Source organism: Sphingomonas sp. Sph1(2015) (assembly GCF_001970915.1).
GTDB classification, from domain to species: Bacteria; Pseudomonadota; Alphaproteobacteria; order Sphingomonadales; family Sphingomonadaceae; genus Sphingomonas; species Sphingomonas parapaucimobilis.
In genome coordinates this window covers 1-52815 of the sequence record NZ_MQUI01000026.1, presented here as the reverse complement: position 1 = coordinate 52815, position 52815 = coordinate 1, and the positions used below count along the sequence as shown (strand labels likewise).

At 67.2% G+C, this 52815-nt stretch carries 54 protein-coding genes and 1 pseudogene; 31 read left to right on the top strand and 24 right to left on the bottom strand.

Going from position 1 to position 52815, the window contains the following annotated elements; translation table 11 throughout:
* The first annotated feature begins 344 nt into the window (after nt 1-344).
* Nucleotides 345-1223, top strand: a complete 879-nt coding sequence (locus tag BSZ14_RS11890) for a tyrosine recombinase XerC (protein WP_076711066.1) — start codon at nt 345-347, stop codon at nt 1221-1223.
* On the opposite strand, the gene BSZ14_RS11885 is transcribed toward BSZ14_RS11890, so the two are convergent.
* Entirely contained in the window at nt 1220-1825 is a 606-nt protein-coding gene (locus tag BSZ14_RS11885; protein ID WP_076711065.1) for a DedA family protein, read from the bottom strand. The genes BSZ14_RS11890 and BSZ14_RS11885 overlap by 4 nt on opposite strands.
* Nucleotides 1826-2029: 204 nt before the next feature.
* On the opposite strand from BSZ14_RS11885, the gene lepB reads away from it, so the two are divergent.
* Entirely contained in the window at nt 2030-2848 is an 819-nt protein-coding gene (lepB, locus tag BSZ14_RS11880; protein WP_076711074.1) for a signal peptidase I, read from the top strand.
* Nucleotides 2842-3510, top strand: a complete 669-nt coding sequence (rnc, locus tag BSZ14_RS11875; protein ID WP_076711073.1) for a ribonuclease III — start codon at nt 2842-2844, stop codon at nt 3508-3510. The genes lepB and rnc overlap by 7 nt, the downstream gene beginning before the upstream one ends.
* A gap of 182 nt (nt 3511-3692) precedes the next feature.
* Here rnc and BSZ14_RS11870 read toward each other — a convergent pair whose 3' ends face one another.
* Nucleotides 3693-3914 (bottom strand): hypothetical protein, encoded by a 222-nt coding sequence (locus BSZ14_RS11870; protein ID WP_042486527.1) that lies wholly within the window; start codon nt 3912-3914, stop codon nt 3693-3695.
* Between the two features lie 138 nt (nt 3915-4052).
* On the opposite strand from BSZ14_RS11870, the gene era reads away from it, so the two are divergent.
* The gene (era, locus tag BSZ14_RS11865; RefSeq protein ID WP_042486524.1) at nt 4053-4949 is read left to right on the top strand and encodes a GTPase Era; all 897 of its coding nucleotides are present in this window, start codon (nt 4053-4055) and stop codon (nt 4947-4949) included.
* Between the two features lie 170 nt (nt 4950-5119).
* Here the strand turns inward: era and queG are convergent, their stop codons facing one another.
* On the bottom strand, nt 5120-6169 hold the full coding sequence (gene queG, locus BSZ14_RS11860) for a tRNA epoxyqueuosine(34) reductase QueG (protein ID WP_076711064.1): 1050 nt from the start codon (nt 6167-6169) through the stop codon (nt 5120-5122).
* 41 nt (nt 6170-6210) lie between these two features.
* Here queG and BSZ14_RS11855 point away from each other — a divergent pair, with 41 nt between their 5' ends.
* The 3 genes from BSZ14_RS11855 (at nt 6211) to msrB (ending at nt 9014) form a co-directional block, all read left to right on the top strand.
* Nucleotides 6211-7122, top strand: a complete 912-nt coding sequence (locus BSZ14_RS11855; RefSeq protein WP_375244405.1) for an ABC transporter ATP-binding protein — start codon at nt 6211-6213, stop codon at nt 7120-7122.
* The gene (locus tag BSZ14_RS11850; protein ID WP_076711063.1) at nt 7119-8345 is read left to right on the top strand and encodes an ABC transporter permease; all 1227 of its coding nucleotides are present in this window, start codon (nt 7119-7121) and stop codon (nt 8343-8345) included. The genes BSZ14_RS11855 and BSZ14_RS11850 overlap by 4 nt, the downstream gene beginning before the upstream one ends.
* A gap of 174 nt (nt 8346-8519) precedes the next feature.
* Nucleotides 8520-9014, top strand: a complete 495-nt coding sequence (msrB, locus tag BSZ14_RS11845) for a peptide-methionine (R)-S-oxide reductase MsrB (protein WP_042486515.1) — start codon at nt 8520-8522, stop codon at nt 9012-9014.
* 179 nt (nt 9015-9193) lie between these two features.
* On the opposite strand, the gene BSZ14_RS11840 is transcribed toward msrB, so the two are convergent.
* Nucleotides 9194-9688 carry a CHAP domain-containing protein gene (locus BSZ14_RS11840; protein WP_241823734.1) on the bottom strand — a complete coding sequence of 165 codons (495 nt, stop codon included), beginning with the start codon at nt 9686-9688 and terminating at the stop codon, nt 9194-9196.
* Nucleotides 9689-9912: 224 nt separating this feature from the next.
* On the bottom strand, nt 9913-11775 hold the full coding sequence (locus tag BSZ14_RS11835) for a M1 family metallopeptidase (RefSeq protein ID WP_076711062.1): 1863 nt from the start codon (nt 11773-11775) through the stop codon (nt 9913-9915).
* 99 nt (nt 11776-11874) lie between these two features.
* Between BSZ14_RS11835 and BSZ14_RS11830 the strand changes: the two genes are divergently transcribed.
* Nucleotides 11875-12276, top strand: a complete 402-nt coding sequence (locus tag BSZ14_RS11830) for an HIRAN domain-containing protein (RefSeq protein ID WP_076711061.1) — start codon at nt 11875-11877, stop codon at nt 12274-12276.
* Nucleotides 12277-12367: 91 nt separating this feature from the next.
* On the opposite strand, the gene BSZ14_RS11825 is transcribed toward BSZ14_RS11830, so the two are convergent.
* The 4 genes from BSZ14_RS11825 to BSZ14_RS11810 form a co-directional block, all read right to left on the bottom strand.
* Nucleotides 12368-12604 carry a hypothetical protein gene (locus BSZ14_RS11825; RefSeq protein ID WP_076711060.1) on the bottom strand — a complete coding sequence of 79 codons (237 nt, stop codon included), beginning with the start codon at nt 12602-12604 and terminating at the stop codon, nt 12368-12370.
* A gap of 178 nt (nt 12605-12782) precedes the next feature.
* Nucleotides 12783-13403 carry a LysE family translocator gene (locus tag BSZ14_RS11820; RefSeq protein WP_076711059.1) on the bottom strand — a complete coding sequence of 207 codons (621 nt, stop codon included), beginning with the start codon at nt 13401-13403 and terminating at the stop codon, nt 12783-12785.
* Nucleotides 13403-13783 carry a hypothetical protein gene (locus BSZ14_RS11815; protein WP_089413639.1) on the bottom strand — a complete coding sequence of 127 codons (381 nt, stop codon included), beginning with the start codon at nt 13781-13783 and terminating at the stop codon, nt 13403-13405. The genes BSZ14_RS11820 and BSZ14_RS11815 overlap by 1 nt, the downstream gene beginning before the upstream one ends.
* Complete coding sequence (locus BSZ14_RS11810) at nt 13780-14454, bottom strand: EI24 domain-containing protein (protein ID WP_076711058.1); 675 nt, start codon at nt 14452-14454, stop codon at nt 13780-13782. The genes BSZ14_RS11815 and BSZ14_RS11810 overlap by 4 nt, the downstream gene beginning before the upstream one ends.
* Before the next feature lie 128 nt (nt 14455-14582).
* Here BSZ14_RS11810 and BSZ14_RS11805 point away from each other — a divergent pair, with 128 nt between their 5' ends.
* On the top strand, nt 14583-15575 hold the full coding sequence (locus tag BSZ14_RS11805) for an adenosine kinase (protein ID WP_042486499.1): 993 nt from the start codon (nt 14583-14585) through the stop codon (nt 15573-15575).
* Nucleotides 15576-15653: 78 nt separating this feature from the next.
* On the opposite strand, the gene BSZ14_RS11800 is transcribed toward BSZ14_RS11805, so the two are convergent.
* The 7 genes and pseudogenes from BSZ14_RS11800 to hisB form a co-directional block, all read right to left on the bottom strand.
* Nucleotides 15654-17192 carry an amino acid permease gene (locus tag BSZ14_RS11800; protein ID WP_076711057.1) on the bottom strand — a complete coding sequence of 513 codons (1539 nt, stop codon included), beginning with the start codon at nt 17190-17192 and terminating at the stop codon, nt 15654-15656.
* A gap of 271 nt (nt 17193-17463) precedes the next feature.
* Nucleotides 17464-17841 (bottom strand): histidine triad nucleotide-binding protein, encoded by a 378-nt coding sequence (locus BSZ14_RS11795; protein ID WP_076711056.1) that lies wholly within the window; start codon nt 17839-17841, stop codon nt 17464-17466.
* A gap of 18 nt (nt 17842-17859) precedes the next feature.
* The gene (locus BSZ14_RS11790; protein WP_076711055.1) at nt 17860-18174 is read right to left on the bottom strand and encodes a phosphoribosyl-ATP diphosphatase; all 315 of its coding nucleotides are present in this window, start codon (nt 18172-18174) and stop codon (nt 17860-17862) included.
* 239 nt (nt 18175-18413) lie between these two features.
* Nucleotides 18414-19169: pseudogene (gene hisF / locus BSZ14_RS11785) on the bottom strand (imidazole glycerol phosphate synthase subunit HisF); the annotation flags it as partial.
* A complete protein-coding gene (gene hisA / locus BSZ14_RS11780) occupies nt 19166-19900 on the bottom strand; it encodes a 1-(5-phosphoribosyl)-5-[(5-phosphoribosylamino)methylideneamino]imidazole-4-carboxamide isomerase (RefSeq protein WP_076711054.1) in 735 nt (244 codons plus the stop codon). The pseudogene hisF and the gene hisA, both read right to left, overlap by 4 nt.
* Complete coding sequence (hisH, locus tag BSZ14_RS11775; RefSeq protein WP_076711053.1) at nt 19897-20502, bottom strand: imidazole glycerol phosphate synthase subunit HisH; 606 nt, start codon at nt 20500-20502, stop codon at nt 19897-19899. The genes hisA and hisH overlap by 4 nt, the downstream gene beginning before the upstream one ends.
* On the bottom strand, nt 20499-21086 hold the full coding sequence (hisB, locus tag BSZ14_RS11770; RefSeq protein ID WP_076711052.1) for an imidazoleglycerol-phosphate dehydratase HisB: 588 nt from the start codon (nt 21084-21086) through the stop codon (nt 20499-20501). Before hisB ends, hisH begins: the two co-directional genes overlap by 4 nt.
* A 71-nt stretch (nt 21087-21157) precedes the next feature.
* Between hisB and BSZ14_RS11765 the strand changes: the two genes are divergently transcribed.
* Nucleotides 21158-21643: an SspB family protein gene (locus BSZ14_RS11765; protein WP_042486441.1), complete on the top strand. Its 486-nt coding sequence runs from the start codon at nt 21158-21160 to the stop codon at nt 21641-21643.
* Nucleotides 21644-21783: 140 nt separating this feature from the next.
* Here BSZ14_RS11765 and BSZ14_RS11760 read toward each other — a convergent pair whose 3' ends face one another.
* Nucleotides 21784-24051: a S9 family peptidase gene (locus BSZ14_RS11760; RefSeq protein WP_076711051.1), complete on the bottom strand. Its 2268-nt coding sequence runs from the start codon at nt 24049-24051 to the stop codon at nt 21784-21786.
* Complete coding sequence (locus BSZ14_RS11755; protein ID WP_241823733.1) at nt 24048-27179, bottom strand: glycoside hydrolase family 2 TIM barrel-domain containing protein; 3132 nt, start codon at nt 27177-27179, stop codon at nt 24048-24050. The genes BSZ14_RS11760 and BSZ14_RS11755 overlap by 4 nt, the downstream gene beginning before the upstream one ends.
* 160 nt (nt 27180-27339) lie before the next feature.
* Between BSZ14_RS11755 and BSZ14_RS11750 the strand changes: the two genes are divergently transcribed.
* The 5 genes from BSZ14_RS11750 to BSZ14_RS11730 all read left to right on the top strand — a co-directional run bounded on the left by BSZ14_RS11750 (nt 27340) and on the right by BSZ14_RS11730 (nt 30503).
* Nucleotides 27340-27702 (top strand): MerC domain-containing protein, encoded by a 363-nt coding sequence (locus BSZ14_RS11750; protein ID WP_241823732.1) that lies wholly within the window; start codon nt 27340-27342, stop codon nt 27700-27702.
* Between the two features lie 17 nt (nt 27703-27719).
* Entirely contained in the window at nt 27720-28520 is an 801-nt protein-coding gene (locus BSZ14_RS11745; protein ID WP_076711050.1) for an acid phosphatase, read from the top strand.
* 76 nt (nt 28521-28596) lie between these two features.
* Entirely contained in the window at nt 28597-29496 is a 900-nt protein-coding gene (locus BSZ14_RS11740; protein ID WP_083748223.1) for an ROK family protein, read from the top strand.
* 219 nt (nt 29497-29715) lie between these two features.
* Nucleotides 29716-30255, top strand: coding sequence for a glycoside hydrolase family 108 protein (locus BSZ14_RS11735; RefSeq protein WP_042486478.1), 540 nt, complete (start codon nt 29716-29718; stop codon nt 30253-30255).
* Nucleotides 30252-30503 carry a 3TM-type holin gene (locus BSZ14_RS11730; RefSeq protein ID WP_042486427.1) on the top strand — a complete coding sequence of 84 codons (252 nt, stop codon included), beginning with the start codon at nt 30252-30254 and terminating at the stop codon, nt 30501-30503. Before BSZ14_RS11735 ends, BSZ14_RS11730 begins: the two co-directional genes overlap by 4 nt.
* Here BSZ14_RS11730 and BSZ14_RS11725 read toward each other — a convergent pair.
* Entirely contained in the window at nt 30497-31729 is a 1233-nt protein-coding gene (locus tag BSZ14_RS11725; RefSeq protein WP_241823736.1) for an aspartyl protease family protein, read from the bottom strand. The genes BSZ14_RS11730 and BSZ14_RS11725 overlap by 7 nt on opposite strands.
* 210 nt (nt 31730-31939) lie before the next feature.
* Here BSZ14_RS11725 and BSZ14_RS11720 point away from each other — a divergent pair, with 210 nt between their 5' ends.
* Both BSZ14_RS11720 and BSZ14_RS11715 read left to right on the top strand, forming a co-directional pair.
* Nucleotides 31940-32581, top strand: coding sequence for a SatD family protein (locus BSZ14_RS11720; protein ID WP_089413638.1), 642 nt, complete (start codon nt 31940-31942; stop codon nt 32579-32581).
* Nucleotides 32578-32994, top strand: a complete 417-nt coding sequence (locus BSZ14_RS11715; protein WP_076711048.1) for a hypothetical protein — start codon at nt 32578-32580, stop codon at nt 32992-32994. Before BSZ14_RS11720 ends, BSZ14_RS11715 begins: the two co-directional genes overlap by 4 nt.
* A gap of 4 nt (nt 32995-32998) precedes the next feature.
* Here BSZ14_RS11715 and BSZ14_RS11710 read toward each other — a convergent pair whose 3' ends face one another.
* Nucleotides 32999-34525, bottom strand: coding sequence for a CpaF family protein (locus tag BSZ14_RS11710; protein ID WP_042486414.1), 1527 nt, complete (start codon nt 34523-34525; stop codon nt 32999-33001).
* 108 nt (nt 34526-34633) lie between these two features.
* Between BSZ14_RS11710 and BSZ14_RS11705 the strand changes: the two genes are divergently transcribed.
* Complete coding sequence (locus BSZ14_RS11705) at nt 34634-36151, top strand: S1C family serine protease (RefSeq protein ID WP_198930502.1); 1518 nt, start codon at nt 34634-34636, stop codon at nt 36149-36151.
* Between the two features lie 14 nt (nt 36152-36165).
* Here BSZ14_RS11705 and BSZ14_RS11700 read toward each other — a convergent pair whose 3' ends face one another.
* A complete protein-coding gene (locus BSZ14_RS11700; RefSeq protein WP_076711047.1) occupies nt 36166-36999 on the bottom strand; it encodes a bifunctional transcriptional activator/DNA repair enzyme AdaA in 834 nt (277 codons plus the stop codon).
* 221 nt (nt 37000-37220) lie between these two features.
* Here BSZ14_RS11700 and BSZ14_RS11695 point away from each other — a divergent pair, with 221 nt between their 5' ends.
* From BSZ14_RS11695 to BSZ14_RS11670, 6 genes are all read left to right on the top strand, one after another.
* Nucleotides 37221-37790, top strand: coding sequence for a F0F1 ATP synthase subunit delta (locus BSZ14_RS11695; RefSeq protein ID WP_076711068.1), 570 nt, complete (start codon nt 37221-37223; stop codon nt 37788-37790).
* A 7-nt stretch (nt 37791-37797) separates the two neighbouring features.
* Nucleotides 37798-39327 (top strand): F0F1 ATP synthase subunit alpha, encoded by a 1530-nt coding sequence (atpA, locus tag BSZ14_RS11690; protein WP_076711046.1) that lies wholly within the window; start codon nt 37798-37800, stop codon nt 39325-39327.
* A gap of 99 nt (nt 39328-39426) precedes the next feature.
* The gene (locus tag BSZ14_RS11685) at nt 39427-40302 is read left to right on the top strand and encodes a F0F1 ATP synthase subunit gamma (protein ID WP_076711045.1); all 876 of its coding nucleotides are present in this window, start codon (nt 39427-39429) and stop codon (nt 40300-40302) included.
* The gene (locus tag BSZ14_RS11680; protein ID WP_076711044.1) at nt 40302-40895 is read left to right on the top strand and encodes a hypothetical protein; all 594 of its coding nucleotides are present in this window, start codon (nt 40302-40304) and stop codon (nt 40893-40895) included. Before BSZ14_RS11685 ends, BSZ14_RS11680 begins: the two co-directional genes overlap by 1 nt.
* A complete protein-coding gene (gene atpD, locus BSZ14_RS11675) occupies nt 40895-42367 on the top strand; it encodes a F0F1 ATP synthase subunit beta (protein ID WP_042486472.1) in 1473 nt (490 codons plus the stop codon). Before BSZ14_RS11680 ends, atpD begins: the two co-directional genes overlap by 1 nt.
* Nucleotides 42368-42441: 74 nt before the next feature.
* The gene (locus BSZ14_RS11670) at nt 42442-42693 is read left to right on the top strand and encodes an ATP synthase F1 subunit epsilon (RefSeq protein ID WP_007405041.1); all 252 of its coding nucleotides are present in this window, start codon (nt 42442-42444) and stop codon (nt 42691-42693) included.
* Nucleotides 42694-42996: 303 nt separating this feature from the next.
* On the opposite strand, the gene BSZ14_RS11665 is transcribed toward BSZ14_RS11670, so the two are convergent.
* The 3 genes from BSZ14_RS11665 to BSZ14_RS11655 form a co-directional block, all read right to left on the bottom strand.
* The gene (locus BSZ14_RS11665) at nt 42997-45168 is read right to left on the bottom strand and encodes a primosomal protein N' (protein ID WP_076711043.1); all 2172 of its coding nucleotides are present in this window, start codon (nt 45166-45168) and stop codon (nt 42997-42999) included.
* 63 nt (nt 45169-45231) lie between these two features.
* The gene (locus BSZ14_RS11660) at nt 45232-45474 is read right to left on the bottom strand and encodes a DUF333 domain-containing protein (protein WP_198930501.1); all 243 of its coding nucleotides are present in this window, start codon (nt 45472-45474) and stop codon (nt 45232-45234) included.
* A gap of 80 nt (nt 45475-45554) precedes the next feature.
* Complete coding sequence (locus BSZ14_RS11655; RefSeq protein ID WP_042486468.1) at nt 45555-47015, bottom strand: sensor domain-containing diguanylate cyclase; 1461 nt, start codon at nt 47013-47015, stop codon at nt 45555-45557.
* A gap of 359 nt (nt 47016-47374) precedes the next feature.
* On the opposite strand from BSZ14_RS11655, the gene BSZ14_RS11650 reads away from it, so the two are divergent.
* The 7 genes from BSZ14_RS11650 to rplQ all read left to right on the top strand — a co-directional run bounded on the left by BSZ14_RS11650 (nt 47375) and on the right by rplQ (nt 52679).
* The gene (locus tag BSZ14_RS11650; protein ID WP_056431327.1) at nt 47375-48067 is read left to right on the top strand and encodes a response regulator transcription factor; all 693 of its coding nucleotides are present in this window, start codon (nt 47375-47377) and stop codon (nt 48065-48067) included.
* The gene (locus BSZ14_RS11645) at nt 48064-49419 is read left to right on the top strand and encodes a sensor histidine kinase (RefSeq protein WP_076711042.1); all 1356 of its coding nucleotides are present in this window, start codon (nt 48064-48066) and stop codon (nt 49417-49419) included. Before BSZ14_RS11650 ends, BSZ14_RS11645 begins: the two co-directional genes overlap by 4 nt.
* Before the next feature lie 165 nt (nt 49420-49584).
* Nucleotides 49585-49833, top strand: coding sequence for a hypothetical protein (locus BSZ14_RS11640; RefSeq protein ID WP_042486397.1), 249 nt, complete (start codon nt 49585-49587; stop codon nt 49831-49833).
* Between the two features lie 158 nt (nt 49834-49991).
* Nucleotides 49992-50360, top strand: a complete 369-nt coding sequence (gene rpsM / locus BSZ14_RS11635; protein WP_042486395.1) for a 30S ribosomal protein S13 — start codon at nt 49992-49994, stop codon at nt 50358-50360.
* A gap of 93 nt (nt 50361-50453) precedes the next feature.
* Complete coding sequence (gene rpsK / locus BSZ14_RS11630; RefSeq protein WP_042486392.1) at nt 50454-50843, top strand: 30S ribosomal protein S11; 390 nt, start codon at nt 50454-50456, stop codon at nt 50841-50843.
* A gap of 88 nt (nt 50844-50931) precedes the next feature.
* Nucleotides 50932-51996, top strand: a complete 1065-nt coding sequence (locus BSZ14_RS11625) for a DNA-directed RNA polymerase subunit alpha (protein ID WP_042486388.1) — start codon at nt 50932-50934, stop codon at nt 51994-51996.
* A gap of 260 nt (nt 51997-52256) precedes the next feature.
* Nucleotides 52257-52679: a 50S ribosomal protein L17 gene (gene rplQ, locus BSZ14_RS11620; protein WP_076711041.1), complete on the top strand. Its 423-nt coding sequence runs from the start codon at nt 52257-52259 to the stop codon at nt 52677-52679.
* The last annotated feature ends 136 nt before the right edge of the window (nt 52680-52815 follow it).

Genomic DNA, 52815 nt, shown 5'->3' with positions numbered 1-52815 from the left:
TCCATTCCCTCCCCCATCCCCTCCCGCCTGAGGGAGGGGAGTGGCCAGAGGCGAGCGATTGCCACTCTAGAGTCGAAAACGATCAACTCTACTCAGCCCTCCTCTTCAGGGGAGGGGCCGGGGGGCGCTTCCGCAAACGAAAACGCCCATGGCGATGCCCCACCCCAACCCCTCCCCTGAAGGGGAGGGGCTAAAACCGTGCAATGCTGATCGCTTTCAACTCTAAACGGGGCTGCTTCAGCCTGAGCGAAGTCGATTGCCACGTTCCGGTCCACGCAAAATGCCTTGGGAAACGAACCGGAGGGATGGTTCAATCCGATGGCATATTCCCCTAGACCCGCTCCATGACCGCGCTGATCGCCGATTATTACCGCCACCTGACCGTCGACCTGCGCCGTTCCGACCACACGGTGCGCGCCTATGTCGCCACGGCGGAGCGGCTCTGCGGTTTCCTGTCGGCGCATTGGGGCGAGGCCATAGATGGCGCCGCCCTGGCCCGCGTGACGGCGACCGACCTGCGCGCCTTTCTCGCCGCGCGCCGGGGGGAGGGCCTTACCGCCGCCTCCACCGCGCGCGAATTGTCGGCGGTGCGGACCTTTCTCCACTGGACCGGCGTCGAGCCGCCTCCGCTGAAAGGCCCGCGCCGCAAGCGAAGCCTCCCGCGCCCCCAGTCCCCGGCCGACATCATGGCGCTGGGCGAGGACATGGCCGAGAACGCCGCCGAGCCATGGATCGCAGCGCGCGACTGGGCGGTGCTGCTGCTGCTCTATGGCGCCGGGCTGCGGATCGGCGAGGCGATGGCGCTGCCCGCCGACATCCTCCCCCTGGGCGAGACGATCCGCGTGCTGGGCAAGCGCGGCAAGACCCGGATCGTGCCGCTGCTCCCCGAACTTCGCGCCGCGATCGAGGAGTATGCGCGCCAGTCGCCCTACCCGTTGACCCCCGGCGAGCCGCTGTTCCGGGGGGCCAAGGGCGGCCCGCTATCGCCCGCGATCATTCGCCGTTCGGTGCAGGGCGCACGCGAGCGGCTGGGGCTGGGCGGGCGGACGACACCCCATGCGCTGCGCCACAGCTTTGCCACCCATCTATTGGGGCGCGGGGCGGATTTGCGGCAGCTTCAGGAACTGCTCGGCCATGCCAGCCTCAGCTCGACGCAAATCTATACCGCGGTCGACGCCGCGCACCTGCTCGACATCTACCGCACCGCGCATCCCCGTTCCTAGCGGTCGCGGCGTGGCTTCCAGGTGAAGACGCGCCAGAGATAGCCGCCGACCATCAGCACGGTCATCGCGATGGCGGCGGGGCCGACATAACGGTTGATCGCCTCGAAATTGGCGCCCAGCCACAGGCCGGCATAGGCGAGGATGGCGTTCCAGATCGTACTGCCCGCAAAGGTCCAGATCAGGAACCTGGCCAGCGGCATCCGCGTGATCCCGGCGGGCAGCGAAATCATCGTGCGGAAAGCGGGCATGAAGCGGAATACGAACACCACCCATCCGCCATGCCGTACGAAGAACAGGTGCAGCCGCTCGACATCGCGCCACTCCATCGTCAGCCAGCGGCCATATTTGTCGACAAAGGGCCGGAATCGCTCATAGCCGATATAGCGGCCGACCGCATACCAGGCATAATTCCCGATTGTCGTGCCCGCCGTTCCCCACAGGATGAGCGGGATCATCGTCATATTGCCCCGCGCGACCGCCATGCCGCCCAGGCCCATGATGACCTCGGAGGGGATGGGCGGCACGATATTTTCCAGCGCCATCAGCAGGAAAATGCCGAAATAGCCGCCCCAGGCGATGAGGTTGAGGATGAAATCGGTCATGGATGCAGGGATGTACCGATGAAGGGCGGGGCGGTTCCCCTGGGATGGATTGAGGTTCGGGGGAAAGGCCCACTATTCCTCTCCTGCCAGGGGAGGAATAGACGTAAGCACATTTCGCTTGGTGTGTTGCCGGGCGATCGAAAGAGCGCGGGTCGCCCGTTAGCGCCACTTGACGGCAAGGGCGGCTTGCGCGAACCCGTCGCGATGGCCGACACCCCGCAAACATCATCCGAAACGTCGCCCGGAAAGTCAGAGACGAAGGACACGTTGCGCTTCTTCCTGAAGCTGGCGCTGTTCGTCTTCATCCTGCGCAGCCTGATCGTCACGTCCTTCGTGATCCCGTCGGAATCGATGCTGCCGCGTCTGCTGATCGGCGACTATCTGTTCGTGACCAAGTGGAATTACGGCTATTCGCGCTGGTCCTTCCCGTTCGGCCTGCCGCTGCTGCCCGGACGGGTGCTGGGCCGTGATCCGGCGCGCGGCGATGTGGTGGTGTTTCGCTCGCCCGAGCCGGACGATCACGACGTCATCAAGCGGGTGATCGGCCTGCCCGGCGACACGATCCAGGTGCGCGGGGGCCAGGTGATCCTGAACGGCCGGGCGATCCCGAAGCAGCGGATCGCCGACTTCCTCCTGCCGCTGACCCCCAATTTCGATGCGAACAAATGCGGGCCGTTTGTCGATACGGTCGCGGGCAAGCCGGTGTGCCGCTATCCCCGGTTCCGCGAGACGTTGCCGAACGGCAAGAGCTATGACGTGCTCGACCAGGGCAATTTCCCGGAGGCCGACGATACCGGTGTCTATACCGTGCCCGCCGACCATGTCTTCCTGATGGGCGACAATCGCGACGACTCGGCGGACAGCCGCTTTGCCCCTCCGCGCGGCATGGGCATGATCCCGATGAACCGGCTGGAGGGGCGCGCCGCCGTAACCTTCTTCTCGACCGATGGCTCGGCCGAGTGGATCAAGCCCTGGACCTGGGTGTCGGCCGCGCGCTGGAACCGGATCGGAGAAGGATTTTGAGCGCCGTGGACGACTGGCTCGCCGAAATCCTGGGGCGCGCGCCGAGCGATGCCGCGCCTTTCCACCGCGCGCTGACCCATGGCAGCCAGGCGGCCGAGAATTACGAACGACTGGAGTTTCTGGGCGACCGGGTGTTGGGCCTCATCATGGCCGAATGGCTGTGGGAGCAATTCCCCGCCGAGCCGGAGGGCCAGTTGTCGCGCCGCCTCAACTCGCTGGTGACGGGTGCGGTCTGCGCCGATGTCGCGCGCGACCTGGGGGTGCGCGAGCATTTGCGGCTGGGCAAGCAGGCGCGCGACGATGGCGCGTCGGACAGCGACAATGTGCTGGGCGACGTGATGGAGGCGCTGATCGGCGCCTGGTATCGCGAGGCGGGGCTGGAGGCGGCGCGCGCCTTCATCCGCAAGTCCTGGGGCGACCGGGTCCACTCGCAGGGCAAGGCGCCGCAGCATCCCAAATCGGCGCTTCAGGAATGGGCCGCCGCGCATAACCGCAAGGCGCCCGAATATGTGGTGGTCGACCGTTCGGGGCCGCACCATGCGCCGCGCTTCACCGTGGCGGTGCGGATCGGCCGCACGGCGGAGGTGACCGCGACGGGTGCCAACAAGCAGGAGGCCGAGACGGCCGCTGCGAAGGCGATGCTGGCGAAGTTGAAGGCTTGAGGTTTTCCCTTGGGCTTCGACTTCGGCGCTATGCGCCGAAGTTTATCCTGAGCGGCTGGCTTGCCAGCCAGCCGAAGGGCTCAGCCTGAACGGAGGGTGGGAGGTTCGGCTGTCCTTCAAATCAGCCGTTCAGCCTGAGCGAAGTCGAAGGCCACGCCCCCGACCTCGCCCAGAAACCGAAATTACCGCCCCTTGGCGGCCGCCGCCTGCTTCTTGGCCTGCACCTTGGCCCGGTGATGACCGATCGCGCAGCCCGCGGCGGCACCCAGCACCGCATGGCCCTTGCCGACGAAATGTCCGCCGACGCCGCCCACGGCCGCGCCCTTCAAGCACCCCTTGGCCGAGGCCGGGCCAGCGACGGTCAGCAGCGCGGCGGCCGACAGGGCGGTGAGAAGGGTCTTCATTACGTCTCTCCTATCACTCGAAATCGTGGCCGGAAAAATGCGCGCGGGGCCGTGGCCGTTCCGTGATCCGACCATTACATTGTGTCCATGTGGGCGGACCGTTGCGGGAAGGGGGCGGGACCTGTACCGCTGGCGGTCATGACTGAACAACGTTGCGGCCTCGTCGCCGTCGTCGGCGCGCCCAATGCCGGCAAATCCACCCTTGTCAATGCGCTGGTCGGCCAGAAGGTCGCGATCGTCAGCCCCAAGGCGCAGACGACCCGTGCCAAGCTGCTTGGCGTCGCGATCGAGGGGGATGCCCAGATTCTGCTGGTCGACACCCCCGGCATCTTCGAGCCCAAGCGCCGCCTCGACCGCGCGATGGTCGCCGCCGCCTGGGAAGGCGCGGAGGGCGCCGACATCCTGGCGCTGGTCGTGGATGGGAAGGGCGGCATCGGCCCCAAGATCCACGCCATCGCCGAGTCGATCGCCCACCGGCCCGAGCCGAAGCATCTGATCCTCAACAAGGTCGATATCGCCGACAAGGCGCGGCTGCTGACCCATGCCGAAAAGCTGAACGAGGTCGTTAAGTTCGACGAGACCTGGTTCATCTCCGCCCAGACCGGCGACGGCCTGCCCCAGCTGAAGACCCGGCTGGCCTCGCTGATGCCCGAGGGGCCGTGGCACTATCCCGAGGATCAGGTGTCCGACGCCACCGAGCGCGCGCTGGCCGCCGAGGTGACTCGCGAGCAGCTCTATCTCCAGCTCCACGCCGAACTCCCCTATGCCAGCGCGGTCGAGACGGAGGCGTATAAGGAGCGCGAGGACGGATCGGTCGAAATCCACCAGCAGATCCTGGTCGAACGCCCGACCCAGCGCGCCATCGTGCTGGGCAAGAACGGCGTGCGGATCAAGGAGATCGGCGCACGGTCGCGGGCGCAGCTGTCCGAGCTGCTGGGCCAGAAGGTGCATCTGTACCTGCATGTGAAGGTCAAGCCGGGCTGGGACGAGGACCGTTCGGTGTACAAGGATATCGGTTTGGATTGGGTGGAGTGATTTTTGGGGTGGGGGCTCGGTGAGACACCTTTGCCCTCCCCCATCCCCTCCCGTTTACGGGAGGGGTGCGTTGCTTGGCTGATGGTCTGCATAAGCATCAGGGCCATCGCTATTTGAAGCGCATGTCGGTGACGCTTGGCACGCCCCTCCCGTAAACGGGAGGGCAGGGGCTAGGCGTCAGACCCGCCAAGTTGCCCCAAAGCCCACTCTACCGCCTCCACCACGACGGGATCATCATCCCCCAGCAACCCGCGCAACACCGGCACCAACTCCGCCGCCCCGCTATTCCCGGCCGCGATCGCGGCATTGCGCACCATCCGGTTGCGTCCGATCCGCTTGATCGGCGATCCTGAAAACACCTGCCGGAACCCCGCATCGTCCAGCGACAGCAAGTCCCCCAGCTCCGGCGCGGTCAGCTCGGCGCGGGGGTGGAAGGCCATGTTCGCCTGTGCCGCCGCCGCGAACTTGTTCCACGGGCACACCGCCAGGCAATCGTCACAGCCATAGATGCGGTTGCCCATGGCGACCCGGAATTCCTCCGGGATCGGCCCGGCATGTTCGATCGTCAGATAGGAAATGCATCGCCGCGCATCGAGTTGGTACGGCGCCGGAAACGCGTCCGTGGGGCAGGCCCGCTGGCACGCGTCGCAGCGCCCGCAGCTGTCGCGCGCCACCGCATCCGGCTCCAGTTCCAGCGTCGTGTAGATCGCGCCCAGGAACAGCCAGCTGCCATGCTCCCGGCTGACCAGATTGGTGTGCTTGCCCTGCCAGCCCAGCCCCGCCGCCTCGGCCAGCGGCTTTTCCATCACCGGCGCGGTGTCGACGAAGACCTTCAGATCGCATCCGGCCTCCTGCGCCAGCCAGCGGCCCAGCGCCTTCAGCTGGCGCTTCACGACATCGTGATAGTCCGCCCCCTGCGCATAGACAGAAATGCGGCCGATCCGTCCTTGATCGGCCAGGCGCATCGGGTCCTCGGCCGGGGCATAGCTGACGCCGAGTGAGAGGATGCTCTTCACCTCGGGCCACAGGCTCGCCGGACTCTGCCGCTGATGCGCACGGTCGGCCATCCAGATCATCGACCCGTGGCGTCCTTCGGCGAGCCACTGGTGCAGCCGTTCGACGGTCTTCGGCGCGGCATCGGCATGGGTGATGCCGATCGCGGCAAAGCCCAGTTCGGCCGCCTTTGCCTTGATCCGGGTTTCCAGCTTGTCTTGCGCCACATACGCCCGCTACCACAGGCGATCAGGGAGGGACAATCAGCGTGGAGAATCAGTGGGCGGTCACCGCCTCGGGCCTCGCCAAGCGGTTCGGCGACCGGCGGGTCGTCGACGGTGTCGACATCGCCGTGCCGACCGGCGCGGTGTACGGCGTGCTCGGCCCCAATGGCGCGGGCAAGACGACGACGCTGCGGATGCTGCTGGGCATTATCGAACCCGATGAGGGGCAGCGCAGCCTGCTCGGCCATGCCCATCCGCGCGATGCCAGCGATCTGGTCGGCTATCTGCCCGAGGAGCGCGGGCTTTATCCTGCGATGAAGGCGCGCGATGCGATCGTCTTCATGGGCGCTTTGCGCGGGCTGGACCGCGCGACGGGGCGGGTGCGGGCGGACGAGCTGCTCGAACAGGCGGGGCTCAGCCATGCCGCCGACAGCAAGATCCGCAAATTGTCCAAGGGCATGGCGCAGCTGGTCCAGCTGCTCGGCTCGGTCGTCCACCGCCCGAAGCTGCTGGTGCTGGACGAGCCGTTTTCGGGGCTCGATCCGGTCAATCAGGAACGGCTGGAGGCGCTGATCCTCGGCGAGCGGGACCGGGGTGCGACGATCCTGTTTTCGACCCATGTGATGGCCCATGCCGAGCGGCTGTGCGACCGCCTCGCCATCATCGCCGGGGGACGTCGCCGCTTCGAGGGGACGGTGGACGATGCGCGCGGCATGCTGACCGCGCGTGTGCGCTATCGCCCGCGTGACCCGGAGCGGGTGACGCCCGACCTGCTGCCCGCCGATGCGGTGCGCGAAGGCGCGGACTGGAGCTTTCCGATGCCCGACCAGGGTATAGAGCCGATATTGGGCCGCTTGCTGGCGGCGGGGGCGGGCATATTGAACCTGTCGGTCGAGCGCCCCAGCCTCCACGAAGCCTTTGTCCGCATCGTCGGCGAGCAGGAGATGGCGGCATGAGCCAGACGCGCCGCCTGATCCGCCAGACGATGACGATCGCACGCCGCGATTTCATCGCCACCGTCTTTACCCCCATCTTCCTGCTGTTCCTGTTTGCGCCGCTGATCATGGTGGCGTTCAGCACCATTGGCGCACTGGGCGCGGCGCAGGCGGCGGACCATGGCACCGACCGGGTGCGGATCGTCGCGATCGTACCCGATGCGGCGGCCCAAGCCTTTGCCGCCGCCGACCGCCAGTCGCGTACGATCTTCCGCCGGGATGAGGAGCCGCCCGAGCTGGTGACGCTGCCCCCCGCACGCGATCCGGCCGCGCAGGCGCGTGCCGCGTTCGAATCGCCCGACTATGACGCGACCGCCGTGCTCTATGGTCCGCTCGACCGGCCGACGATCCTGTACGGCGCACGTGGCATGCGCGCGGCGGATTATCTGGCGGTGCTGGCGACCGGCGCACTCTCGGCCGAGCGGCTGGGTGGCGAGTTGCCCAGGGTCACCCCGCGCAAGCTGGCCTTCTCGCGGCAGCGTGCGACGCTGGGCGGACAGAATCAGACGGCGTCGCTGGCGGTCTTCGGCGTGTTCTTCCTGACCTTGTTCCTGGCGGGGCAAGTGGTCGGCACCATGGCCGAGGAGCGGTCGAACAAGGTCATCGAAGTGCTCGCCGCCGCCGTGCCGCTGGAGGCGGTGTTCCTGGGCAAGCTGCTGGGCATGTTCGGGGTCGCGGTGCTGTTCATCGGCTTCTGGGGCACGGTGCTGGGCCAGGTGGCGAGCCTGTTGCCGCCCGCCTTTGCCGGGATGGTCGGCGAATTGTCGCCGGCGGTCGGCCTGCCGATGTTCGTCCTGCTGTTCGTCGCCTATTTCACCATGGCCTATCTGCTGCTCGGCTCGGTGTTCCTGACGATCGGGGCGCAGGCGTCGACCATGCGCGAGATCCAGATGCTCTCGCTGCCCATCACCATCATCCAGGTCGGCATGTTCACCCTGACGCTGAGCGGCCTGTCGCAGCCGGACAGCTGGCTGGCGCTGGTGGCCGAGGTGTTTCCACTCTCCTCGCCCTTTGCGATGGCGGGCGTGGCGGCGGCGAGCGATGCGCTGTGGCCGCATGCGGTGGCGCTGGCGTGGCAGGCCTTGTGGGTGGCGCTGTTCGTGACGCTGGGCGCACGATTGTTCCGGCGCGGCGTGCTGCAATCCGGGAGCACACGGCCCTTCTGGCGACGCAAGGGGGCGTAAATCCTCCCCGATACGGGGAGGTGGCAGGGCGAAGCCCTGACGGAGGGGGGCTTCGACGTACGACGTCCCTTGCGGTCCGCCCCCTCCACCACCGCTTCGCGGCGGTCCCCCTCCCCGTGCCGGGGAGGAACGAGTCGGGCTTGCCGGTCCGCGCTGTCTTCCTATCTAGGGTTGATGACCGCATCCCCTTCTGATCGCCGCCATTTCCTGTCGCTGGTAGGGCTGGGCGCCCTGGGCGTGGGGCTGTCCGCCTGTGGGCGTCAGGCCGAGGCGGCGGAGCGTTTCCCGGTCATGATGAGCGATGCCGCGTGGAAGCAGAAGCTCGGCCCGGCGGCCTATAACGTCCTGCGGCGCGAGGGGACCGAGCGGCCCTATAGCAGCCCGCTCAATGACGAGCATCGCAGCGGCGTCTTTTCCTGCAAGGGGTGCGCGCAGCCGCTCTTCTCGTCGAAGACCAAGTTCGAGAGCGGCACCGGCTGGCCGAGCTTCTGGGCGCCCTTGCCGCGTGCGGTGGCGACGGAATCGGATCGGTCGCTGATGATGGAGCGGGTCGAGGTGCATTGCAGCCGTTGTGGCGGGCATCTGGGCCATGTCTTCGACGACGGGCCGAAGCCGACGGGCAAGCGCTACTGCATGAACGGCGTGGCGATGACGTTCCGGGCGGGGTGAGGGTTTCCCTTGGCCTTCGATTAGGTTCAGGCTGAACGGAGGTTTTGGAGATTTGTCTTGGCGAGGGCGGGGGCAGGGCGTTCCGCCACGCTCCACCACGACCGTTCACATTGAGCGAAGTCGAAGCGCAAGTCCCGCGCGACGGGGCTTTCCCGACCTTGCCGGGAGAAATCCGAAACTTACTGGATCGGTGCGGCGAAGGTCAGGATACCCGAAACCCGGCCGCTGTCGCGCGAGGCGATCTGGGTGGCGGGCAGGTCGGCGACGCCGCTCTTGTGACCCGAATAGATGAAGCCCTTGGTCGGATAGGCCGAGGTGCCCAGGCCGCCATTGGGGCCGTACCAGACCTTGACCATCGACCAGTCGTTGTTCGGGGAGACGTCGACGGCGCGGACATCGCGCTCGATGCCGCCGCGGCGCGACCAGTTGGCATGGGTCAGGAGGACTTCGCGGTCGCTGACGACCTTGCTGACCATCGCGACATGGCCGACGCGCATCCGGCTGGTGGACTCGAAAGCGAGGACCGAACCCTGTTCCGGGGTGTGGCCGCGCTGGTAGCGGCCCTCGGCCTGGCTCCACCAGGTGTTGGCGTTGCCGTGAAGATCGATGCCCGAGATTTCACGGGCATAGGGGGCGCACTGCCAGAACTGCGCGGCAGCGGGGGTGGCCATCATCAGGCCGCACGTTGCCATCAGCGCGAATCGCACTGCGAATGCCTTGAATTTCACTGGACCCCCCGGTCGGAATGTCGGTGTGAGTGTCGATTAACCGGGGCTAAACATATTGGAAAGCGCCGCCGGAACCATATCCGGTGAACGGTGTTCCGGCGGCGATGACCTGAAAAAATGGCGGCGAAACGAAAATTTCGTTCCTCGTTTCGCCGCTCAGGCGGCTCGGCTTATCGTCCGAGCAGGCGATCCACCGTCACCTGCGTTACCGCGTGATAGCCGGAACGCGCCTTGTCATAGATTCGCTTGGCCAGCGCCTGGCCCCATTCGCCTTGTCCCTGAAGCTGCTGGAACAGCGGTGCGACGAACTTGCGGCGGCCTTGCGCGGTCAGGAACTGCTCGGCCGACGCCTCGGCGGGCGGATAGCGGTTGGCGAGCGCCAGACGGAGCCAGGCGAAGCGGATCTCGCTATTGCCCGTCTCGTTCCAGTGGAACCGCCCGTCGAGCGCGGCGAGGCGTTCGGCGGACAGCTGGCGCGGCAGCTGGTCGAGGAAGCGGACATATTCCTGCGTCGTCACCTTGTCGGGCACGGCCGAGACGGGGCCACCGGCGGCGAACGCCTTGGCGGCGGCGTCGATCGCGGGGAAGGCGTCGGAGCGGACATGGACCGCATTGGCGGGAATGCCCGGCTGATAGACCCATTGGTCGACGCCGATCTTCGCATCCTCGCCGGGCTTGAGCAGGTTCTGGCGCAGGTCCGCCAGGAACCCGGCGCTGGTCTGCGGCTGGAAAGCGTGGCGATCGAAATAGCCCCGCAGATACGCGTCCCAGCGCGTCCGGCCGACGACCGATTCGATGGTGCGCAGGAAGGTCGCACCCTTGTCATAGGCGATCTGGGTCATGCCGTCGTCGGGATCGCGCTTGGCGTCGAGGTCGAGGTGCAGCTTGGTGTCGGGCGACTGCGGACCACCGGCTTCCTTCACCGCATTCTGCATGTCGGTCCAGGCCAAGTCGGCCTCCATGGCGGCGCGGCGCTTGCCGTACATCGACTCCATGATCCGGTTCTCGAAATAGCTGGTGAAGCCTTCGTTCAGCCAGAAATCGTCCCAGGTGGCGTTGGTGACGAGATTGCCCGACCAGCTATGCGCCAGCTCGTGCGCGATCAGGCTGACCAGACTCCGGTCGCCCGCCAGCACGGTCGGCGTCGCGAAGGTCAGCATGGGGTTCTCCATGCCGCCGAACGGGAAGCTGGGCGGCAGGACCAGCACGTCGTAGCGCCCCCAGCGATAGGGACCGTATAGCCCCTCGGCAGCGGTGACGAACTTGTCGAGACCGGCAAACTCCCAGGCCGATTTGTCGAGCATCGCAGGCTCGGTCCAGATGCCGGTATGGGCACTGAGCGGCTTGAACTTCAGGTCGCCGATGGCGACCGCGATCAGATAGGGGGCGACCGGCTTGTCCATGCGATAGCTGGCGGTGTGGCGGCCGTCATGGCACGGCGTCTCGCCGGTCCGCTCGCCGCTCATCACGACGGTCAGCGCGCAGGGGGCGTTAACCGTGGCGTCCCAGGTCTGGCGGATGCCGGGCGAATCCTGGGTCGGAATCCAGCTGCGGTTGAGGATCGCCTCACCCTGGCTGAACAGATAGGGCTGCTTCTTGCCCGCCGTCTGTTCGGGCGACAGCCATTGCAGCGCCTTGGCACCGGGCGCGGAGGCATAGGCGATCTTGACGGTGCGATTGCCGTTCAGCGTGATGGTCAGCGGCGCGCCATGCACCTTGTCGGCCGCGCCGACCGTATAGGGCAGGGGGCGGTTCTGCGCGTCGGTCACGGTGACGATGCGCAGGCCGTTGTCATCGACGACCAGCTGCCTGGCGTCCGGTTTGGCATCGACCGACAGGGTCGCGATCCCGCGCATCACATGGGTGTCGAAATCGGCATAGAGGTTCAGCGAGACATGGGTGACCCGCGCCTCCAGCGGCTGCGCATAGCTGTGGACGTCGCGCGCATCGGCGCTGGTCAGGACAGGCGCGACAGCGGGCGCGGGGGCGGAGGATTGGGCGGCGAGCAGCATCGCCAGGGCGGCCAGGGACATGGGCACTCCGAATGGGACAGGATGATTGCACCATAGCCGGATTGCCGATGAATGGGAGGGCTCTGGACGTCGTGAGCCCGCATAGCCAGTTAGGAGGGCATGGACGAATTGACGCTGGCCGTGGTCGGAATAGACTTTCCCAATCAGGACAAGGCCCGGAGCAACCGGCGGTTCGAGCTGCTTGCCTCGGCCATCGGCGATCCGGTGAGCCTGTGCCCCGAGCCGCGCAATCGGCATGATCCCCATGCCATCGCGGTGTTCAGCGCCCGCGATGTCCAGGTCGGCTATCTCTCCGCCGAGCGGGCGCCGCTGATCGGCGCGCGGATGCGGCGCGGGGAGGAGGTGCAGGCGGTATATCAGGGCCTGAAAGGCTCGGTGGCCTATATCCGGGTGCGTTTCGGCGGCGATATGCCGACCGTCCCCCGTGCGGCCGAGCCTTTGCCGGAGAGGGGTGAGGATGACGTCTTCGCCGATCCCGACGGCCCCGAATGGGGGGCGTGACGCGGGCCACAAAAAAGGGAGCCGAAACCGGCTCCCTTTCCGTCCGCCTGAGCGGTGATGGTCCGGGCGGGGTCGCCCCCGCCCGCGACGATCAGTTGCTGTCCGCGTTGTCGTCCTTGACGACCGCGACAACGCCGATGGCGACGACGCCAGCAGCGATGATGGCAGCCAGGATGCCAGCGCCGGCCAGCTTGTTGCCCTTGGCGGTCGGAGCCGAAGCGCGAACCGACTTCGAAACCGACAGGCTGGCAGCCGGGTTGGTCGGCGCAGCGGCGACCGGAGCAGCAACCAGAGCCGTGGCGGCGACAGCAGACAGGAACTTCATCATAATTAATCTCCCATGGCGAACGACCGCCAAGACGCGGTGGTGTTCATCGTCCCGATAGCGCAAAAGCATGGCCGCGTAAATTTGTTCCCGCACTGCATCATTTTTTAGGTGCGGGCGTGGAACAAATGTCGCAGTTGCCGGTAAGGACGCGATCGTTTCTGTGCCCGAATGATCGGGATCAGCGGCGAATGGCGGCCGTTGCCAGTCCGGCGAATATCAATGCTCCGCCGCCTGCCCGCTGTGCCCAGGCTTGCGCTCGGGGCGAGCGCAACAGTCCGCCCGCGCTCGACGCGGCCCAGGCATAGCAGCCGTCGGTCAGCGCCAGCACCAGTACGAACGTCACCACCAAGATCCCGGCCTGGGACCAATAGGGGCGATGGGGATCGATGAACTGCGGCGCGAAGGCGACGAGGAACAGGATCGTCTTGGGATGGAAGGTGCCGACGCCCAGATTGCCCAGAAAGGCGGCGCGCGGCGAAATCAGGCGCGGGCGAATTGCCACCGCATCGGCGTTTCGCGCGCGCCAGAGCCCCATGGCGCCGATGGCGATCAGATAGGCCGCACCTGCCCATTTCAGCAGCCCGAACAGGAAGGACGAGGCCGCCAGCACCGCCCCCATGCCCAGCAGGCTGGCCGTCGAGGCGGCCAGATTGCCGAGCATCAGTCCCGCCACGGAGGCAAAGGCGGTCCGCCGTCCCGATCCGATTGCATAGCCCAGGATCGCCGCGACACCGGGGCCGGGAATCAGCCCGATGACCAGGGTCGCCGCGACAAAGGCGAACCACAGGTCGGGGCGCATCAGCGTCCGCCGTCGCGCCGGGTCAGCGCCGCGACGCAGCTCGCCCGGTCGATCGAACTGCCATCGGGCTCGCGCGCGTCCAGATAGGTGACGCGCGGCTCGGCCCCGTCCTTGGGATAGAGATAGGCGTCGAGGACGCAGAAGCTGCCCTGGAACTGCAGCTTGCGCGCCGTGCCTTCGCGAACATCGGCATCAGGCGTGCCGAACAATTTTGTCAGCCCGGCGGCATCCTGTCCGATGACCCGCTCCAGCCCGACACTGGTATAGGGCACGGGGACCGGGGCCATGCCGCCGCTTCGTACCGGTGCGGCGGTCTGCGGCACCGTACACCCCGCCAGCAATGTCAGGCCCAGCAGCGGCAGTGCGATAAGGCGGGTCACGCCTGTCTCCTGTGAAAGAAATGGGTCGCCATGCTCGCCCCCAGCACGGGTGCCAGCAGATTGAGTCCCGGAACCACGAACAGGGTGGCGACGGCAAGCCCCAGCAGGAAGCGCGCAGGCCCGGTCGCCTTGCGCCAGCGACGCATGGCGGCGCGGTCCATGTGCCGCGCCGCCACCATGTCGCCCAGGTCGCGCGACAGCAGCCAGCCATTGACCAGCAGGAACGCTGCCGCCGTCCCGACGCCGGTCACGAGCAGCACGATGTACACGGGCAGCAGGATCAGGTTCACCGCAATGACGCGCGCGGCGGAGCCCAGCCCCATGGCGGTGCCGCGCGCGAACGAAACCGGCCGGCCGCTGGCCAGCGCGTGCGGATAATGGCGGGCCTCGACCGCCGCGACGATATCGTCGGCGAACACGCCCACCACGGCCACCGCGACCGCGCGAAAGGCCAGCCACAGCGCCAGCAACTCGACGACCAGGGTGAAGGCGGCCGACCATCCGTCCGCCTGGGCGCCCAGCCATCCGGTCAGCGCCGCGCGCATGGCGAACCACAAGGCGACACCGGCCAGCGCGAAGATCGCCAGCGTCACGGCCAGCGAACGGATCAGCACCCGGCGGATCGCCGGATCGCCCAGCTGGGCGAACGACAGGAAAAAGGCGCGGACCATGGTTCTTCGATGGCGCGGGCGGGACGTGCAAGTCAATGGCGTGCGGGGCCGCGCGGCGGCTCCCTTGCACAGGGTTAGACGGCTGACTAGGGCGGCGACATCACAGCTTGTTTCCCGGAGTCCGTACCTTGACCAACCCCACCTACGACGTGGTGGCGATCGGCAATGCCATCGTCGACATTCTCAGCCCGGCCGAAGACGATTTCATCGCCGAGAACGGCATGACCAAGGGCGCGATGCAGCTCGTCTTCTCGACCGAGGAGGCTGATGCGCTCTATGCCAAGATGGGTCCCGGACGCGAGATTTCGGGCGGATCGGCCGCCAACACGCTGGCGGGCATGGCCGCGCTCGGCGGCAGGACCGCGTTCATCGGCCAGGTCGCCGACGATCAGCTGGGCGAGGTGTTCAGCCACGACATCCGTGCGGCGGGCGTCAAGTTCGACACGCCGGTGCGTCCCGGCCAGCCGACCACCGCGCGCTGCATGATCTTCGTCAGCCCCGATGGCCAGCGCACGATGAACACCTTCCTCGGCGCATCACACTATCTGCCCGCTGAAGCGCTCGACAAGGCGCTGATCGCCGATGCGGCCTATCTGTATATCGAGGGCTATCTGTGGGACCCCGAAGAGCCGCGCGCCGCGATGCGTGCCGCCATCGACGTCGCGCGTGAGGCCGGGCGCAAGATCGCCTTCACTGCCTCGGCCGAGTTCGTGATCGACCGCCACCGGGCCGATTTCCACGCGCTGATCGACGGCGGCATGATCGACGTGATCTTCGCCAACGAGACCGAGATCGTCGCGCTGACCGAGACGGCGGATGTCGAGGCGGCGATCGCTTTCCTGAAGGGGAAGGTCGAGACGCTGGTCGTCACGCTCGCCGAAAAGGGCGCGCTGGCGCAGCGCGGGGACGAGCGTGTCACCGTTCCGGCGCATCCGGTCGACAAGGTCGTCGACACGACGGGCGCGGGTGACCTGTTCGCGGCGGGCTTCCTCTACGGCCAGACGAACGGCCATGACCTGAAGGCCTCGCTGACGCTGGGCGCGGCCTGCGCGGCCGAGATCATCAGCCATTTCGGCGCCCGGCCCCAGGTCGACCTGAAGGCCCTGGCCGCCAGCCTGTAAGGCTCGGCGATCAAGGCCAAATAAAAAGGCCCGGAGGAACGATCCTCCGGGCCTTTTTCGTGTCTGCGCGAAAGCCGGTCAGCGATCGAGCGGCTTGGCGATTTCCGGCTGCATCGCGGGATCGTCCACCACGTCCAGCATGCCGCGACCGACATGGCTGCGCTTGCGGCTGTAGAGGAAGTAGATCGCCAGGCCGATCGCGCCCCAGCCCGGCAGGACCAGGATCGCGACCAGCGGCAGCGAGAAATACAGATACGCGCAGCCGAGCATCGCGGCGGGCGCGACGATGAACACGGCGGGCGTGCGGAACGGACGCTTGCGGGTCGGGTCGGTCTTGCGCAGCACCATCACCGACAGCGCCACCATGAAGAACGCGAACAGCGTGCCCGAGTTGGAATAGTCCGCCAGCTTGCCGACCGGCAGGAAGGCCGAGGCCAGGGTGGCCGCAATGCCGGTCACGATCGTCACGACGTGCGGCGTGCGATAGCGCGGATGCACCGAGGCCAGCTTTTCGGGCAACAGGCCGTCACGCGCCATGGTGAAGAACACGCGGGTCTGGCCGAACATCATCATGAGCACGACCGAGGGCAGCGCCAGCGTGGCGGCGAGGCCGATCAGGTTGCCGATCTTTTCCCAGCCGATGGTGCGCAGGACATGCGCCAGCGCTTCGCGCGAGCAGGACAGCGGCTCGGTCGCGCCGCTGGCGACGATCGCCTTGCACTGCGCGGCCAGTTCCGACGTACCGGGCGACAGCACGACACCGGCGGCGTCGCGCACCGGCTGCGCGCCCAGCGGCGAGCCGATCGCGCCCGCCGATACCAGCAGGTAGAAGACGGTGCAGAACAGCAGCGACGCGATCAGGCCGATCGGCACGTTGCGCTGCGGGTTCTTGGTCTCCTCGGCGGCGGTCGACACCGCGTCGAAGCCGACATAGGCGAAGAAGATCGACGCCGCGGCCCCCGCCACGCCGGTGAAGCCGGTCGGCATGAACGGCTCGAAATGCGCGCCGTTGATCACCGGCACCGACAGCGCGATGAACAGGGTCAGCGCGGCGACCTTGATCGTGACCAGGATGGCGTTGAAGCGCGCGCTCTCGGTGGTGCCGATGACCAGCAGCCAGGTGACGAGCAGCGAGATGACGACGGCGGGCAGGTTGATGTAACCGCCCGAGGAGGGGCCGTTGACCCACTCCATCGGTATGTCGATGCCCAGCAGGTTGCGGATCTGCCCCACGACATAACCCGACCAGCCGACCGCGACGGCCGACGCGCCGACCGCATATTCCAGGATCAGCGCCCAGCCGACCATCCAGGCGAGCAGCTCGCCCATGACCGCATAGGTATAGGTATAGGCCGAGCCCGCGACGGGGACCATCGAGGCCAGCTCGGAATAGCAGAGTGCGGCCACCGCGCAGACGAAACCGGCCAGCACGAACGACAGCATCATCCCCGGCCCCGCCTTTTGCGCGGCTTCGGAGGTGAGAACGAAGATACCCGTACCGATGACGGCGCCGATACCCAGCATGGTGAGCTGGAACGCGCCTAGCGATCGTTGCAGCCCCTTCTTCTCGGCGGTCGCCAAAATGGCGTCCAGAGGCTTAACGCGCCCGAAAATCATGAATGTCCAATCCCCCCGAGGGAAGGGCGACCCCGACATGGGACACGCCCGGCGTTTGGTGAATGATCCGGGAAGTTAGCTGCAATTTTATTACGCGCAATCCCTAAGGTGCGCGGGATGCGGTCAGGGGAGGAGAAAGGGGCTTCTTCAAGCCCCTCCCGCAGGCGGGAGGGGTTTGGGGAGGGCAGGGTGTCTCACCGAGAATATCGCCCGTGACGTTTCCCTCCCCCATCCCCTCCCGTCTGCGGGAGGGGCGTGGCAAGCCGTTAGGTCAGCGTGCCAGCATCGGCCCGAGGGGCTTGCCCGCCAGGATATGGACATGGAGATGCGGCACTTCCTGCCCCGCATCTGCGCCGATATTCGCCAGCAGCCGGTATCCGGGCTCGACCGCGCCCGCCTCACGCGCGACATGGCCGACGGCGCGGACGAAACCGGCGATCTCCGCTTCGCTGGCGCGGGCCGAGAAATCGTCCCACGAGACATAGGAGCCGCGTGGGATCACCAGGATATGGGTCGGCGCGTGCGGCGCGATGTCGTGGAAGGCGACCGCCCATTCATCCTCATAGACGCGGCTGGACGGAATTTCGTCGCGCAGGATCCTGGCGAACACATTCTGGTCGTCATAGGGCAGGGTGGCGTCGATCGGCATCGTCAGTCTCCGTCCGGTTCAGCTGGCGCGCGCCGCCTTTTCGTCATGACCCGACACGCCCTCGCGCCGTGCCAGTTCGGCGCGGACGTCGTCCAGCGTGTGGCCGGTATCGGCCAGCAGGACGATCAGGTGGAACATCAGGTCGGCCGCCTCGGACACGATCTTGTCGGGCTGGACCATGGCGGCGATGACGGTCTCGACCGCTTCCTCGCCCAGCTTCTGCGCGATCTTGGGCCGCCCCTTGGCGAACAGGCTGGCGGCATAGGAGGTGGCGGCATCGCCCGCTTCCCGGCGCGCGCGGATCGTGGTTTCGAGGCGGTCGAACATGTCCATGGCCGCGTGGGTGGCGCGACGAAGCCCTTACGTCAATCCTTGCGATTGCGGCGGCGCATCAGGTGACGAAGCAGCCAGACCGCGCCGATCGCAAAGACGAACAGGCCGATGTCCGACCATTCGGGGTGACTGCGCGGCTGGGGCGGACCGCTATGGGCGGTGGCGGCGGTCAGGATGGCGAGCGGCATGGGGGACGTTTTAGCAGCGTGTCGGGCGGTGGTCATCCGGGTGATTTCGTTCGCGCGAACCGGCACCCCCGCCGCCGCGAGCGCGCGGTGCGCATCCGCGATCGACGCATCGCCGAAATGGAAGATCGACGCCGCCAGCACCGCCGAGGCATGGCCGTCGCGCACCCCCGCGACCAGATCGTCCAGCCCGCCGACGCCACCGCTGGCCACCACCGGCACACTGGTCCGGTCGGCGATGGTGCGGATCAGCTCGAGGTCGTAACCGCCCCGCGTGCCGTCCCGATCCATAGAGGTGACGAGCAGCTCGCCGGCACCCAGCTCCGCGAGCCGCAGCGCGTGCTCGACCGCATCGATCCCGGTCGCGCGCCGTCCGCCATGGGTGAAGACTTCCCACCCATCCGCCGTCCGCCGCGCGTCCACGCTGGCGACACAGCATTGGCTGCCGAATCGCTCGGCGATGTCGGAGACGACTTCCGGGCGGCTGACGGCGGCGGAGTTGACCGCCACCTTGTCCGCCCCCGCCAGCAGGAGCGCGCGCGCGTCCTCCGCCGTCCGCACACCGCCACCCACGGTCAGCGGCATGAAGCACACCGCCGCCGTCCGCCGCACCACGTCCAATATGGTGCCGCGCGCCTCATGGCTGGCGGTGATGTCGAGGAAGCACAGCTCGTCCGCGCCCGCCGCGTCATAGGCGCGCGCCTGCTCGACCGGATCGCCCGCGTCGATCAGGTCGACGAAGTTGACGCCCTTGACCACGCGGCCACCCGCGACGTCGAGACAGGGGATGACGCGCGCGCGGACGGTCATGCGGCCGCCGCCACCGACAGCGCCGCCGCCAGATCGAGCCGCCCGTCATACAGCGCGCGGCCGGTGATGACGCCTTCCACGCCGTCCTGATGATGGACCGCCAGCATATGAATGTCGCTGATCCCCGCCACGCCGCCGCTGGCGATCACCGGAATCCGCACCGCACGCGCCAGATCGACCGTCGCGGGCACGTTGCAGCCCTTGAGCATCCCGTCACGACCCACATCGGTGAACAGCAGCGCGGCGACGCCCGCATCCTCGAACCGGCGGGCGAGATCCTCGACCGAGACGGTCGACACATCGGCCCAGCCGCGCGTCGCGACCATGCCGTTCTTGGCATCGACCGCGACGACGATCCCGCCCGGATAGGCCTTGGCCATGTCGCGCACGAAATCGGGATTCTCCAGCGCGGCCGTGCCGATCACCACGCGCGACACGCCCAGGTCGAACCAGCGCTCGACATTTTCGGGATTGCGGATGCCGCCGCCCAGCTGGACATGGCCGGGAAACGCTTTGACGATGGCCTGCACGGCCTCGCCATTGACCGACTCGCCTGCGAACGCACCGTCCAGGTCGACGACGTGCAGATGCTGCGCGCCTGCCTCGGCAAAGAGCATCGCCTGATGGGTAGGATCGTCGCCGTACACGGTCGCACGGTCCATATCGCCTTCGGCGAGGCGCACGACCTGGCCGCCCTTCAGGTCGATGGCGGGGAAGACGATCAAGCTCACGGATGCCACTCCAGGAAACGGGTGAGGAAGGAGAGGCCATAACGCTGGCTCTTCTCGGGATGGAATTGCGCGCCTACCACCGTGTCGCGGCCGATCGCGGCGGTGACCGGACCGTCATGGTCGGTCGTCGCCAGCACATGCGCACCAGTAAAGGCATAGCTGTGCAGGAAATAGGCCTCGCCCGGCACGATCAGCGGATGGTCACCGACGGGCCGGACATCGTTCCAGCCCATATGCGGCACCTTGGCCGAAGGATCGCTGGGCGCGAGGCGCGTCACGCGGCCAGGAATCCAGCCCAGCCCGCGATGCTCGCCCATTTCTTCCCCGGTGTCGGCGAGCAGCTGCATCCCGACGCAAATGCCCAGGAACGGCCGCGCGCGGGTGAGGGCGGCATCACGCAACGCCTCTTCCAGCCCGTCAACGGCACGCAGATTCGCCGCGCACGCCCCGAACGCGCCGACGCCCGGCAGGACGATCCGGTCGGCTTGCGCGATCACATCCGGGTCGGCGGTGATGACGACATCGCTCGCCCCCGCCGCCCGCAGCGCATTCTCGACCGAGTGGAGATTGCCCGATTCGATGTCGATCAGCGCCAGCGTCACAACATGCCCTTGGTCGAGGGAATGGCGTCCGCCTTGCGCGGGTCGATCTCCACCGCCATGCGCAGCGCGCGGGCCAGGCCCTTGAAGATGCTCTCGGCGATGTGATGATTGTTATGGCCGTGCAGCAGTTCGACGTGCAGCGTGATGCCCGCTTCCTGCGCGAAGCTGTGGAACCAGTGTTCGATCATCTCGGTCTGGAGCGTGCCCAGCATCGGATTGGTGAACGGCACCTTCCACACCAGCCAGGGACGGCCCGAAATGTCGAGCGCGGTGCGGGTCAGCACCTCGTCCATCGGCGACAGCGCCTCGCCGTAACGACGGATGCCGCGCTTGTCGCCCAGCGCCTTGGAAAAGGCCTGTCCGATCGCCAGCGCGCTGTCCTCGGTGGTGTGATGGCCGTCGATATGCAGGTCGCCCTCGACCTTCACGGACAGGTCGATCAGCGAATGCCGCGACAGCTGGTCGAGCATATGGTCGAGAAACCCGATGCCGGTGGCGTTCTGATAGACGCCGGTGCCGTCGAGATTGACGGCGACGTCGATGACGGTTTCCGCGGTGGCGCGGTGGACGGTGGCGGTGCGCATGGCCTCCCCATAAACACCTATCCGTCCCATGCAATCTTGACCCGCGATCAAAGGCCGCTAGTCCATGGCGCATGACCGAAGGATTGCCCGACAGCCTCATCCCCTATGACGACATCGTGCAGGAGGCCCTGCGCGCCGTGGTGGGGCGTGTGCTCGGCCCGGTGGCGGAGACGGGGCACCTGCCCGGCACGCACCATTTCTACATCACCTTCAAGACGCAGGCGCCGGGTGTCGACATCCCGCAGCGGCTGGTCGAGCGATTCCCGGACGAGATGACCATCGTCCTGCAGAATCGCTTCTGGGACCTGACGGTGGACGAGAATCGCTTCTCGGTCGGCCTCAGCTTCAACCAGGTGCCGTCGAAGCTGGTGATTCCCTATTCGGCGATCACCCGCTTCCAGGACCCGGAGGTCCAGTTCGAGCTGGGCTTCCATGTCGCCGACGATCCCCAGAGCGATCCCGATCCGCATGGCTCGGCCGAGAATGACGAACCCGTCGCCAAGCCGGTCGAGGACGGCAGCAACGTCGTCGCGGTGGATTTCAAGCGGAAGAAGTAAGGGGCGCTTAATTCCTCCCCTGCAAGGGGAGGTGGCAGGGCGAAGCCCTGACGGAGGGGGGCTTCCACGTAGGGCATTCCTTGCGGCACGCCCCCTCCACCACCGCTTCGCGGCGGTCCCCCTCCCCGTGCCGGGGAGGATCATTCCTCCCCGCGCAGGGCCTTCAGGAAGAAGGCATATTGCCGGCGCATGGCATAGGCGACCGGCCCGGTGCTGCGCCCCGCCGTATGCTCGCCGCCGGGGATGACCAGCAGGTCGAAGTCCTTGTCCGCCTTGATGAGCGCATCGACGACCTGGGTCGTGCTGGCGGGATCGACGTTGGAATCCTGTTCGCCGACGACCAGCATCAGCTTGCCCCGTAGCTGATTCGCATGGACCACGCCGGAGGCGTCGAGATAGCTCCGGTCGACCGGATAGCCGAGCCACTGTTCGTTCCAGTCGATCTTGTCCATCCGGTTGTCGAAACACCCGGCATAGGCGACCCCGGCCTTATAGAATTCGGGGTGGAAGAGCAGCGCATTGAGCGTGCTCTGCCCGCCCGCCGATCCGCCATAGATGCCGACGCGGGAGAGATCGACGCCGGGGTCCTTGGCCGCCAGCGCCTTCATCCAGGCGATTCGGTCGGGAAAGCCGCTGTCCGCCAGATTTTTCCAGGCGACATCGTGGAACGCCTTGGAGCGGTTGGCCGTGCCCATTCCATCGATCATCACGACGACGAAACCGAGATCGGCGAGCTGCTGCATCCCCATGACCTTGTCGCCGCCGGAGAATCCGCCGAACGGCCAGAAGGCCTTGGGCACGAAACTGTCATGCGGCCCGGCATAGATATTCTCGATGACCGGATAGCGCTTGGCGGGATCGTAATCGCGCGGACGGACGACCAGGCCGTAGATATCGGTCTTGCCGTCGCGGCCCTTGGCGGTGAAGCGTTCGGGCGAGCGGAATCCGGCGGCGGTCAGCGCGGCGATGTCGCCCTTTTCCAGCGTCTGGATCAGGCGACCGTCGCGCGCATCGTGCAACTCCATCGTCTCGGGCAGGTCGGTACGCGAATAGACGTCTACATAGGTCGTCATGTCGGGGGCGAAGCGGACCTCGTGAGTCGCATTCTCCTGCGTCAGCCGGGTCAGGTTGCGGCCGTCGAAGTCGACCCGGAACCATTGCTTGTAATAGGGATCTTCGCCCGGCACGAAGCCGTTGGCCGAGAACCAGATCTGCCGCTTCTCGTCATCGACCTTGGCAATGTCGCGGACCAGCCAATTGCCCTTGGTGATCTGGCGAACCACCCGGCCGGTCGCGCCGTCGATCAGATAGAGATGCCGCCAGCCGTCGCGCTCCGACGCCCAGAGGATTTCGCGGCCCAGCCCCTTCACGTCATGCGACCAGATACGGTCGCGAAAGACGAAGGTCTTGGCCGTCTCGGTGACGGCGGCGTGCGCCCGGCCGGTATCGGCATCGACCGCGATGATCTTCGCCTCGCCGAAGCCGCGCTTCAGGTCGTCGAAGGCGAAGCTCTTGCCGTCGGCGCGCCATTCGGGCGCGGACAGGGTATAGGCATTCGCGAACAGGCTGGGGTCGATCTCCGTGCGCTTACCATCCGAAACGCGGAACAGCACGGGCGCTTCCTGGTCCACCGCATCGCCGGGCTTGGGATAGAGTTGCTGGACGACTTGCGGTTGGACCTTGCCCGGCGGTGCGGCGAGGACGCGGGTGACCATGCGGGCATAGCCGGGGCGGACGCGCTGGAGCGCGATATGCTGGCCGTCGGGGCTCCAGGCGATGGTTTCGGGATCGTAGAAATTGGCGGGGCTGCCGTCTTGGGCACGCCAGACTTCCTTGCCGCCATTCGCTGCCCGCACGACCAGATTGTCGTCGAGGACCAGCGCCTCCAGCCTGCCGTCGGGTGACGGGCGGGGGTGGTTGTCGGCAGGAACCCGCAGGTCGCGCACCACCCCGAAGCCGCGCGGGCGGCCGGGGTTCTCAGGCGGGACGATGCGGCACGCCGGTCGCGCGAGGACGCAGGCATAGGTGACGCCGTCCTCGTAACCGATGGTGAAGCGGATCGCCGAACGGTCGGGCGTGTAGCTGAAATGCTCGAAGGGCAGGCGGAGCGGCTCGATCGGCTTGCCCATGACCTTCGTCAGCGCCGGTGCGAGCGCGGCGGCGTCGAAGGCGGGGGCCTTGGCACGGGTAGCGGCGTCCACATCGACAAATGCGAAGCCGCCCGCCACCGTTTTGCGATAATGGAAATGCCGCCCGTCCGCGTCCCACTCGGCGGGCGAGGCGATGTCGCGGGTCAGCCATTGCCACTGGTCCCGAAGCGCCAGCGACTTGGCGATCCGGTCGGGCACGGTCTGCGCCGCGAGCGGCGTGGTGGTCAGCAGCAGGGCAAGCGAGACAAGACGCTTCAACGGGCGGCTCCGATAGTGAAGCTATAGGTCAGCGGCTGGAGCGCGATGCGATAGGGCATATGCGCGCGGCCATCGAGGTTCCAGCCGGTATCGCCGCCGACCCCGACCTGGGCGGCATCGATCAGCAGCGTACCGTCGCCATGCGGGCGGATATCCGAGCTGTGCGCCTGAGCGGGCGGCTTCATCGCGAGGTCGCTGTACGGGAAGGGCAGGGCATTGACCGACAGCGGCTGCGCGCCCGTGACGCGAAGGCCCGTGCCGGTGCCGGTCAGCTGGATCCAGCGCACATCGGTCTTGTTGCCGCTCTCCTGCGGGCGGGCATAGTCGTGATACTGATCCGCCAGCTTGCCGTCCCAGTGTGCGATCATCGCGCCCGTCTTGCGGTCGGCATAGCTTTCCCACGGGCCGCGCCCGAACCAGCTGACCTGCGTGAATTGCTGCCCCGGCGTGGCGAAGGCGAGACCGACGCGCAACGGATCGGGCAGCGTCATGCGCAGCGGCGTGAAGCGCACCGTCGCGGTCGCCGCGCCGTCGGGCGCCATGGTCCAGCGGGTCTGCATCTTCACCGATCCGACGCCCATGTCGTGATCGACGATGATGGCATTGCCCTCCTGCCGGATGGCGTCGAGGCGGCGATGGTCGGAGAAATATTGCCACATGGCATGGCTCTTGGGCACGCCCGCGCCCACGTCATTGTCGGTCGGGGCGCGATAGAAATTGGGCGCGCCGCCGGTCAGCAGCGTCCTGCTATCCCGCGCATAGCGGCGGACGAGGCCGGTCGTCCGGTCGATCTCCAGCACCGCATTGCCCGCTTTCAGCGTCAGCGCATCGGCGCTTTCCTCCGGCGCGACCGATCCGGCGGGGACGGCGGCGAAGGTCGGAGCGGACAGCGCGAACTGCTCCCAGCCGATGACCTGGCCCGCGGGCAGCGGCGGGATCGCGCCCGCCCTGGTCCGCGCGCGCAGGATCAGCGAGCGCTCGGCACTGGCGTCCTTGGCGGGCGGCAGGGTGAAGGACAGCGGCGCGGTCTGCCCCGGTGCGACCGAGGGCGTCGCGATGCTCCCCTTCGCCGTCTCGACGCCATTCTCCAGCACGGTCCAGTCCAGCGTGAAGCGCGACAGGTCGATATGGTCGTGGCGATTGACCACCTGCCAGCCGCCGCCCGCATGGTTGAAGGTGATCGGCGACTGGACATGCGCCATCTCATAAAATTCGGGATCGGGGGTGCGGTCGGACTGGATCACCCCGTCGCCGACCGGGCTGTCGTCGCCGTGCAGCCCGGCGTCCTTGGGATCGGGATCATAGTCCAGGCCCTGGCCCCAATATTGGCGACCCGCCTTGTCCTTCAGGATCATCGTCTGGTCAACCCAGTCCCAGACGAAGCCGCCCTGCAATTTCGGGTACTTGCGGAAGGTGTCCCAATAGCCCTGGAAGTCGCCCAGGCTGTTGCCCATCGAATGGGCATATTCGCACAGGATCAGCGGCTGGGTGAATTCGGGCCGCTGGGCATAGTCGGCCAGCTTTTCGACATCGTCATACATGGGCGCGAAGATATCGACGTAGGAGTTGGTCGGATGCCGCCACCCGCTCATGCTGTAGCCCAGGAAGTTGATGAGCCGCGTCTTGTCATGGTCACGGACCCATTTGGCAGCCGCCTCGAAATTGGGGCCGACGCCGCTTTCATTGCCCAGCGACCAGAAGATGACCGAGGGGTGGTTGCGGTCGCGCTCGACCATGCGCTGCACCCGGTCGAGATGCGCGGCGGCCCATTCGGGCTTGTGGCCCAGATTCAGCGTGGGATCGCCCTTTTCCTGGGTGAGGCTGAGATAGCCGTGGCTCTCGATATTGGCCTCGTCCATCACGTACAGGCCATATTCGTCGGCCAGGTCGTACCAGCGCGGATCGTTGGGATAGTGCGAGGTGCGCACCGCGTTGATATTGGCGGCCTTCATCAGCTCGATGTCCTTGCGCATCGTCGCCTCGGACACGATGCGGAAGGTATGCGGGTCATGCTCGTGCCGGTTGACGCCGCGGATCATGATCCGCTTGCCGTTCACCCGCACCTCGCCCCCGGCGATCTCGACGGTGCGGAAGCCGATGCGGCGGCTGGTCGCCTCAATCAGCTTGCCCTTGGCATCGAGCAGTTCGACCAGCAGCGTGTAGAGGTTGGGGTCCTCGGCGCTCCACCTCTTCACGGCCGGAACCTCGGCGGTGATCGTCGCGACGGTGCCGGTCGGCGTCGCGGTGCGGGTCAGGACGGTGCGCTTGCCGTCGAGCAGGGTCGCGCGCACGGCCGTCGCCTGCGCCGCCCCCGCCAGATCGACCTGCGCCGACAGCGTGCCGTCGCGATAGTCACGGGTCAGCCCGGCATCGATGGTCAGGTCGCGGATATGCGTCTGCGGCGCGGCGTAGAGGCTGATCGACCGTTCGATCCCGTTGACCCGCCAGAAATCCTGATCCTCCAGATAGCTGCCGTCGGCATGGCGATAGAGTTCGATCGCGATGGTGTTCTTGCCCGGCTTGGCGGCGCGGCTGATGTCGAACTCGGTGGGGAGCTTGGAGTCCTCGGAATAGCCGATCTTCTGGCCGTTGACCCACAGATAATAGGCCGCGCCCGCCGCCCCGACGTTCAGCAGCAGCCGGCGCCCGGCGAAATGCGCAGGCACCGTGAAGTCGCGGCGATAGGAGGCGACCTCGTTCAGCCGATGCTCGATGAACGGCTCGTTGCGGGGAAAGGGATAGCCGCTGCCGACAAAGACCGGGCGGCTCAATCCCTGCGCCTGGAGGATGCCGGGCACCGCCACTTCGCGCCAGCTCGACACGTCGCGCGCCGGGTCCTCGAAGCCGACCGGCCGCGCCTCGGGATTGGGGGACATGTGGACCCGCCACATCCCGTCGAGCGACAGGTGGTAGCGCGACTTCGCCACGTCATCGGCCAGCGCGGCGGCGCGCGACTCGAACCCGGCGAAGGTCGTGTGCATCGGCTCATTGCCGATATGGTTGACGGCGGGGTTCTCCCAGTCGGGCCGGGCGGCGGCGGGTTGGTCAGGGGCCGTCTGGGCGGCGGCGGTGCCAGCCATCAGGACGGACATGCTCGCGCTCAGCCAAAGCCTGGTGCCTGTCTTCATCCTGTCCTCCCGATCCATATGGCGGCCAACGCTATATTATACGGAATACGAATGCAAAGTCCGGCAATCGCGTCTTGCCAATTATGATATAATGTATCAATGGGCGCTTATGGTCGACGACGCTTCCCTGTCCCGCAGCCATCATGGCGGATTTAGGCATATGGATGCGCTGGCCATCTCGGCCTCGACGCTATGCCTGATCCATTGCCTGGTCCTGCCGGTGCTGATCGCCTTTCTGCCCGCCATCGCCGAATGGGCCGATCTGGGGGAGGCATTCCATATCGTCATGCTGGCGCTGGCCGTGCCGCTCAGCGGGCTGACGCTGTTCGGCGGATGGCGGCGGCACCGGGTCGTCTTCCCGGTGATCGCGGGGGCGGTCGGCCTGATCCTGCTGATGCTCGGGCTCGTGTTCGAGGGGCAGGGGGCGGGAACCGCGCTGACTGTCGCGGGCGGGCTGGTGCTGGCCGTCGCGCATGTCGCCAATCTGCGCGCCACCAATCTGCATCGACTGATGACCCTGTAAAAAAGGACGTGTTGCCCATGTCGAAAGCCGTTGCCCGCGCCGTTGCGGCTGCGCTGATCGGAGTCGCCTGTACCGCCGTCATGGCCCAGCCGCGGGAAGGCGACGAGCCGTCCCATTATCTGCCCGCCACCGGCTTCGATTTGCTTGCCGTCCTGCCGCCCGCGCCCAGGCCGGACGATGCGCGCGGGAAGGCCGACCGGGCGATCTTTCGCCAGACCCGCCGGTTCGTCGGCTCGCCCCGCTGGACGATGGCGACCAATGACGTAAAGCTGGGCGAGGCCGATATGGCGCGCGATTTCTCCTGCGCGCTGGGGATCGCGCTGACCCCGCAGAACGCGCCCGCGACGATGCGGCTGATCGACGGCGCAGGGTCGGACACCGCACGCGGGTCGGGCATCGCCAAGAACCACTATAAGCGGCAGCGCCCCTATCTGATCGATCGCGGCCCGACCTGCCAACCGGCCAGCGAGTTGAAGGGCAGCTACGACTATCCCTCGGGCCACACCACGGCGGGCTGGACCTGGGCGATGCTGCTGGCCGAGATCGCGCCCGACCGCGCCGAGTCGATCCTGGCGCGGGGGCGGGCCTTTGGCGAAAGCCGGATCGTCTGCGGAGTCCACAATGCCAGCGCGGTCGAGGCGGGGCGGCTGTCGGCGACGGTGACGCTGACCGCCGTATCGCAGAACCCGGCCTTCCAGCACGACCTCGCCGCCGCACGGGCCGAAGTGGATGCGCTGCGCCGCAACCCGGCCACGCCGCGCCCCGATCCCGCCCTTTGCCAGCGTGAAGCCGCATTGGTCGCCCAGCCGATTTTCTGACCCCGCCCCTTGACCGCGACGCGCCGTTTCGCGCAGGCGCGCTGCGTTCAAGCAAAGCGACTGGCGGGAGAATGGAATGACCGAGGCACAGGACCGGATCGTCGCAGGGGTCGAACTGGGCGGTACGAAATCGATTGTGCTGATCGGGCGCGGGCGCGACATCCTGGTGTCGGAACGCCTGCCGACGACCACCCCCGCCGTCACCCTGGCCGCGCTGCGCCAGCGCCTGGCCGAATGGCACGAGCAGTATAAGCCCGAGGCGCTGGGCATCGGCAGCTTCGGCCCGATCGCGCTCGACAAGAGCGATGCGGATTATGGCCATATGCTCGCCACCCCGAAGCCCGGCTGGGCGGGCGCGGACGTGGCGGGTGCGCTGGCCGAGGGCTTTGGCGAGCGGGTCGCAATCCATACCGACGTGACCGGCGCGGCGCTGGCCGAGGGGCAGTGGGGCGCGGCGCGCGGCCTGTCCGACCATGTCTATGTCACGGTCGGGACCGGGGTCGGCATGGGCATCATCGTCAACGGCCAGCCGGTGTCGGGCCGGATGCACCCCGAGGCGGGCCATGTCCGCGTCCGCCGGATGGCGGGCGACGACTTTGCGGGGGCGTGTCCCTTCCATGGCGATTGCCTGGAGGGACTGGTCGCAGGCCCCGGCATCGCGGCGCGCGTCGGTCGTCCGGCACAGGAACTGGCGGCGGACGATCCCGCCTGGACCTTCGTCGCGGATGCGCTGGCGGAGAGCTTTGCCGGGCTGTTCCTGACGCTGGCGTGCGGGCGCATCGTGATCGGCGGCGGCGTCGGCGTGGGCCAGCCGCAGCTGCTCGACATGGTGCGTGCGGGTGTGGTCGAGAAGCTGTCGGGCTATCTGCCCTTCATCAATACGGCCGAGGTCGCCAACCGCATCGTCCATGCGCAATTGGGCGACCAGGCCGGGCCGCTGGGTACGCTGGCGCTGGCACGCACGGTGCTGGATTGACCTGAAATCCTCCCCGGAACGGGGAGGGGGACCATGCGCAGCATGGTGGAGGGGGGCGTGCCACGAGGTACGACCTGCGTGGAAGCCCCCCTCCGTCAGGGCTTCGCCCTGCCACCTCCCCGTGCCGGGGAGGATGAGATTCCGCTGTCCTACAGTGAACCGATATGGTTCCTCCTTTCCCTTCAACGGGGGGAAGTCATCATGGGGCAGGGGGACGAAGTGCGTGTCGACGCACTGATCGCGCAGGTCATCGCGCGCGAGGGGGATTATAGCGACCATCCCGCCGATCGCGGCGGCGCGACTCGGTTCGGCATTACCGAGGCGGTGGCGCGCGCCGACGGCTATACCGGGCCGATGCGCCGCCTGCCGCTGGCACGGGCGGAGGCCATTTACCGCCGCCTCTACTGGACCGCCCCCGGCTTCGACCGGGTGGCCGCCCATGCGCCCCGGCTGGCGGAGGAGCTGTTCGACACCGGCGTCAATATGGGGCCGAACATCGCCACCGCCTTCCTGCAACGCGCGCTGAATGCGCTGAACCGCGGTGCGCGCGACTATCCCGATCTGGCGGCAGACGGGCGGATCGGAGCGGCGACGCTGGCCGCGCTCGACGCCTTCCTGCGCCATCGGGGCGCGGCGGGCGAGGTCGTGCTGCTCAAGGCGGTCGAGGCGCTGCAGGGCGAACGTTATCTGACGCTGGCCGAGCGGCGGCCCGCCAATGAGGCGTTCCTCTATGGCTGGCTGGCGGACCGGCTGTCATGAGCGGGGAAGATGCGACCGATGCCTGGACCCGCCGGGCGCGGCCGACCTTTCTCTACGTCATGTATGCGCTGCTGCTCTGGAGCATCCCGATGGGACTGCTGGCGGGGGTGCGACCCGGCATGGCGGCGGCGATGGTGCGCGGGATGGCGCAATATCTCGCCGCCATTCCCGAGCCGCTCTACGCGCTCTTCGGCACCGGCTATCTGGGCTATACCGTCGCGCGCGAATGGGGGAAGTCGCGTCAGTAGAAGCGCTTGAGCGTCAGCGTCCGGTCCTGCCCGTCGCAGGTGCGCAAGGCGACCACCGTGCCCGGCTTGCCCACCGTCCAGCGGGCGATCGGGCTGTCGACATAGTCGCGCGGGATGGGCTGTCCGTCGATGGCGCAGATCGTGTCGCCCTCGCGCCAGCCGCTCGCCGCCGCCGGGCCGCCGCGCATGACGTGCAGCACGCGCAGGCGGTCGCCCGCGACGCCCATCAACAACCCGGCGGTCGATCGCTGGGCGGGGATGTCGGCCTGGGGGCCGGGCTTCAGGATCATCCGCCCCGCGCCGGGGTCGAGCAGCACGCGATAGCGTTGCAGAAAGCCCGATCCGATCCGCCCGGCCGCGCCGACCGACTCGCTGAAGCCCTGGGGCGGCTCGATCCGCACCTCCACCTCATGCGCGGTCAGTGTGCCCAGCCGGACGCTGGGCACGATCGCAAGGTCGTTGACCGTCGGCCCCGCCAGTCCGAAGCCGATCGCGGTGGTGGTCGGCAACGCGGTCAGCTTCGCCGCCCGCCAGCCCGCCTGGGTGACGGTCAACGCCGAGCCGTCGCCGGTATCGACGATGACCGGAGACAACTTCGCCGTGCCCAGCCCGACCATGCTTTCATAGACGCGCCGCTCGGTCGACACGGTCAGCGGCGCGGTCGCGCCGGTAAAGGGCATGCGCCCCGATGGGATCAGGCGGAACCGCTTGGCGGCATAATCGATGTCCAGCGCATGGGCTGCGAGCAGGTCGCGCCCGACCAGCAGGTCGACGGGCGTCGCATCCCCGGTGGCCAGCGCGGGCAGCGGCGCGACCACCACCCCGCCGCCCTTGCGGGTCAGCCCGCCCAGCGACAGGCTGCGCGTCGGCATCCACCCGATCGCCACCGCCCCGCCGATCGCGCTGGCCTGCCCGCCGGGCCGTACCTTGGCCCTGGCGGCGACGGGCGAGCCTTGCGAAAGCAGCGTGAAGCTGACCCCGGTGTCGAGGATGGCGCTCACCGGCTGCCCGTCGATGGTCATGGCGAAGCGGATCTGGTTGCCCGGCGTCAGCTGGAATGGAATCCAGCGCTCCTCGGCATCGGATGAGAGGGTCGAAACCCCCGGATCGCGCGCGGCGGCGGCGACGACATCCTCCTGCGCCGGTGCCGCCTTGGGCTCGCGGGGAGCCATCATGGCGGCGGTCAGCAACAGGGGAATGGGGGCGAAATAGAGCAGCGAACGCATCACGCCCCAACGCCTAACCGAACCGGAGGCTGCGCGCGAGGTGGTGACGGTAATCTCTCACGGATCGCCCGTACGCTACTGTCCATCTGATTAGCCCCTTTATGGGCTAATATTGAAATTACCCCCTTTTTGGGTTAAAAGGGGAAATGACCCGTTTTCGGGTGAATGATATGGGTGAAAATACTGCCGATGTCTTGTTATGCCGTTCTGATGGGCGATCTGGTCGATAGCGAAGGCCATGACGATCCCGAACAGCTTCACGCCGCGTTCAATGCGGCGATCGAGCGGCAGAATGCGGGCCTTGCCGCCGATATGATGTCGCCGCTGACCATCACCCTGGGGGATGAATTTCAGGGGCTGCTGACGTCGCTGGACGCCGCCGCTCGGGCCGCGCGGGCTGTTCGTTTCGACCTGATGCGTCAGGACATCGATTGCCGGTTCGTCATCGGCCTGGTCGACCTGAAGACCCCGATCAACTCTGAGCGTGCCTGGAACATGATGGGGCCGGGCTTCGCCGCCGCGCGCGAAAGGCTGGGGGAGAAGCGTTCTTCCAGCCGCTACCGATTCTCCATACCGCAGGATGCCCTATTGGAAACGCTGCTGGACGCCATCGGTGGAAGCCTGAGCGCCATCGAACGCGGCTGGTCCGTAGCGCAGCGTGACGTCATCATCGCCTTGTCCGAGGGCGCTTCGGTCGCCGACGTGGCGCAGGCGCGCGACGTCGGCATCCCCAATGTCTACAAGGTGCGCAGCGCCGGGGACTATGATCGTTACCTGACCGAATGGGACGCGGTTCACACGGCGCTGGCGGACCTGGATCTTCGCTACGGGCTGGTGGGGACGGACGGATGATGCATATCCTGCTTTACACCGGCGTAGCGCTGATCGCGCTGATCTGGCTGGGCAATGAGATATGCCGGGGCATTTTCAGCCTGACGGGGCTGAAGGATTCGATCGCGCATCTGCCCACGCCCGTTCACAGCGCCGGGCGCTGGATCGGGGCTTTCGAGCGGTTGATCCTGGCGGTCGGCATCATCGCGCACAGCTGGGAAATCCTGGCCGCCGTCATCGCGCTGAAGACGGTCGCGCGCTTCAAGGACATGGACGAGCGGGCCTTCGCCGAATATTTCCTCGTCGGCTCGCTGTTCAGTATTTTCTGGACGATGCTCGTGACCAGTGCGTGGCTCGCCTATGACCACAGGGTCGGGGGCGACGTTCGGAAGCATGCCGAACAATATATGGGGATCGAGGCCAGGAAGGACTGATCCCCTACAGGCATGCCTCCAGCAGCGCCTTGTCGAAGCCGAACTGCCTGGCCTTGTCCAGCGTATAGGGGCGCAGGCCCGACGAGCGATATTCACCGATGATCTTCCCGTCGGTGCCTTCGTCCAGATATTCGAAGGCGAACAGCTCCTGCGTGACGATCACCGGGCCTTCCATGCCGATCACCTCGGTGATGTTGGTGACGCGACGGCTGCCGTCGCGCAGGCGCTTGACCTGGACGACCATGTCGACCGAGTCGGCGATCTGGCGGCTGATCGCCTCCTTGGGCACCTTGATGTCGGACATCATCACCATATTCTCCATGCGGGCCAGCGCCTCGCGCGGGGAATTGGAGTGGAGCGTACACATCGACCCGTCATGGCCGGTGTTCATCGCGGCCAGCAGGTCGAAACATTCCGAGCCGCGAATTTCGCCCAGGATGATCCGGTCGGGCCGCATTCGCAGCGCGTTCTTCACGAGGTCGCGGATGCTGATCTCGCCCTGGCCTTCGAGATTGGCGGGACGGGTTTCCAGCGGCAGCCAGTGCGGCTGTTGCAGGCGAAGCTCGGCCGCGTCCTCGATGGTCAGCACGCGCTCGCCCGGGTCGATCATCTTGGACAGGGCGTTCAGCATCGTCGTCTTGCCCGAGCCGGTGCCGCCCGAAATGATGATGTTGAAGCGCGACGCCCCCGCGATCTTCAGCAGCGTCGCCATGTCCTGGCTCATCGATCCGCCGCTCGCCATCATGTCGAGCGTGATCGGCTTGGCGGAGAATTTTCGGATCGAGATGGCCGTGCCGCGAAGCGACAGCGGCGGGACGATCACGTTGACGCGGCTGCCGTCCTTCAGGCGCGCATCGGCCAGCGGCGTGGTCTGGTCGACGCGGCGGCCGACCGAATTGACGATGCGCTGCGCGACCTGGAACAGATGCTCCTCGTCGCGGAAACGGATATTGGCCAGCTCCAGCCGGCCTTTGCGCTCGACATAGGTCTGCTCGGGGCCGTTGACCATGATGTCGGTGATGTCGGCATCGGCCAGCAACTCCTCGAGCGGCCCCAGGCCCAGCAGCTCGTCGACCAGCACCTTTTCCAGCGCGAACTGCTCGCGCCGGTTGAGCGTCAGCTTCAGCTCGGCCAGCACCTCGCCGATGATCGGGCGGAATTCCTCGGCCAGTTCGTCCTTGCCCAGTGTCGCGGCAGCCTCCGGGTCGACACGCTCCAGCAGGCGGGGGAGGACCTGTTCCTTGATCCGGTGGATCGACGCCTCGAACCCCTCCCCGCGCGCCGGGGTCGGATCGATGGAGGCGGCCTGGCGTTCGGCCAGCCGCTGCATCGCGTCGGCGGCGGTGCCGGGCGCGGCGATCGCGCCTTCCAGTGCGGACAGCGGCGGGAATTGCGCGCCGCCACCGGGGCCAGGCGAATCGGACTCCGGGCGCGTGACGGGGCCGGGGCCGTGCATCGGGCGCGCCACGCCAAAGGCCGGACGCCCACCGCCCGCGCTTCCCAAACCCTGACGGCGACCGAACGCACTCATCCCGACATTCCCCATGGCATCCGGCCATTCCCTAAATGGCAAGATTTACCATATGCCTAACCGATCCCGGTTGCAGGCGGTGGAATGGGCGGGATATGGCCCTGTCCGATGCTGAGCCGGTTCGTCCTTGCCGTCCTCCTGACCCTGGTCGGACTGTCGCCCGCGCTGGCCGGGGCGGACGACATCGCCGCGACCGCGCGCGGGGTGGTGCGGGTCGTCACCATCGCGATGGTCGACGATCAGGTGGCCGGATTCGGCCATGGCTCGGGTTTCGCGGTCGCGCCCAATCGGATCGTCACCAACGCGCATGTGGTCGAACTGGCCGAGCGCTATCCCGACAATGTCGTGATCGGCGTCGTCCCGTCGGAGGGCAGCAAGTCCTATCAGGGCCGGGTCATCGCCTATGATTCGCGCCGCGACCTGGCGCTGATCGAGGTGAGCGAGGCCAGGCTGCCGCCCGTCGCCCTGTTCACCGGCCCCGTGACCGAGGGGGATCAGGTCATCGCGCTCGGCTATCCCGGCAATGTCGACCTGGCGACGGCGCAGTCGGCGGCGGACTATATCCGCCCGCTCTCGCCCGTCCGGTCGCAGGGTGTGGCCTCGGGCCGCCGTGCGCTGACCGGCATCGAGGTGCTGCTCCACACCGCCAGCATCGCGCGGGGCAATTCGGGCGGGCCGCTGCTCGATCCGTGCGGGCGGGTGATCGGGGTCAATTCGGCGCTGACGCGCGCCGATGACGGCGATTCGACCTTCGGCTTCGCGATCGCCGACACCGAGCTGATGGCGTTCCTGCGCGAGGCGAAGCAGCCCTATGCGTCGGTCGGCGTGCCCTGCACCTCGATCGAGGAGCGATTGCGCGAGGACAGCGCGGCGGATGCACGGGCCGTCGCCGATGCCGCGGCCGCCAAGCGCGAGGCCGCCAATGCCGCCGCGCTGCGCCGCGAGGAAGCGCTGAACGCCGCGCGGGGGCAGGCGGAGCGGCTGCGCGAGAATGTCATGGCGGTCGCGGCGCTGCTGCTGGTCGGCGGCGCATTGGCGGTCGGCGCGGCCGGGCTGCTGGAATCACGGGGTTCCCGGCGCGCGGCGATCTGGACCGTGTCGGCGGGCGGCACCGCCATCGTCGCGGCGGTGGTCGTCTTCCTGCTGCGCCCCTCCGCCGAGATCCAGTTGCCGCGTGAGACGATGACGACGACCACGGGGCCAAGCGCGCCCGGCGCGGCGATCGGCCCGATGATCTGCACCCTGATCCCCGATCGCAGCCGGATCACCGTCTCCTCGACCGCCGAGGCGCGGCTGGACTGGGGCGCCAATGGCTGCGTCGATGGTCGCGTCCAGTATCTGGAGGGCGAGGGCGGCTGGCAGCGGGTCATCGTGCCCGAGGAGGAGCCGACCGTGACCGTCGCGCGCTTCGATCCGGTCACGCGCACCTATACCCAGACCCGTTACATGCTGCCCGCGACCACCATGGAGGCGATCCGCAAGCTGCATCAGCCCAGCACGCCGAACGCCTGTGTGAAGACCGACAAGGCGCTCCAGAATCTGGAGGGCGAACAGGCCCAGATCCGCCAGCAGCTGCCCCCGCTGCCCAATGAAAAGCTGGTCTATAGCTGCCGCTCGGGCCGCTGACCGGCCCCGAATCGTCAGCTGGCGTCGAGCAACGCCCGCGACACCGCCTCGATGAAGGACAGCCGCCGCGCGGGTTCGGGGAGCAACGGGTCGGGGGCTTCGGTGGCGGCGACGATCCGGGCGATACGATCATGCATATTCGTGTCCGCTGGGCGAATGCTCGCGCCGGGCAGGGAGCGGGCAAGCGTCTGTTCGTCGTCCTCGAACGCGATCCGCGCAATTCCCCGGTCGGTCGTCGCGACCAGAAGCGGCCCCATCGGCGACGGAACGACCGCCCAGACGATGCTCACCCCTTCGCCGCCGCGTCGCCATTGCCCCGGCGCCATGCCGAGCCGCTGGTCGCTGTCCGCATAGAAGCGGCTGGGTGCGGCATAGCCCGCTTCGTACAAAGCGGCGGTGATACTCGGTTCGGCGGCGAGCGCCCGTGCGGCGCGGGCGGTGCGCCGCGCCCGCGCATAGGCGGCGGGCGTGACGCCGGTCGCGCGCTTGAACAGCCGGTGGAAATGATGCGGGGCATAGCCGACCCGCGCGGCCAGCGTGCCGAGCGCGGGCGGCGCCTCGGCCGCATCGATCAGGGAGATTGCCGCCGCCACCGCCTGCCGGTCGCGGGTCACTTCGTCGGGCAGGCAGCGCAGGCAGGCGCGGAACCCCGCCGCGCGCGCCGCCTGCGGCGTGTCCAGGAACCGGACATGCTCGCGCCGGGGCCGTCGGGCCGCGCAGCTCGGGCGGCAATAGATGCCGGTGGTCTTCACCGCGACGACGAAACGGCCATCGGCGGAGCGGTCGCGCGCATCGAACGCGGCCCAGGCGGCGTCCTCGTCGAGCGGTTCGGGCGGGGTGTCGGTCATGGCCGGGCGGTTCTGGCAAAATCCATTGTGGCTTTCATCCCACGGCTTGCGGCCAAAGCTCTCACGCTTGCGTCACCAACCTGTCATAACATGTGCCACGCAGCTTGCATCCAAAGGTTCCCGATGCTAACCGCCCGCCAACCCATCGGAGGCGCGTTTTTCGCGCCCCGTTCCCCATGGGGCCAACCCGTTCGTTGTTCGAGGAATTCGCATCCGTGGAGATGTCCGGCGGTACTATAAGCGGCACAGGCGGCATCCAGGCGAGCCTGGGTGGTCGTTATGCGCTCGCGCTGTTTGAAACGGCCGAACAGAGCCGTTCGATCGACACGATCGAGGCCAGCCTCGTGACCCTGCGCGATGCGCTGGCCGCCGACCAGGATCTGGTCGCGCTGACCAAGAGCCCGGTCGTCGCGCGTGGTCAGGCGGTCAAGGCGATCCTGGCGGTCGCCGACACGCTGGGCCTCGACGGGGTGACCAAGAATTTCCTCGGTGTCCTCGCCGAGAACCGGCGCCTGTCGGCGCTGCCGCAGATCATCCGTGCCTTTCGCCAGCTGGCCAGCCGCCATCGCGGCGAGGTCGCGGCCGAGGTGACGAGCGCCCACCCGCTGACCGAGGCCCAGGTCGCCGAGCTGAAGCAGCAGCTGCGCACCCGCGTCGGTCGCGAAGTGTCGGTCGACCTGTCGGTCGATCCCGACCTGCTCGGCGGGCTTGTCGTCCGCATCGGTTCCCAGATGATCGATAGCTCGATCCGCACCCGTTTGAATGCGCTCGCCAGCGCGATGAAAGGCTGACGTTCCCATGGATATCCGCGCCGCAGAAATCTCCAAGGTCATCAAGGACCAGATCGCCAATTTCGGCACCGAGGCCCAGGTCAGCGAGACCGGCCAGGTGCTGAGCGTCGGTGACGGCATCGCGCGCATCTACGGCCTCGACAATGTCCAGGCGGGCGAGATGGTCGAGTTCGCCAATGGCGTTCAGGGCATGGCCCTCAACCTCGAAGCCGACAATGTCGGCGTCGTGATCTTCGGCTCGGACGCCGAGATCAAGGAAGGCGACACCGTCAAGCGCACCGGCACCATCGTCGACGTGCCGGTCGGCCGTGGCCTGCTGGGCCGCGTCGTGGACGGCCTGGGCAACCCGATCGACGGCAAGGGTCCGATCGAGGCGACCGAGCGTCGCCGCGTCGAGGTGAAGGCGCCGGGCATCATCCCGCGCAAGGGCGTGCATGAGCCGGTGCAGACCGGCCTGAAGGCGATCGACGCCCTCGTCCCCGTCGGCCGTGGCCAGCGCGAGCTGATCATCGGCGATCGCCAGACCGGCAAGTCGGCCGTCGCGATCGACGCCTTCATCAACCAGAAGACGGTCAACGCCGGCACCGACGAGTCGAAGAAGCTCTACTGCATCTACGTCGCCGTGGGTCAGAAGCGCTCGACCGTGGCGCAGCTGGTCAAGACGCTGGAAGAGAATGGCGCGATGGAATATTCCATCGTCGTCGCCGCGACCGCCTCGGAGCCTGCCCCGCTGCAGTTCCTTGCGCCCTACACCGGCACCGCGATGGGCGAGTATTTCCGCGACAACGCGATGCACGCGCTGATCGTGTTCGACGATCTGTCGAAGCAGGCCGTCGCCTATCGTCAGATGTCGCTGCTGCTGCGCCGTCCGCCGGGCCGTGAAGCCTATCCGGGCGACGTCTTCTATCTGCACAGCCGTCTGCTCGAGCGTGCGGCCAAGATGAACGACGCCAACGGCGCCGGTTCGCTGACCGCGCTGCCGATCATCGAGACCCAGGCGGGCGACGTGTCGGCGTACATCCCGACCAACGTGATCTCGATCACCGACGGCCAGATCTTCCTCGAAACCGACCTGTTCTTCGCGGGCATCCGCCCGGCGATCAACGTCGGCCTGTCGGTCAGCCGCGTCGGCTCGGCCGCGCAGACCAAGGCGATGAAGAAGGTGTCGGGCTCGATCAAGCTGGAGCTGGCCCAGTACCGCGAAATGGCCGCCTTCGCGCAGTTCGGCTCGGACCTCGACGCCTCGACGCAGAAGCTGCTGAACCGCGGTGCGCGCCTGACCGAGCTGCTCAAGCAGCCGCAGTTCAATCCGCTGCCCTTCGAGGAGCAGACGGCGTCGATCTTCGCGGGCACCAACGGTTACATCGATAACGTGCCGGTGGCGCAGGTCGTGCGCTATGAGTCGGCGATGCTGGCGTACCTGCGCAACGATCATGCCGATGTGCTGGCGATGATCCGCGACACCAAGGATCTGGGCGACGAGGCCAAGGGCAAGCTCAAGGCCGCACTCGATCAGTTCGCGAAGATCTTCGCATAATTGTCCGTCACCCCGGCGAAAGCCGGGGTCTCGTGCCGCAAGCGCGCGCTCGACGTGAGAGATCCCAGCCTGCGCTGGGATGACGAAGTGGGAAACTAGATGGCGAGCCTCAAGGCCCTCAAGATTCGGATCAACTCGGTCAAGTCGACCCAGAAGATCACCAAGGCGATGAAGATGGTCGCCGCCGCCAAGCTGCGCCGCGCGCAGGAGTCGGCGCAGAACGGCCGTCCCTATGCCGAGCGTCTCGAAGCGGTGATGGCCGGCATGGCTGCGCGCGTCGGTGGCGTCGGTGCGTCGCCGCTGCTGGCGGGCACCGGCAAGGACGATGTCCAGCTGCTGGTCGTCGCCACCTCGGAGCGTGGCCTGGCGGGTGCGTTCAACACCAACATCGTCCGCGCCGCGCGCCGCAAGGCCGACGAGCTGACCGCGCAGGGCAAGACGGTGAAGTTCTACCTCGCGGGCAAGAAGGGGCGCGTGCTGAAGCGCTTCTTCCCGAACGCGATCCTTGCCGATCATGACATGAGCGCGATCAAGGCGCCCAAGTTCGACGACGCCCGCGAGATCGCCGACGACCTGATCGCCCGTTTCGAGCGCGGCGAGTTCGACGTCGCGCACCTGTTCTACTCGAAGTTCGTCTCGGCGCTGGTGCAGGACCCGGTTTCGCAGCAGCTGATCCCCGTGCCGATGCCCGCGCCCAGCAAGGCCGAAACCTCGGTCGAGGCGGTCGCCGAGTTCGAGCCGAGCGAAGAGGATATCCTCGACGCGCTGCTGCCGCGCAACGTCGCGGTGCAGATCTTCCGCGCGCTGCTGGAAAACCAGGCCGGTTTCTACGGCTCGCAGATGAACGCGATGGACAATGCCACGCGCAATGCGGGCGACATGATCCGCCGCCTGTCGATCCAGTATAACCGTACGCGCCAGGCCGCGATCACCACCGAACTGGTCGAGATCATCTCGGGCGCCGAGGCGCTCTGATGCGTCTCGCGCTCCTTCTGGGCCTGACGGTCGCGCTGGCCGGATGCGGCCGGGCGTCCGACCAGCCGAAGGACGCGCCCAAGGCCTCGCCGACGCCGTTCGTGTCGGGCGGCTGGGCGACAGTGTTCGCCAATGCGCCCGAGACGGTCAGCCTGCTCGACCGGATGGGCTTTCGCATGAGCGGTTACGCGCCCGTGCAGGGCCAGTATCGTGCGATCGCGCAGGCCACGCCGATGGCCGATCCGTCGGTGTCGCCGGTCAACATGGGCAATCTGATCGTCGAGGGCGACGCATCGCGGCTGAACAGCCTTCGCTTCTCGCTCGATATCGTCAATCTCGACACCAGCCCGTTCGCCAAGACGCAGTTCATCCGCTGGGTGACCAAGCCGATGGATCAGCTGGGTCTGGACGGCAAGGATGCGGTTTCGGCCGCGATCCAGACCGAAAGCGCCACCACCGGCCACCTGACCGGCGCCGATTATCGTGTTACCCGTGACAAGATCGACGGTGGCCGTCGTCTGGTCGTAACCTTTACCCGCCCCGAAGCCCGCCCCGAAGCTATGTCGGGCTCTACCGAACCAAGGAAGCAATGATGGCAACCGCCGCTGAGGACATCCGGCCGACCACGGCCACCAACAATGTCGGCACGATCGCCCAGGTCATCGGCGCGGTCGTCGACGTTCACTTCCCCGAAAACCTGCCCGCGATCCTGTCGGCGCTGGAAACGGACAATAACGGCACCCGCCTGGTGCTCGAAGTCGCGCAGCATCTGGGCGAGAACACCGTCCGCACGATCGCGATGGACACGACCGAGGGCCTGACCCGCGGCCAGACCGTGACCGACACCGGCAACCAGATCCAGGTTCCGGTCGGCCCCGCGACGCTGGGTCGCATCCTGAACGTCGTCGGCGAGCCGATCGACGAGCGTGGCCCGGTCGCCACCGACCTGCGCGCGCCGATCCACGCCAAGGCGCCCGAGTTCATCGAGCAGTCGACCGAGAGCGCGATCCTGGTCACCGGCATCAAGGTCATCGACCTGCTGGCTCCGTACGCCAAGGGCGGCAAGATCGGCCTGTTCGGCGGCGCGGGCGTCGGCAAGACGGTTCTGATTCAGGAACTGATCAACAACATCGCGAAGGGCCATGGCGGCACCTCGGTGTTCGCGGGCGTCGGAGAGCGTACCCGCGAGGGCAACGACCTGTATCACGAATTCCTCGACGCGGGCGTGATTGCCAAGGACGCCGAGGGCAACGCGATCAGCGAGGGCTCGAAGGTCGCGCTGGTGTACGGCCAGATGAACGAGCCGCCGGGCGCCCGTGCGCGCGTCGCGCTGTCGGGTCTGGCGATCGCGGAATATTTCCGCGACCAGGAAGGCCAGGACGTGCTGTTCTTCGTCGACAACATTTTCCGCTTCACCCAGGCGGGTGCGGAAGTGTCGGCGCTGCTGGGCCGCATCCCGTCGGCCGTGGGCTATCAGCCGACCCTGTCGACCGACATGGGCGCGCTGCAGGAGCGCATCACCTCGACGAACAAGGGTTCGATCACCTCGGTGCAGGCCGTGTACGTGCCCGCCGACGACTTGACCGACCCGGCGCCGGCCACCTCGTTCGCCCACCTGGACGCGACGACCGTGCTCAACCGCGCCATCTCGGAGCTGGGCATCTACCCGGCCGTCGACCCGCTCGACTCGACCAGCCGCGTGCTGGAGCCGCGCATCGTCGGCCAGGAGCATTATGAGACGGCCCGTGCGGTCCAGTCGCTGCTCCAGCGCTACAAGGCGCTGCAGGACATCATCGCGATCCTGGGCATGGACGAGCTGTCCGAAGAGGACAAGCTGACCGTCCAGCGCGCCCGCAAGATCCAGCGCTTCCTGTCGCAGCCCTTCCACGTCGCGGAAGTCTTCACCGGCATCTCGGGCAAGTTCGTCCAGATCGAGGACACGATCCGTTCGTTCAAGGCGGTGGTCGACGGCGAGTATGACCATCTGCCGGAAGCGGCCTTCTACATGGTCGGCGGCATCGACGAAGCCGTCGCCAAGGCCGAGAAGCTGGCGCAGGACGCCTGATGACATGGGGGGACGGTTTCGGCCGTCCCCTCTTTCCTCTCCCCGGCGGGGAGAGCGATGCGAGATTTTAGACCATGCTGCACTTCGAACTTGTCACGCCCGAAAAGCTCCTCCGCTCGGAGGAGGTGCATATGGTGGTCGTCCCCGGCACCGAGGGCGATTTCGGCGTGCTGGAGGGCCATGCGCCCTTCATGTCGACCATCCGCGACGGCGCGATCCAAGTCTATCGCACCGACAAGGGCGAACCGGAGTCGATCCAGATCCGCGGTGGTTTCGCCGAGGTGGGGCCGAAGGGCCTGACGGTGCTGGCGGAGCATGCGGGGTAAGGGGCTTCCTTAACCGGGTTTTGAAACGGTCGTGGCGAAAGTCGCGGCCGTTTTTGTTTGGGGCGGGGGTGGGGCGTGGCCTTCGACTGCGCTCAGGCTGAACGGAGCGTGGGGAAGGTAGCTATTCCAAACCGCCGTTCAGCCTGAGCGTAGTCGAAGGCCACGCGAAACCATCAGCCCCAAGCACGCCCCTCCCGCAGGCGGGAGGGGATGGGGGAGGGAAAGCTGCAAGCGAATTTCTCGGTGAGACCCCATGCCCTCCCCCGACCCCTCCCGCCTGCGGGAGGGGAGAAAAAGCGCCGCTTACAAAAAGCTGTATGGGTCCACATCCACCGCGACGCGCACCTTGGCGGACCATTCCAGCCCGCCCAGCCACTCGCGGATCACATCCTGCACCGCCAGCGCACGCCGGGCGTGGACCAGCAACCGATAGCGATGCCGTCCGCGCAGCATCGCCAGCGGCGCGGGCGCAGGCCCGAAGACGTGCATCCCATCCACCTTGGGGGCCGCGCGCGCGATGGCGTTGGCGGTGGACTGGGCCGCGCCTTGATCCTCCGACGAGACAATGATCGCGGCATAGCGGCCGAAGGGCGGGGCATCCGCATCCCGCCGCGCTTCGGTTTCGGCGGCATAGAACGCCTCGGCATCGCCCGTCACCAGTGCCTGCATCACCTGAGCCTTGGGACTGTGCGTCTGGATGAAGACATGGCCCGGCTTGGCCCCGCGCCCGGCGCGGCCCGAGACCTGGCGGATCTGCTGGAAGGTCCGCTCCGCCGCGCGCAGGTCGCCGCCGTCCAGCCCCAGGTCCGCGTCGATCACCCCCACCAGCGTCAAATTGGGGAAGTGATAGCCCTTGGTGATGAGCTGCGTGCCGACGACGATATCGATATCGCCCGCCTCCATCCGCCCGACGAACTCCGCGGCCTTGGCGGGGGACCAGATGGTGTCGGAGGTGACGACCGCGATCTTCGCCTCGGGGAACAGGGCGGTGGCTTCGTCCGCGATCCGCTCGACGCCGGGGCCGCAGGCGACCAAAGTGTCCTCGCCCTCGCATTCGGGGCAGGCGCGCGGTGTGGGCAGGACATGGCCGCAATGATGGCAGGCCAGCCGCCGCACCAGTCGGTGCTCGACCATCCAGGCGGTGCAGTTGGGGCATTGGAACCGATGCCCGCAGGTCCGGCAGAGCGTCAGCGGGGCATAGCCGCGCCGGTTGAGATAGAGCAGCGACTGTTCGCGCTTCTCCAGAGTTTCCTTCATCGCCGCGACCAGCTTGGGGGCGATCCAGCGGCCGCGCTCGGGCGGGTCCTGGATCAGGTCGATCGCCTCGATGCTCGGCATCTGCGCGGGGCCGAAACGGCCGGGCAGCTTGACCTCGGTATAGCGGCCCAACGCGACCTGTTGCCGCGTTTCGATCGCGGGGGTGGCGGAGGCGAGGATGACCGGGCACGGCTCGAACTTGCCGCGCATCACCGCCACGTCGCGCGCGTGATAGTGAACGCCGTCTTCCTGCTTGAAGCTGGTCTCATGCGCCTCGTCGACGACGATCAGGCCGAGATTGCGATAGGGCAGGAACAAGGCCGAGCGCGCGCCGACCGTCACCAGCCCCTGACCGCTGGCGATCGCGCGCCAGGCGCGGCGTCGTTGCGAGGAGCGCAGACCCGAATGCCACGCCACCGGTTCGCAGCCGAAACGGTCGTGGAAGCGCTTGAGGAACGGTTCGGTCAGCGCGATCTCGGGGAGCAGGACCAGCACCTGCCGCCCTTCCGCGATCGCCTGCGCCACCGCCTCGAAATAGACCTCGGTCTTGCCCGATCCGGTGACGCCGTCGAGCAGCACCGGCTGGAAGCTGTGCGAGGTGACGCCCGCGACCAATATGTCCGCCGCCGCGCGCTGATCCTCGGACAGGACCGGGCGGTGATGGTCAGGGTCGGGCAGGGGGAAGGGGCTGTCGATATCGACCTCGACGCCTTCGATCGCGCCGTTCTTGACGAGCCCCCGGATCACCGCGTCGGAGACGTCGGCCATCGTCGCCAGCTCGCGAATCAGGCCCTGGCGGTCGCCGATCCGCTCCAGCGCCTGCGCCCGCTGCGGGGTCAGGCGATCGGGGACATGGCCGGTGACGCGATATTCGGTGACGGTCCGCGCGCCCTCCAGCGCCGAGGTGGAGGACAGCGCCATCCGCACCACGGCAGCGGGCGGGGCGAGATAATAGTCCGCCGTCCACTCGATCAGCCGCCGCAGCGCATCGGGCAAGGGCGGCGCGTCCGCCACGCCCAGCAAAGGACGCAGGCGGTTGTCGCCGACCTCGGCATCGGAGGGCATCCGCTCCGGCTCCCACACCACGCCCAACAGCTGGCGCGGGCCGAGCGGCGCGACGACGATCGACCCCGGCTCGACCGCCAGCCCGTGTGGCACACGGTAATCGAGGGGGCCGAGCGCGGAGTTCAGGACAAGGACGCGGGCGCGCGAAGACATGGACCCGCTATATGGGGCGGTGGGGCCAGGAGGGAAGGGCCGGTGCCTGCGCGCGCGGATGCGTCAGCGGAACGGATTATGCCGGGGTGCGGGCTTCTTGCCGTTGAACATGCGGAGCAGCGTCCATTCCTCGACGATCTTCTTGCCCGGCAAATAGCACAGGCCGATTGTCCCGCCATTGGCCAGCTTGGCCGAAACCGACCGGCCGCCCATGGTGGCGCAGAAGGTGGAGGCGGGGTTGGGCATCGCCGTGGCGGCCACGGGCATGGTGGCGACGACGATGGCGAGGAAAGCGGCCTTCTTCAAGATTACGGTCTCCCTTGAGGTGGAGATCGCGCGATAGGACGGCCAAATTGAATGCAGGATGACCGACGCGCGCGTGCGGCTCAGTTTGCCCGCCGTCGATCGCCGCGTCGCCGTTCGCCCACCCGGTCGCGCTTGGCGCCATAGAGGCGGCTGTCGGCATGGTGCATGAAATCGCGGTTGGTCCGGCAATCCTCGGGACGCAGCGTCACCGCGACCGTGCCCGCACAGCTCATCGTCAGCTTGTCGATGGTGATCGTGATGGCCAGCAACCCCTCGATCCGCGCGCGCAGGGCGTCGATATCGGCCAGCAGCGCAGGATCGTGGACGATCAGCCCGAACTCGTCACCGCCCAGCCGCGCGACGAAGCTGCCGTCCAGCCAGTCGGAGCGGAGGCGCTGGCCGACGATTCGCAGCACCTCGTCCCCTGCCGGATGGCCCAGCGTGTCGTTGATCAGCTTGAACCCGTCCAGATCGATCAGGACCAGCGCCAGCGCCGTGCCCTTGCCGACGGACTCGGCGATCGCCGCCTCCAGCGTCCGGTCGAACGCGGCGCGGTTGGCGAGCAGGGTCAGCGCATCGGTATCGGCATTGCGGCGCAGCTGGGTCTCCAGCGCGTGGCGCTCGGTCACGTCCTGGAACATGCCGACCAGCCCGTACGGCTCGCCGTCCAGCATCTCCCGTTCGCCCATCACGCGCACCCGGCGCTTGCGGCCCAGTGCGGTGATGAAGTCCAGCTCGATGTCGAACGGCTCGCCGCTGCGCACCGTCTGCGCCATCGTCTTGCGCAGCACCTCGCGCGCGGCGGGCGGGTAATAGGACAGGCCCTGGTCGATCGTGCAGGGCTGGCCCGCGGGCAGTTCGTGGATGCGGTACACGCCTTCGGACCACATGGCCTGGCCGTCGGCCAGGATGATCCGCCACGATCCGATCATCGCCAGCCGCTCGACCTGGCGAACGGTGCGGTCCTTGGCGCGCAGATCGGCGGCCTGGCGGTCGCTGAATTCGGCCATGGCGTTGGCCCGCCGGGCGATGGCCCGCGCGGCGATCAGCGCCTCGGTCAGTCGCGCCAGATGCCGCAGCGTCTGTTCCCCCGCCGGGCTGAGCGAGCGCGGCGTGGCGTCCATCACGCATAGCGATCCGATCGCCTGGGGCGCGCCGTCCAGATCGGGCACGCGGATCGGCATCCCGGCATAGAAACGCGTCCCCGCCTCGCCCGTCACGAACGGATTGACCGCGAAACGCGGATCCAGGCTGAGGTCGGGGACGATCGTCACGTCGCTCGAATGGATGGTATGGTCGCAAAAGGCGACGTTGCGCGGCATTTGCCGGGGCAGGTCGCCGATCGCCGACTTGACCCAGAAGCGGTCCCGGTCCGCCAGGGTCAGCGCCGCCACCGGGCAGCCGAGCATGTCGGCGGCCAGTGAGACGAGCGCATCGAATTCCGCCTCCGGCTCGCTGTCGAGCAGCGCATGCGCCTGAAGCGTGGCCAGACGCCGTTCTTCGTCGAACGGCGCGGGGATGGTAAGGGGGGCTTCCATCATGATGTGCGAACCATAGCCCAAAGAATTTTCAAAACCTTAAAAATGATGGAAGCATAAGAATTTATTCGACTTTTTGTGCGATCGAAATGACAGAACGCGACCGGCCGAACCGGGGATGGGATGGATGACGTATTTGTCACATTATGGTCACCCCGGGGTATCCCGCCGGGCTGTAGCCCTTTGCCCCACGGAGTTCGAAGAGCTCGGCACCCGATACTCCCGGGGGTGCCGTCGCGACCGGCGGGAAGAGCGCTTCCCGCCGGTCTTTCCTTGGCGGCAGCAGCGGTGAGCCGGGATCGAGCGACCCCGAGATGCCGCCGCAATCATGAATGTCGCCCAATGACGGAGCAGACGAGCCGATGAGCCGCAAGATCCTGATCGTCGAAGATGACGCCTCGACCGCCGCCTATGTCGCCAAGGGGCTGGCCGAGGCGGGTTATGCCGTCGAGCAGTGCGGGGACGGCCGCGACGGCCTGTTCCTGGCGAGCGAGGGCATATTTGACCTGATCATCGCCGACCGGATGCTGCCCCGCCTGGACGGGCTGGCGATGGTCAGCGCGATCCGGGCCGCGGGCATCTCGACGCCGGTGCTGGTGCTCTCGGCGCTGGCCACGGTCGACGACCGGGTCGACGGGCTGAAGGCGGGCGCGGACGATTATCTGTGCAAGCCCTTCTCCTTCGCCGAGCTGTCGGCGCGGATCGAGGCGCTGGTGCGCCGTTCCGACCGTGCCGCGTCCGAGCCGACCCGCACCAAGCTGAGCGTCGGTGACCTGGAGATCGACCTGCTGGCGCGCACCGTGACGCGGGCGGGCAAGATCATCCCGGTGGGCGCGCGCGAGTTCAATCTCCTGGAATTCCTGGCGCGTCATGCGGGCCAGGTCGTCACCCGCACGATGATGCTGGAGAAGATCTGGAACTATCATTTCGACCCGGGCTCGAACGTGGTCGACGTCCATATCGGTCGTCTCCGCCGCAAGCTGGAGGAGGGGTTCGGCAGCCCGATCCTGCATACCGTGCGCGGCGCGGGCTATAGGCTGGCCGTCGAAGGGTGAAGCCCCGGCTGACGATCTCGGCGCGGATCGCGCTGCTGTCGATCATCCTCGCGCTGGTATCCAATCTGGCGCTGGTCGGCTTCATCTGGAAACAGACGAGCGCCGATGCGGTGGCGGCGCTCCACCGCGAGATCGTCGAACAGGCCGATGCGCTGCGCGCCGTGTGGCGCACCGGCGCGCTCCCCGCACTCGCCGATGCAATCAAGGAAGCGCGCGAGCCGGGTGACGTGTCGCTGGTGCTGGCGATCTTCGATCCGCAGGGGCACCGGATCGCGGGCTATGCGCCGCGCCATCTGGCCGTGCCGCTGGCCGACACGCCGTTCCGCATCGCGGTGCTGGGCCGCGACAACGTATGGAACGCGCGGGAGGCGGGCTATACGCTCCATCCCATCGGCAATGACTGGCTGCTGGTCGGGCGTCCGCTCGACCTGATCGAGGCGCAGCAGGTCGCGATCGAGCGCGCGCTGGCGCTGGCGGTGTTCCTGTCGCTGATGCTGGGGGCGGGCACCGGGCTGGTGCTGGCGCGCTATGTCACGGGGCGGCTCGATACCATCGTCGCGGTGATCGACGCGGCGGGTGAGGGCGATCTGACCCGCCGTGTCCGTCTGGTGCGTGACGGCCATGATGAGGGCGACGCCTTCGACCGGCTGGCCGAGCGGCTGAATGCGATGCTCGGCAAGATCGAGCAGCTGATGGCCGAGCTGCGCGTCGTCACCGACAGCCTGGCGCACGATCTCCGCTCGCCGCTCGCCCGGCTGCGGACCAAGACCGAGCAGGCGGTGCTGATCGCCGACCCGACCCAGCGCGAGGCGGCGTTGGGCGGCCTGCTGGTCGAAACCGATCTCATCATGCGGATGCTGACCATGGTGATCGAGATCAGCCGGTCCGAGTCGGTGACGCGCGACCGCTTCACCCTGGCCTCGCCGGTCGAGCTGGTCGAGGAGATCGGCGAACTCTATGCCCCGGTCGCCGAGGAGGCCGGTCTGCGCTTCCTGATCGAGGTGGAGGCGCGCCCCGCACCTTTGCCGCTGCACCGCGAGCTGATGAGTCAGGCGCTGTCCAACCTGATCGACAATGCCCTGAAGCATGGCGCGTCGGGCGGCGAGGTGACGCTGCGGCTGCGCGAGGGGGCGGAGGGCATCATCTTCCAGGTCGAGGATCATGGCCCCGGTATCGCCGAGGCGGACCGGGCGCAGGCGTTGAAGCGCTTCGGACGACTCGACACCGCACGGACGACACCGGGGGCCGGGCTGGGCATGGCGTTGATCGAGGCGGTGGCGCGGCTGCATGGCGGTCGATTCGAGCTGGCCGACAATGCGCCGGGCCTGATCGCGCGACTGGTGATTCCTTAAATCCTCCCCGGCACGGGGAGGGGGACCGGCGAAGCTGGTGGAGGGGGCGTGCGGCACAGGCGCGTCCTGTGTGGAAGTCCCCCTCCGTCAGGCTGCGCCTGCCACCTCCCCGTGCCGGGGAGGATCGGACTTGCCCTGCCGCCCCGGCGCTTTACACCCCGCGACATGGACACGCTTTCCCTGTTCGGCCTTATCGCCGTTTCCTTCACCCTGGTCTGCTATGCGATGGAATCGGGTTCGCACTGGTGGACGCTGGGCTTCTGCCTGGGATGCGTCGCGGGGTCGGCCTATGGCTTTCTTCAGGGCGCATGGCCGTTCGGGGTGGTCGAGATCATATGGGCGATCGTGTCCTTCCGCCGCTGGCTGACGCTCAAGCGGCTGCAATCGGCGAAGTTTGTGGAACCGATCGCTTGACAGGGTGTTGCGCGGGGCTTAACGGACCGTCCTTCCAACACCCCCGGTTGAACGACGCGCGCGTGACGTGCGTCGCCATTCCGCGTGGCGGAACCATCGCGTTGAGATGGAGCATGTGCGGCCATGCCATGCTCCGTGGAGCTAGGAGAACAAGTTTCATGGCACGTATTGCGGGTGTTAACCTCCCGACCAACAAGCGCGTATTGATCGCGCTGACCTATATCCACGGCATCGGTCCGGCCAAGGCGAAGCAGATCACTGCCAAGCTGAACATCGCCGCCGATCGTCGCGTCCAAGACCTTTCGGACCAGGAAGTGCTCCAGATCCGCGAGACGATCGACGCCGATCACACGGTCGAGGGCGATCTGCGTCGCGAAACCGCGATGAACATCAAGCGCCTGATGGACCTGGCCTGCTATCGCGGCCTGCGTCACCGCAAGGGCCTGCCGGTCCGCGGCCAGCGCACGCACACCAACGCTCGTACCCGCAAGGGCAAGGCGAAGCCGATCGCTGGCAAGAAGAAGTAATTCGCCCCGGGCGAATTACTCCGCCGGAGGCAGGCTTGTGGCTGACCGCCCGCCGACCTCCGCATCAGGATACTAGGTCAGGACTTTCATCTAATGGCACGTGAACCGCAGCGCATTCGCCGTCGCGAGCGCAAGAACATCACCGCCGGCGTCGCGCATGTGAACGCCAGCTTCAACAACACCATGATCACCATCACCGATGCCCAGGGCAACGCCATTTCGTGGTCGTCGGCCGGCATGATGGGCTTCAAGGGCTCGCGCAAGTCGACCCCGTATGCGGCCCAGGTCGCAGCGGAAGACGCGGGCAAGAAGGCCGCCGAGCACGGCGTCCGCACCCTGGAAGTCGAAGTGAAGGGTCCGGGTTCGGGCCGCGAGTCGGCGCTGCGCGCGCTGCAGGCGGTCGGTTTCCAGATCTCCTCGATCCGCGACGTCACCTCGATCCCGCACAACGGCGTGCGGCCTTCCAAGCGTCGCCGCGTCTGATGCTTCCCATGGCCGGCTGACGAGTCGGCCATGCCTCTCTCCATGGCTGGAACCGTCCCCGTTCCGGCCCACAACTCAGGGGAACCACGTGTCTGTCAACGCAAAGAACTGGCAGGAACTGAAGAAGCCCAACGCGCTCGAGAAAAAGGGTGGCGATGGCAAGCGGAAGGCGACGTTCGTTGCCGAACCGCTGGAGCGTGGCTTCGGCCTGACGCTGGGCAACGCGCTTCGCCGCGTTCTCCTGTCGTCGCTCCAGGGCGCGGCGGTGACCTCGATCAAGATCGAGAACGTGCTGCACGAGTTCTCGTCGCTCGCCGGTGTGCGTGAAGACGTCACCGACATCGTGCTGAACGTCAAGCAGCTCGCGATCCGCATGCAGGGCGAAGGCCCCAAGCGTCTCCAGCTCTCGGCGACCGGTCCGACCACCGTCAAGGCCGGCGACATCGCCGTGTCGGGCGACATTGAGGTCATGAACAAGGACCTGGTGATCTGCCATCTCGACGAAGGCGCGACGTTCAACATGGAACTGACTGCCGATATCGGGAAGGGCTATGTCCCCGCCGCGTCGAACCGTCCGGCCGATGCGCCGATCGGTCTGATCCCGGTCGACGCGCTCTACTCGCCGGTCCGTCAGGTGTCGTACAAGGTCGATCCGACCCGCGTCGGCCAGGACCTGGACTATGACAAGCTGACGCTCTCGATCGAGACCGACGGCACCGTCACCCCGGAAGACGCCGTGGCCTATGCCGCACGCATCCTCCAGGACCAGCTGGCGTTGTTCGTCCATTTCGACGACTCGGCGCTCACCCGCGCGGCTCCCGTGGGCCAGGCGGCGATCCCCGCCGCCGGTGGCGAGCCGCAGAGCGACGCGCAGCAGATCAACCGTTACCTTCTCAAGAAGGTCGACGAGCTGGAACTGTCGGTGCGTTCGGCGAACTGCCTCAAGAACGACAACATCATCTATATCGGCGATCTGGTCGGCAAGACCGAAGCCGAGATGCTGCGTACTCCCAATTTCGGTCGCAAGTCGCTGAACGAGATCAAGGAAGTGCTGTCGTCCATGGGTCTGCGCCTGGGCATGGAAATCCCCGGCTGGCCGCCCGAGAATATCGAGGAAATGGCCAAGAAGCTGGAACAGGAGATCATGGGCTGAGCCACACGCGGATAGCGATGCTGTCCGCGAGACGGCGAAAGTCCGGCCGGCGGGTCGCCCACGGGCGACCCGTTCGACGTCAGGATCGCGGCTTCGCCGTGATCCGGTCCTGACGGCCCGGCCCCTCCACCATCGCTTCGCGACGGTCCCCCTCCCCATCGGTGATGGGGAGGATTTGAATAGGTGAAGGTGACGGCCTCAACGGTCACCAGGTCTGGGGTTTCCGTCAAACGGCCCCTTAACGAACGAAGGAACTACCCATGCGTCATCGCGTCGGCGGCCGTAAGCTGCAGCGTACCTCGGCTCATCGTATTGCGCTTTTCCGCAACATGTCGGCCGCGCTCATCAAGCATGAGCAGATCACCACCACCGTCGCCAAGGCGAAGGAACTGCGTCCCTATGTCGAAAAGCTGGTGACGCTGGCGAAGAAGGGCGGTCTCTCGAATCGTCGTCTGGCCCATGCCCGTCTGCTCGACGACGCGCAGCTGGTGAAGCTGTTCGACGTTCTGGCGTCGCGCTATGCCGATCGCAACGGTGGTTACACCCGCATCATCAAGGCCGGCATCCGCGCCTCGGACGCCTCGCCGATGGCGATCATCGAGTTCGTCGATCGCGACATCTCGGCGAAGGGCCAGGATTCGGGTCCGGTCATGAACGAGGAAGATTTCGACGAAGCCGCGTAATTTCGCGCTTCCCGAAGACTTTCGAGAGAGGGTCGTCCCAGCGATGGGACGGCCCTTTTTTATGCTTGGCTCCCCCTCCCGCAAGTGGGAGGGGGCCTCTTCTTCCTCCCCTCCCACTTGCGGGAGGGGTTGGGGG

Bases quoted from the DNA above. Each gene is read 5' to 3' on its own strand.
- BSZ14_RS11835 (WP_076711062.1), bottom strand. From the start codon at position 11,775: ATGTCCCTGGCCGCCCTGGCGATGCTGCTCGCCGCCCAATCCTCCGCC.
- era (WP_042486524.1), top strand. From the start codon at position 4,053: ATGACTGAACAACGTTGCGGCCTCGTCGCCGTCGTCGGCGCGCCCAAT.
- BSZ14_RS11810 (WP_076711058.1), bottom strand. From the start codon at position 14,454: ATGGTCCGCGCCTTTTTCCTGTCGTTCGCCCAGCTGGGCGATCCGGCG.
- BSZ14_RS11790 (WP_076711055.1), bottom strand. From the start codon at position 18,174: ATGGACATGTTCGACCGCCTCGAAACCACGATCCGCGCGCGCCGGGAA.
- BSZ14_RS11890 (WP_076711066.1), top strand. From the start codon at position 345: ATGACCGCGCTGATCGCCGATTATTACCGCCACCTGACCGTCGACCTG.
- BSZ14_RS11825 (WP_076711060.1), bottom strand. From the start codon at position 12,604: ATGATGAAGTTCCTGTCTGCTGTCGCCGCCACGGCTCTGGTTGCTGCT.
- BSZ14_RS11640 (WP_042486397.1), top strand. From the start codon at position 49,585: ATGGACACGCTTTCCCTGTTCGGCCTTATCGCCGTTTCCTTCACCCTG.
- rplQ (WP_076711041.1), top strand. From the start codon at position 52,257: ATGCGTCATCGCGTCGGCGGCCGTAAGCTGCAGCGTACCTCGGCTCAT.
- BSZ14_RS11715 (WP_076711048.1), top strand. From the start codon at position 32,578: ATGATGCATATCCTGCTTTACACCGGCGTAGCGCTGATCGCGCTGATC.
- BSZ14_RS11800 (WP_076711057.1), bottom strand. From the start codon at position 17,192: ATGATTTTCGGGCGCGTTAAGCCTCTGGACGCCATTTTGGCGACCGCC.
- BSZ14_RS11730 (WP_042486427.1), top strand. From the start codon at position 30,252: ATGAGCGGGGAAGATGCGACCGATGCCTGGACCCGCCGGGCGCGGCCG.
- msrB (WP_042486515.1), top strand. From the start codon at position 8,520: ATGACCGCATCCCCTTCTGATCGCCGCCATTTCCTGTCGCTGGTAGGG.
- BSZ14_RS11720 (WP_089413638.1), top strand. From the start codon at position 31,940: ATGGGCGATCTGGTCGATAGCGAAGGCCATGACGATCCCGAACAGCTT.
- BSZ14_RS11755 (WP_241823733.1), bottom strand. From the start codon at position 27,179: ATGAAGACAGGCACCAGGCTTTGGCTGAGCGCGAGCATGTCCGTCCTG.
- BSZ14_RS11740 (WP_083748223.1), top strand. From the start codon at position 28,597: ATGACCGAGGCACAGGACCGGATCGTCGCAGGGGTCGAACTGGGCGGT.
- BSZ14_RS11830 (WP_076711061.1), top strand. From the start codon at position 11,875: ATGGACGAATTGACGCTGGCCGTGGTCGGAATAGACTTTCCCAATCAG.
- BSZ14_RS11765 (WP_042486441.1), top strand. From the start codon at position 21,158: ATGACCGAAGGATTGCCCGACAGCCTCATCCCCTATGACGACATCGTG.
- BSZ14_RS11680 (WP_076711044.1), top strand. From the start codon at position 40,302: ATGCGTCTCGCGCTCCTTCTGGGCCTGACGGTCGCGCTGGCCGGATGC.
- BSZ14_RS11795 (WP_076711056.1), bottom strand. From the start codon at position 17,841: ATGCCGATCGACGCCACCCTGCCCTATGACGACCAGAATGTGTTCGCC.
- BSZ14_RS11700 (WP_076711047.1), bottom strand. From the start codon at position 36,999: ATGACCGACACCCCGCCCGAACCGCTCGACGAGGACGCCGCCTGGGCC.
- BSZ14_RS11820 (WP_076711059.1), bottom strand. From the start codon at position 13,403: ATGCGCCCCGACCTGTGGTTCGCCTTTGTCGCGGCGACCCTGGTCATC.
- BSZ14_RS11850 (WP_076711063.1), top strand. From the start codon at position 7,119: ATGAGCCAGACGCGCCGCCTGATCCGCCAGACGATGACGATCGCACGC.
- rpsM (WP_042486395.1), top strand. From the start codon at position 49,992: ATGGCACGTATTGCGGGTGTTAACCTCCCGACCAACAAGCGCGTATTG.
- BSZ14_RS11750 (WP_241823732.1), top strand. From the start codon at position 27,340: ATGGATGCGCTGGCCATCTCGGCCTCGACGCTATGCCTGATCCATTGC.
- BSZ14_RS11670 (WP_007405041.1), top strand. From the start codon at position 42,442: ATGCTGCACTTCGAACTTGTCACGCCCGAAAAGCTCCTCCGCTCGGAG.
- BSZ14_RS11685 (WP_076711045.1), top strand. From the start codon at position 39,427: ATGGCGAGCCTCAAGGCCCTCAAGATTCGGATCAACTCGGTCAAGTCG.
- BSZ14_RS11725 (WP_241823736.1), bottom strand. From the start codon at position 31,729: ATGCGTTCGCTGCTCTATTTCGCCCCCATTCCCCTGTTGCTGACCGCC.
- BSZ14_RS11695 (WP_076711068.1), top strand. From the start codon at position 37,221: ATGTCCGGCGGTACTATAAGCGGCACAGGCGGCATCCAGGCGAGCCTG.
- BSZ14_RS11885 (WP_076711065.1), bottom strand. From the start codon at position 1,825: ATGACCGATTTCATCCTCAACCTCATCGCCTGGGGCGGCTATTTCGGC.
- BSZ14_RS11745 (WP_076711050.1), top strand. From the start codon at position 27,720: ATGTCGAAAGCCGTTGCCCGCGCCGTTGCGGCTGCGCTGATCGGAGTC.
- BSZ14_RS11870 (WP_042486527.1), bottom strand. From the start codon at position 3,914: ATGAAGACCCTTCTCACCGCCCTGTCGGCCGCCGCGCTGCTGACCGTC.
- rpsK (WP_042486392.1), top strand. From the start codon at position 50,454: ATGGCACGTGAACCGCAGCGCATTCGCCGTCGCGAGCGCAAGAACATC.
- hisB (WP_076711052.1), bottom strand. From the start codon at position 21,086: ATGCGCACCGCCACCGTCCACCGCGCCACCGCGGAAACCGTCATCGAC.
- BSZ14_RS11705 (WP_198930502.1), top strand. From the start codon at position 34,634: ATGCTGAGCCGGTTCGTCCTTGCCGTCCTCCTGACCCTGGTCGGACTG.
- atpD (WP_042486472.1), top strand. From the start codon at position 40,895: ATGGCAACCGCCGCTGAGGACATCCGGCCGACCACGGCCACCAACAAT.
- BSZ14_RS11650 (WP_056431327.1), top strand. From the start codon at position 47,375: ATGAGCCGCAAGATCCTGATCGTCGAAGATGACGCCTCGACCGCCGCC.
- BSZ14_RS11840 (WP_241823734.1), bottom strand. From the start codon at position 9,688: ATGATGGCCACCCCCGCTGCCGCGCAGTTCTGGCAGTGCGCCCCCTAT.
- BSZ14_RS11655 (WP_042486468.1), bottom strand. From the start codon at position 47,015: ATGATGGAAGCCCCCCTTACCATCCCCGCGCCGTTCGACGAAGAACGG.
- BSZ14_RS11710 (WP_042486414.1), bottom strand. From the start codon at position 34,525: ATGAGTGCGTTCGGTCGCCGTCAGGGTTTGGGAAGCGCGGGCGGTGGG.
- BSZ14_RS11665 (WP_076711043.1), bottom strand. From the start codon at position 45,168: ATGTCTTCGCGCGCCCGCGTCCTTGTCCTGAACTCCGCGCTCGGCCCC.
- atpA (WP_076711046.1), top strand. From the start codon at position 37,798: ATGGATATCCGCGCCGCAGAAATCTCCAAGGTCATCAAGGACCAGATC.
- lepB (WP_076711074.1), top strand. From the start codon at position 2,030: ATGGCCGACACCCCGCAAACATCATCCGAAACGTCGCCCGGAAAGTCA.